This window comes from Streptomyces sp. NPDC057428 (assembly GCF_042803195.1).
In the GTDB taxonomy this organism is placed as follows: domain Bacteria; phylum Actinomycetota; class Actinomycetes; order Streptomycetales; family Streptomycetaceae; genus Streptomyces.
Genome location: NZ_JBHVCT010000047.1, coordinates 1 through 50743, shown reverse-complemented (window position 1 = coordinate 50743; position 50743 = coordinate 1). Strand labels below are relative to the sequence as shown.

At 69.6% G+C, this 50743-nt stretch carries 46 protein-coding genes, 1 tRNA gene and 3 pseudogenes; 27 read left to right on the top strand and 23 right to left on the bottom strand.

From position 1 onward, the window contains the following. Window positions 1-237 precede the first annotated feature (237 nt). A complete protein-coding gene (locus tag ACFU5K_RS19295) occupies window positions 238-957 on the bottom strand; it encodes a DUF5324 family protein (protein WP_384062995.1) in 720 nt (239 codons plus the stop codon). A 347-nt stretch (window positions 958-1304) separates the two neighbouring features. On the opposite strand from ACFU5K_RS19295, the gene ACFU5K_RS19290 reads away from it, so the two are divergent. Both ACFU5K_RS19290 and ACFU5K_RS19285 read left to right on the top strand, forming a co-directional pair. Beyond that, window positions 1305-1832 carry a peptidylprolyl isomerase gene (locus tag ACFU5K_RS19290; protein WP_384062993.1) on the top strand — a complete coding sequence of 176 codons (528 nt, stop codon included), beginning with the start codon at window positions 1305-1307 and terminating at the stop codon, window positions 1830-1832. A 159-nt stretch (window positions 1833-1991) separates the two neighbouring features. After that, on the top strand, window positions 1992-2897 hold the full coding sequence (locus ACFU5K_RS19285; RefSeq protein ID WP_384062991.1) for a rhomboid family intramembrane serine protease: 906 nt from the start codon (window positions 1992-1994) through the stop codon (window positions 2895-2897). Between the two features lie 244 nt (window positions 2898-3141). Here the strand turns inward: ACFU5K_RS19285 and crgA are convergent, their stop codons facing one another. Beyond that, window positions 3142-3396 carry a cell division protein CrgA gene (crgA, locus tag ACFU5K_RS19280; protein ID WP_384062988.1) on the bottom strand — a complete coding sequence of 85 codons (255 nt, stop codon included), beginning with the start codon at window positions 3394-3396 and terminating at the stop codon, window positions 3142-3144. A gap of 136 nt (window positions 3397-3532) precedes the next feature. Between crgA and ACFU5K_RS19275 the strand changes: the two genes are divergently transcribed. From ACFU5K_RS19275 to ACFU5K_RS19255, 5 genes are all read left to right on the top strand, one after another. Then, window positions 3533-4300, top strand: a complete 768-nt coding sequence (locus ACFU5K_RS19275; RefSeq protein WP_384062985.1) for a DUF881 domain-containing protein — start codon at window positions 3533-3535, stop codon at window positions 4298-4300. A gap of 95 nt (window positions 4301-4395) precedes the next feature. Beyond that, on the top strand, window positions 4396-4584 hold the full coding sequence (locus ACFU5K_RS19270) for a hypothetical protein (RefSeq protein ID WP_384062982.1): 189 nt from the start codon (window positions 4396-4398) through the stop codon (window positions 4582-4584). Continuing rightward, complete coding sequence (locus tag ACFU5K_RS19265; RefSeq protein ID WP_384062979.1) at window positions 4581-5219, top strand: aminodeoxychorismate/anthranilate synthase component II; 639 nt, start codon at window positions 4581-4583, stop codon at window positions 5217-5219. The genes ACFU5K_RS19270 and ACFU5K_RS19265 overlap by 4 nt, the downstream gene beginning before the upstream one ends. After that, window positions 5216-6601 carry a class E sortase gene (locus ACFU5K_RS19260; RefSeq protein ID WP_384062976.1) on the top strand — a complete coding sequence of 462 codons (1386 nt, stop codon included), beginning with the start codon at window positions 5216-5218 and terminating at the stop codon, window positions 6599-6601. The genes ACFU5K_RS19265 and ACFU5K_RS19260 overlap by 4 nt, the downstream gene beginning before the upstream one ends. Window positions 6602-6637: 36 nt before the next feature. After that, the gene (locus ACFU5K_RS19255; RefSeq protein ID WP_384062973.1) at window positions 6638-7366 is read left to right on the top strand and encodes a class E sortase; all 729 of its coding nucleotides are present in this window, start codon (window positions 6638-6640) and stop codon (window positions 7364-7366) included. A 109-nt stretch (window positions 7367-7475) separates the two neighbouring features. On the opposite strand, the gene pknB is transcribed toward ACFU5K_RS19255, so the two are convergent. The 6 genes from pknB to ACFU5K_RS19225 form a co-directional block, all read right to left on the bottom strand. Then, the gene (gene pknB, locus ACFU5K_RS19250) at window positions 7476-9452 is read right to left on the bottom strand and encodes a Stk1 family PASTA domain-containing Ser/Thr kinase (protein ID WP_384062970.1); all 1977 of its coding nucleotides are present in this window, start codon (window positions 9450-9452) and stop codon (window positions 7476-7478) included. A gap of 168 nt (window positions 9453-9620) precedes the next feature. Next, window positions 9621-11078 carry a peptidoglycan D,D-transpeptidase FtsI family protein gene (locus tag ACFU5K_RS19245; protein WP_384062967.1) on the bottom strand — a complete coding sequence of 486 codons (1458 nt, stop codon included), beginning with the start codon at window positions 11076-11078 and terminating at the stop codon, window positions 9621-9623. Continuing rightward, window positions 11075-12484: an FtsW/RodA/SpoVE family cell cycle protein gene (locus tag ACFU5K_RS19240; protein ID WP_384062964.1), complete on the bottom strand. Its 1410-nt coding sequence runs from the start codon at window positions 12482-12484 to the stop codon at window positions 11075-11077. Before ACFU5K_RS19240 ends, ACFU5K_RS19245 begins: the two co-directional genes overlap by 4 nt. Window positions 12485-12507: 23 nt before the next feature. After that, the gene (locus ACFU5K_RS19235; RefSeq protein ID WP_384062961.1) at window positions 12508-13995 is read right to left on the bottom strand and encodes a Stp1/IreP family PP2C-type Ser/Thr phosphatase; all 1488 of its coding nucleotides are present in this window, start codon (window positions 13993-13995) and stop codon (window positions 12508-12510) included. A gap of 129 nt (window positions 13996-14124) precedes the next feature. Further along, entirely contained in the window at window positions 14125-14640 is a 516-nt protein-coding gene (locus ACFU5K_RS19230) for an FHA domain-containing protein (RefSeq protein ID WP_327116858.1), read from the bottom strand. A 10-nt stretch (window positions 14641-14650) separates the two neighbouring features. Continuing rightward, window positions 14651-15511 (bottom strand): FhaA domain-containing protein, encoded by an 861-nt coding sequence (locus tag ACFU5K_RS19225; RefSeq protein ID WP_384062958.1) that lies wholly within the window; start codon window positions 15509-15511, stop codon window positions 14651-14653. A 315-nt stretch (window positions 15512-15826) separates the two neighbouring features. Here ACFU5K_RS19225 and ACFU5K_RS19220 point away from each other — a divergent pair. Continuing rightward, window positions 15827-15909 (top strand) — tRNA-Leu (locus ACFU5K_RS19220). A gap of 513 nt (window positions 15910-16422) precedes the next feature. Here ACFU5K_RS19220 and ACFU5K_RS19215 read toward each other — a convergent pair. Next, window positions 16423-16648 (bottom strand): annotated as a pseudogene (locus ACFU5K_RS19215) (FMN-dependent NADH-azoreductase); the annotation flags it as partial. Window positions 16649-16696: 48 nt separating this feature from the next. On the opposite strand from ACFU5K_RS19215, the pseudogene ACFU5K_RS19210 reads away from it, so the two are divergent. From ACFU5K_RS19210 to ACFU5K_RS19195, 4 genes and pseudogenes are all read left to right on the top strand, one after another. Next, window positions 16697-17042 (top strand): annotated as a pseudogene (locus ACFU5K_RS19210) (hypothetical protein); the annotation flags it as partial. 287 nt (window positions 17043-17329) lie between these two features. Continuing rightward, on the top strand, window positions 17330-18787 hold the full coding sequence (locus tag ACFU5K_RS19205) for a DUF2252 domain-containing protein (protein WP_384062955.1): 1458 nt from the start codon (window positions 17330-17332) through the stop codon (window positions 18785-18787). Window positions 18788-18846: 59 nt separating this feature from the next. Then, window positions 18847-19848: a J domain-containing protein gene (locus ACFU5K_RS19200; RefSeq protein WP_384062952.1), complete on the top strand. Its 1002-nt coding sequence runs from the start codon at window positions 18847-18849 to the stop codon at window positions 19846-19848. A 43-nt stretch (window positions 19849-19891) separates the two neighbouring features. Continuing rightward, complete coding sequence (locus ACFU5K_RS19195; protein WP_384062949.1) at window positions 19892-20236, top strand: rhodanese-like domain-containing protein; 345 nt, start codon at window positions 19892-19894, stop codon at window positions 20234-20236. Window positions 20237-20413: 177 nt separating this feature from the next. Here the strand turns inward: ACFU5K_RS19195 and ACFU5K_RS19190 are convergent, their stop codons facing one another. The 5 genes from ACFU5K_RS19190 to paaA are packed head-to-tail and all read right to left on the bottom strand — an operon-like array spanning window position 20414 to window position 23983. Next, window positions 20414-21475 carry a 2Fe-2S iron-sulfur cluster-binding protein gene (locus ACFU5K_RS19190; RefSeq protein WP_384062947.1) on the bottom strand — a complete coding sequence of 354 codons (1062 nt, stop codon included), beginning with the start codon at window positions 21473-21475 and terminating at the stop codon, window positions 20414-20416. Continuing rightward, the gene (paaD, locus tag ACFU5K_RS19185; protein ID WP_384062944.1) at window positions 21476-21976 is read right to left on the bottom strand and encodes a 1,2-phenylacetyl-CoA epoxidase subunit PaaD; all 501 of its coding nucleotides are present in this window, start codon (window positions 21974-21976) and stop codon (window positions 21476-21478) included. Further along, a complete protein-coding gene (gene paaC, locus ACFU5K_RS19180) occupies window positions 21970-22671 on the bottom strand; it encodes a 1,2-phenylacetyl-CoA epoxidase subunit PaaC (protein WP_384062942.1) in 702 nt (233 codons plus the stop codon). Before paaC ends, paaD begins: the two co-directional genes overlap by 7 nt. Beyond that, a complete protein-coding gene (gene paaB / locus ACFU5K_RS19175; protein WP_327116884.1) occupies window positions 22668-22958 on the bottom strand; it encodes a 1,2-phenylacetyl-CoA epoxidase subunit PaaB in 291 nt (96 codons plus the stop codon). Before paaB ends, paaC begins: the two co-directional genes overlap by 4 nt. Then, a complete protein-coding gene (paaA, locus tag ACFU5K_RS19170) occupies window positions 22955-23983 on the bottom strand; it encodes a 1,2-phenylacetyl-CoA epoxidase subunit PaaA (RefSeq protein WP_384062939.1) in 1029 nt (342 codons plus the stop codon). Before paaA ends, paaB begins: the two co-directional genes overlap by 4 nt. An 88-nt stretch (window positions 23984-24071) precedes the next feature. Here paaA and ACFU5K_RS19165 point away from each other — a divergent pair, with 88 nt between their 5' ends. The 3 genes from ACFU5K_RS19165 to ACFU5K_RS19155 are packed head-to-tail and all read left to right on the top strand — an operon-like array spanning window position 24072 to window position 27063. Beyond that, on the top strand, window positions 24072-25082 hold the full coding sequence (locus tag ACFU5K_RS19165) for a DUF5819 family protein (protein WP_384062936.1): 1011 nt from the start codon (window positions 24072-24074) through the stop codon (window positions 25080-25082). Further along, entirely contained in the window at window positions 25079-26350 is a 1272-nt protein-coding gene (locus ACFU5K_RS19160) for an HTTM domain-containing protein (RefSeq protein WP_384062933.1), read from the top strand. The genes ACFU5K_RS19165 and ACFU5K_RS19160 overlap by 4 nt, the downstream gene beginning before the upstream one ends. Beyond that, complete coding sequence (locus tag ACFU5K_RS19155) at window positions 26347-27063, top strand: TrmH family RNA methyltransferase (RefSeq protein ID WP_384062930.1); 717 nt, start codon at window positions 26347-26349, stop codon at window positions 27061-27063. The genes ACFU5K_RS19160 and ACFU5K_RS19155 overlap by 4 nt, the downstream gene beginning before the upstream one ends. 136 nt (window positions 27064-27199) lie before the next feature. Here the strand turns inward: ACFU5K_RS19155 and paaN are convergent, their stop codons facing one another. Next, window positions 27200-28900, bottom strand: a complete 1701-nt coding sequence (gene paaN / locus ACFU5K_RS19150) for a phenylacetic acid degradation protein PaaN (protein ID WP_384062928.1) — start codon at window positions 28898-28900, stop codon at window positions 27200-27202. 122 nt (window positions 28901-29022) lie between these two features. On the opposite strand from paaN, the gene ACFU5K_RS19145 reads away from it, so the two are divergent. Continuing rightward, complete coding sequence (locus ACFU5K_RS19145) at window positions 29023-29613, top strand: TetR/AcrR family transcriptional regulator (RefSeq protein ID WP_384062926.1); 591 nt, start codon at window positions 29023-29025, stop codon at window positions 29611-29613. A gap of 40 nt (window positions 29614-29653) precedes the next feature. Here ACFU5K_RS19145 and ACFU5K_RS19140 read toward each other — a convergent pair whose 3' ends face one another. Beyond that, window positions 29654-30175: an Lrp/AsnC family transcriptional regulator gene (locus ACFU5K_RS19140; protein WP_384062923.1), complete on the bottom strand. Its 522-nt coding sequence runs from the start codon at window positions 30173-30175 to the stop codon at window positions 29654-29656. A 209-nt stretch (window positions 30176-30384) separates the two neighbouring features. Here ACFU5K_RS19140 and pdhA (ACFU5K_RS19135) point away from each other — a divergent pair, with 209 nt between their 5' ends. The 7 genes from pdhA (ACFU5K_RS19135) to ACFU5K_RS19105 all read left to right on the top strand — a co-directional run bounded on the left by pdhA (ACFU5K_RS19135) (window position 30385) and on the right by ACFU5K_RS19105 (window position 39127). Next, entirely contained in the window at window positions 30385-31548 is a 1164-nt protein-coding gene (gene pdhA / locus ACFU5K_RS19135; protein WP_384062920.1) for a pyruvate dehydrogenase (acetyl-transferring) E1 component subunit alpha, read from the top strand. Beyond that, window positions 31545-32576, top strand: coding sequence for an alpha-ketoacid dehydrogenase subunit beta (locus ACFU5K_RS19130; protein WP_384062917.1), 1032 nt, complete (start codon window positions 31545-31547; stop codon window positions 32574-32576). The genes pdhA (ACFU5K_RS19135) and ACFU5K_RS19130 overlap by 4 nt, the downstream gene beginning before the upstream one ends. Further along, window positions 32576-33985 (top strand): dihydrolipoamide acetyltransferase family protein, encoded by a 1410-nt coding sequence (locus ACFU5K_RS19125; RefSeq protein WP_384062915.1) that lies wholly within the window; start codon window positions 32576-32578, stop codon window positions 33983-33985. Before ACFU5K_RS19130 ends, ACFU5K_RS19125 begins: the two co-directional genes overlap by 1 nt. Before the next feature lie 115 nt (window positions 33986-34100). Next, window positions 34101-34976 (top strand): NTP transferase domain-containing protein, encoded by an 876-nt coding sequence (locus tag ACFU5K_RS19120; protein WP_384062913.1) that lies wholly within the window; start codon window positions 34101-34103, stop codon window positions 34974-34976. Between the two features lie 338 nt (window positions 34977-35314). Then, window positions 35315-36841, top strand: a complete 1527-nt coding sequence (locus ACFU5K_RS19115) for a molybdopterin-binding protein (RefSeq protein WP_384063001.1) — start codon at window positions 35315-35317, stop codon at window positions 36839-36841. Further along, a complete protein-coding gene (locus ACFU5K_RS19110; RefSeq protein WP_384062910.1) occupies window positions 36799-37941 on the top strand; it encodes a potassium channel family protein in 1143 nt (380 codons plus the stop codon). The genes ACFU5K_RS19115 and ACFU5K_RS19110 overlap by 43 nt, the downstream gene beginning before the upstream one ends. A 199-nt stretch (window positions 37942-38140) precedes the next feature. Next, window positions 38141-39127, top strand: coding sequence for an NAD(P)H-quinone oxidoreductase (locus tag ACFU5K_RS19105; protein WP_384062907.1), 987 nt, complete (start codon window positions 38141-38143; stop codon window positions 39125-39127). A 166-nt stretch (window positions 39128-39293) separates the two neighbouring features. Here ACFU5K_RS19105 and ACFU5K_RS19100 read toward each other — a convergent pair whose 3' ends face one another. The 4 genes and pseudogenes from ACFU5K_RS19100 to ACFU5K_RS19085 form a co-directional block, all read right to left on the bottom strand. Continuing rightward, window positions 39294-39842 (bottom strand): bacterial proteasome activator family protein, encoded by a 549-nt coding sequence (locus ACFU5K_RS19100; protein WP_384062904.1) that lies wholly within the window; start codon window positions 39840-39842, stop codon window positions 39294-39296. Between the two features lie 146 nt (window positions 39843-39988). Beyond that, window positions 39989-40204, bottom strand: a pseudogene (locus tag ACFU5K_RS19095) (ATP-binding cassette domain-containing protein); the annotation flags it as partial. A gap of 37 nt (window positions 40205-40241) precedes the next feature. Continuing rightward, a complete protein-coding gene (locus ACFU5K_RS19090; RefSeq protein WP_384063004.1) occupies window positions 40242-40739 on the bottom strand; it encodes a hypothetical protein in 498 nt (165 codons plus the stop codon). 165 nt (window positions 40740-40904) lie between these two features. Then, complete coding sequence (locus ACFU5K_RS19085; protein WP_384062901.1) at window positions 40905-42521, bottom strand: protein kinase; 1617 nt, start codon at window positions 42519-42521, stop codon at window positions 40905-40907. A gap of 294 nt (window positions 42522-42815) precedes the next feature. On the opposite strand from ACFU5K_RS19085, the gene ACFU5K_RS19080 reads away from it, so the two are divergent. Further along, window positions 42816-44426 carry a protein kinase gene (locus ACFU5K_RS19080; protein WP_384062898.1) on the top strand — a complete coding sequence of 537 codons (1611 nt, stop codon included), beginning with the start codon at window positions 42816-42818 and terminating at the stop codon, window positions 44424-44426. A 19-nt stretch (window positions 44427-44445) separates the two neighbouring features. On the opposite strand, the gene ACFU5K_RS19075 is transcribed toward ACFU5K_RS19080, so the two are convergent. The 3 genes from ACFU5K_RS19075 to ACFU5K_RS19065 all read right to left on the bottom strand — a co-directional run bounded on the left by ACFU5K_RS19075 (window position 44446) and on the right by ACFU5K_RS19065 (window position 46814). Next, window positions 44446-45444, bottom strand: coding sequence for a phosphotransferase (locus ACFU5K_RS19075; RefSeq protein ID WP_384062998.1), 999 nt, complete (start codon window positions 45442-45444; stop codon window positions 44446-44448). Window positions 45445-45526: 82 nt separating this feature from the next. Then, window positions 45527-46066, bottom strand: coding sequence for a pyridoxamine 5'-phosphate oxidase family protein (locus ACFU5K_RS19070; protein WP_384062896.1), 540 nt, complete (start codon window positions 46064-46066; stop codon window positions 45527-45529). 88 nt (window positions 46067-46154) lie between these two features. Beyond that, window positions 46155-46814, bottom strand: a complete 660-nt coding sequence (locus ACFU5K_RS19065) for a response regulator (RefSeq protein WP_384062893.1) — start codon at window positions 46812-46814, stop codon at window positions 46155-46157. Between the two features lie 346 nt (window positions 46815-47160). On the opposite strand from ACFU5K_RS19065, the gene pdhA (ACFU5K_RS19060) reads away from it, so the two are divergent. Genes pdhA (ACFU5K_RS19060) through ACFU5K_RS19050 form a run of 3 tightly spaced genes read left to right on the top strand, consistent with a single transcriptional unit; the run spans window position 47161 to window position 50707 of the window. Beyond that, window positions 47161-48309, top strand: coding sequence for a pyruvate dehydrogenase (acetyl-transferring) E1 component subunit alpha (gene pdhA / locus ACFU5K_RS19060; protein WP_384062892.1), 1149 nt, complete (start codon window positions 47161-47163; stop codon window positions 48307-48309). A 2-nt stretch (window positions 48310-48311) separates the two neighbouring features. Next, window positions 48312-49292: an alpha-ketoacid dehydrogenase subunit beta gene (locus ACFU5K_RS19055; protein ID WP_384062889.1), complete on the top strand. Its 981-nt coding sequence runs from the start codon at window positions 48312-48314 to the stop codon at window positions 49290-49292. Between the two features lie 11 nt (window positions 49293-49303). Then, the gene (locus tag ACFU5K_RS19050) at window positions 49304-50707 is read left to right on the top strand and encodes a dihydrolipoamide acetyltransferase family protein (RefSeq protein ID WP_384062886.1); all 1404 of its coding nucleotides are present in this window, start codon (window positions 49304-49306) and stop codon (window positions 50705-50707) included. Window positions 50708-50743 lie beyond the last annotated feature (36 nt).

Sequence of the window (50743 nt, the reverse complement as noted above, 5' to 3'; positions counted from 1 at the left end):
GGTCGGACGGGCTCTCTTCCGTAGGGAGCCCTCGGGCGGGTGAGCCAGTTCGCGGTCCGTCGCGGTCACCTCGCTGCCTCCAGCCGCAGGAACTGCCGGTGTGCCGCGGTGCCCCGCACTCGCGTGTCCCCCGATTCGGTTTCACGTGAAACGGCGAGGGGCGCCGGAGACCGTGAGGTCTTCCGGCGCCCCTCGCAGACGTCCGATTCCCGGGCGGGCCGGGTCAGCGCTGTCGGTCTAGCGGTTGTCGTCCCGGCCGTCCGCCCGCTCCGGGCCGGACTCGGCCTCGTCCTGCTTGACGCGGACCTCCGGGTCGAGAACCGAGGTGCCGCTGCCGTCGACCGACGTCAGAGGAGCGCGGTCATCAGCCACCTCGGTGGGGGCGGGCGGCTCGACGAGCCAGTCCGGGTTGGCCTGCTTGTCCCACCACTTCCAAGCGGCGAAGGCGCCGGCGGCCAGCACGCCGATCACCAGGAAGCCCTTGGCCGTCCGGCCGGCCTTGGCCCGTCGCTCATGCCTCTTGACGAGCTTGTGGATCTCCTTGGCCGTGACCTGGCCACGCAGTGCCGCCAGCGCGGCCGTGCTGCGTGCGGTGGCCTCCTCGGCCATGGGGCGGCTCGCCGCCACGGCGTACTCGACACGGGGCACGGTGTAGTCCGCCGCGGTCCGTGCTGCACTGCGCGTCCGTACAGCGGCCTTGTGCGCGGCCTCGTCGACCTTGGGGGGCACATGCGTCAGTGCCTGTTCGATCCGCGGGGCGAGATGCGCGCCGTACTGGACGCGCGCCTGCGCGGCTGCCTTCGACATCTTGGGCGCGAGCCGTGCGCGAGCCTCCTGGGCGTAGTGGGCGGCCTGTTCCTTGGCCGTGTCGGCGTAGGGCGCCACCACTTCCGCGGCGTGCTGCGCGCTGTCCTTCGCCGAGTAGGTTGCGGCGCGCACGCTGTCGATGCGGGTCACGGGATCCTCCTCCTTGGTGGCGGGTAGGTACTCCGCCTATCCACCCAATTCGAAATCATGCCCGCTGAGGCACGAAGCGCCATGCGGGACGGGCATCCGGGTCATGTCGGCATTCTCGGGCAACGCGGTGCAAGAGGAGCGTGTCGACGACGATGTCACGGTTCGTGTCGGCGCGCTGCGTGCCGTCCGGCACTTGGCCGTACGTTTCGCGCAAGACGTGCGGGAAGGGTGTGGGAAAGCGGGCAACGAGGTGAGCGCGCCTCTGCCGCGGGGCGGTGACCGGCGTGTGGAGGGGTGCACCGTGCGAGGATCGGTGGTCATCAGCGAGGACTTACGGAAGGCAGATCGTGGCCGAGGAGCTTTACGCCACTTTGAAGACCAACCACGGCGACATCGCGATCCGGCTTCTGCCGAACCACGCGCCCAAGACGGTCAGGAACTTCGTCGAGCTCGCCCGGGGCGAGCGAGAGTGGACCGACCCGGAGACCGGCAGGAAGTCCACGGACAAGCTGTACGACGGAACTGTCTTCCACCGCGTCATCAGCGGCTTCATGATCCAGGGCGGCGACCCGCTGGGGAACGGAACGGGGGGCCCGGGCTACGAGTTCGGTGACGAGTTCCACCCCGACCTCGCCTTCACCCAGCCCTACCTCCTGGCGATGGCCAACGCGGGGCCGGGTACCAACGGCTCGCAGTTCTTCGTCACGGTGTCTCCCACCGCCTGGCTGACCGGCAAGCACACCATCTTCGGTGAGGTCGCCGACGAGGCGGGCAGGAAGGTCGTGGACGCCATCGCGGCCGCTCCGACCAACCCGCGCACCGACCGGCCGCTCCAGGACGTGGTGATCGAATCGGTCGTCGTCGAGACCCGCTGATCCGACGCGTCCGCCCCCTTCCCGGGGCCGCTGAGCCGACGGGCGGGTGCCCGCACGGGAACCAACCGCGTTGCTCGTCCGTACTGCTACATAACGGGCGAGCGGGCGGTTGCATGTGCGCGCCGCCTCCCCGGACGAGGACCGAAGGGGCCGTGACCGATGGAGAAGCAGCAGCCGCCGGAAGACCGGGACGGGTCCACGGCCGCGGGTGGCCCTCCCACCTGTTATCGCCACCCGGAGCGGGAGACGGGGATCCGCTGCACGAGGTGCGAGCGTCCGATCTGCACGGACTGCATGATCGGGGCATCGGTGGGATTCCAGTGCCCGGACTGTGTCCGTCAGGGATCCGGTACGGGCCATCACCCCGTGGCCGCCCGGCCGCGAACCCTGGCAGGCGGCAGCGTCGCCGCCGACCCACGGCTGATCACCAAGATCCTCATCGCTCTCAACCTCGTCGTCTTCATCGTGGTCTGGGCCAGACCGGAGCTGCTCGACGATCTCCTGCTGTTCGGCCGTGCCACCACGGACGATCCCTCGGCCGGCTACGAGGGAGTCGCCGAGGGGCAGTGGTACCGCCTGGCGACGTCGATGTTCCTGCATGTCGAGGTGTGGCACATCGCCTTCAACATGCTGGGGCTGTGGTGGCTCGGAGGGCCTCTCGAAGCCGCGCTCGGCCGCGTCCGCTACCTCGCGCTGTACCTGCTGTCCGGGCTCGCGGGCAGTGCGCTCACCTACGTGATCGCCGCTCCCGCGCAGGGGTCACTAGGGGCGTCCGGCGCCGTCTTCGGTCTCCTGGGCGCCACGGCTGTGCTCATGCGCCGCATGAACTACGACCTGCGTCCCGTGATCGCGCTGCTCGTGGTGAACCTGATCTTCACCTTCAACCCATGGGGCAGGATCGCCTGGCAGGCACACGTAGGCGGACTCGTCGCCGGTGCCCTGATCGCCATCGCCATGATTCACGCACCGCGCGAGCGTCGGAGTCTCGTGCAGTACGGCGCCTGCGCACTGGTCCTGCTCGCGGTCGTGGCCGCAGTCCTGGCGAGAACCGCTGCGCTCACCTGAGCGGAATTGCTTGCTCCAGAGATGCGGTTGTCCACAGAACGTGCCTGAGTCTTGTGTACGACGTGGGGAACAGGTGTGCCCCTTGTCGCTGAACCGGGTTCTCCCAGCAAGGACAAGGGGCACACCCTCTCGCAATGCGTAAGTGTGCAGTCACACCAGCGTCAACCGCGAGGGAAGTTATCCACAGATCGTCTGACCTTTTCCCCCGCCTGTGGATAACTCTGTGGGTAACTTCAGGGCAGAGCTACTTCCACTGCGTGGAGACGCCGAAACCACCCGCGATGAAGCCGAAGCCCACCACGATGTTCCAGTTGCCCAACGCGCTGAGCGGCATGTCGCCCTCGGTGACGTAGAAGAGCACGATCCAGGCCAGACCGACCAGGAAGAGCGCCAGCATCACCGGCGCCACCCAACTGCGGTTGGACAGCTTTATGCTCGTCGACTGCTTCGTCGGCGGCGGCGTGAAGTCTGCCTTCTTGCGGATACGTGACTTCGGCACGAGGAACTCTCCTGTCGATGCGCTGCGTGACCGCGCAGGGATCTGTGGCTGGCGCCGGGGCGCAAGGGGGAATGCTGCCTCCCCGGGGCGTCCGTTAGCGTAGTGCTTCCGTGGCGCCTAAGGAGATAAGGGTACGTTGAGCAATTCTGGCGACTCTCCTCGCGGCCCGGCCCGACGCATCTCCCGTCGGCCGGTCCAGGGCCTCACAGCGGCCGTTTTCGCGCTGGCCGGACTGATCTTCGTCACCAGTGCCAACGCGGCCAAGGGGACCGACATCCGTACCGACTCCTCCCTGCTGAAGCTGTCCGATCTCATTCAGCAGCGCAGCGAGAAGAACGCGGAACTGGACGAATCGACCTCATCCGTCCGGGCGGACATCGACACCCTCGCCAGGCGGGACGACGGGAGCACCCGGGCCGAGGACCGCGAACTCGACGCACTGGAGAAGGCCGCGGGCACCACGGCGGTCACCGGTGAGGCGCTGTCGGTCACGCTGAACGACGCCCCGCCGAATGCCACGGCCAACCCCGGATACCCCGATCCGCAGCCGAACGACCTGGTCATCCACCAGCAGGACCTCCAGGCCGTGGTCAACGCTCTCTGGCAGGGCGGGGCGCGGGGGATCAGGGTGATGGACCAGCGGCTGATCTCCACGAGCGCGGTGCGCTGCGTCGGCAACACGCTGATCCTGCAGGGCCGGGTCTACTCGCCCCCGTACAAGGTCACCGCCGTCGGCGACCGGGGGAATCTCAGGCAGGCGCTCGACGACTCCACGGCGATCCAGAACTACCGGCTGTACGTGAAGGCGTACGGGCTGGGATGGAAGGTCGAGGAGAACGACAGGCTGACTCTCCCCGGCTATTCGGGCACGGTCGACCTCCACTACGCACGGCCTGTGCGGTAGGACGGCTCCGGGCCCGTCCGTGTGGCTTTCCACAGCTGACCCACGCCTGAGCCCGCGCCGTTTAGTCTGGTGCCGTACTGAACGGAGGCAACAGCATGTACGGCTGGATCTGGCGGCATCTGCCGGGCAACGCATGGGTACGGGGCTTCATCTCGCTCCTGCTGGCCCTGGCGGTTGTCTACGCGCTCTTCCAGTACGTCTTCCCGTGGGCGGAGCCGCTGCTCCCGTTCGGTGACGCGACGTTGGACGGCGAAGGCACGGGCGGAGCGGGGACCGGTCAGTGAGCGCACGCATTCTCGTCGTCGACAATTACGACAGCTTCGTCTTCAACCTCGTCCAGTACCTCTACCAGCTCGGCGCGGAGTGCGAGGTCGTCCGCAACGACGAGGTGACCACGGCACACGCCGACGACGGCTTCGACGGAGTCCTGCTCTCCCCCGGGCCGGGCACCCCCGAAGAGGCCGGCGTCTGCATCGAGATGGTGCACCACTGCGCGCGGAGCGGCGTCCCGGTCTTCGGCGTCTGCCTGGGCATGCAGTCGATGGCCGTCGCCTACGGCGGCGTGGTGGGCCGGGCTCCGGAGCTGCTGCACGGCAAGACCTCCCCCGTACTGCACGAGGGCAAGGGGGTGTTCGCCGGGCTGCCGTCCCCCTTCACCGCGACGCGCTACCACTCGCTGGCCGCCGAACCCGCGACGATCCCGCCCCAGCTGGAGGTCACCGCGCGCACCGTCGACGGCATCATCATGGGGCTGCGCCACCGTGAACAGGCCGTGGAGGGAGTGCAGTTCCACCCCGAGTCGGTGCTCACGGAACACGGGCACCTGATGCTCGCCAACTGGCTGGAGCGGTGCGGAGACGTGGGTGCCGTGGCGAGATCGGTGGGGCTCGCCCCGGTGGTGGGCAAGGCCGCGGCGTGACCTCATTCCGCCCCGGCTCCGGGCAGGAAGGCTCGTACGCGCAGGAAGCGTACGAGCCCGACGGCACGTTCGAGGCGGCGGTGGAACAGCTCGCTGACCCGCTGAACGACCCGCTTCCGGGACAGCACGCCTCCCCGTGGCCCCGGGCTGAGACCGCAGCGGCCGACGACGAGCCGTCCGGGACGCCCAGGACGCCGTCCCAGGCGCCCGGGGAGACCCCGGGTGAGTGGTACGACCCGGAGGGCTACCAACGGGACTGGTACGGGCAGCAGAGGCCGGACGCGGACTCCGCGTCGGGCAGGCCGGGCACTGGCCCCACGTCGGGCCCTGCCGAGGGGACCGCGGTGCTCCCCGGACTCGTGTCCGCGGTGGCTGAATCCACGCGGACCACTGCCCTTGAGTCCGCCGAACCGACGCCACGCCGCTCCGCCCCCGAAAGCGCGGCGGTTCCGCCCCCGTCGGCCGTCGGCGACGAGACGATAGCCCTGCTGACGGCCGGCACACGGCTGGCGACGGGGCCGGCAGGTACGGACGCCACGACGACCACGGCCGAAACGGCGCCCACCGGTGGCCGCGCCGAGCGCCGGAAGGCGGCCAAGGGGCGCGGACGACGGCGGCCGGAGCCCGGACGTCCGGCGGCATCGGGGACCGCCGGGTCCGCGGCCCCGATGTCACGGGTCGAGGCTCGTCGCGCGGCCCGTGCGGCCAAGGACAGCCCCGCCGTGATGGCAAGCCGGGTCGTCGGGGAAGTCTTCATCACCTGCGGTGTGCTGATGCTCCTGTTCGTCACCTACCAGCTGTGGTGGACCAACGTCCGCGCCGACCAGATCGCCGGCCGGGAGACGCACAAGATCCAGGACGGCTGGGCGAGCGGCGAACGGAGCCCCGGTGCCTTCGAGCCGGGCCAGGGATTCGCCATCCTGCACATCCCCAAGCTGGACATGGTCGCGCCGATCGCCGAGGGCGTCAGCAAGGAGAAGGTACTCGACCGCGGCATGGTCGGTCACTACGGCGAGGGAAAGCTGAAGACCGCGATGCCGTCGGCGGAGCAGGGCAACTTCGCGCTGGCGGGCCACCGCAACACCAACGGCGAACCGTTCCGATACATCAACAAGCTGAAGCCCGGCGACCCGATCGTGGTCGAGACGCAGGACGCCTACTACACGTACGAGATGACCAGCATCCTTCCGCAGACGTCGCCCTCGAACGTCGCGGTGATCGACGAAGTCCCCCCGGGCTCCGGGTTCACCGGTCCCGGCAGGTACATCACACTGACGACCTGTACGCCGGAATTCACGAGTACGTACCGAATGATCGTGTGGGGCAAGATGGTCGACGAACGCCCGCGGAGCAAGGGGAAGCCCAACGCGCTCGTCGGCTGAAGCGGGCTGGACGACATCACGACAGGGGCGGGTGCGGTGGCAGCTGGGACCGAGCAGGACGAGCGTGTCGACGTGCCACCGCCGCCTGCGCGACGCGGCGGCCGCCATCCCGTCGCCGCGGCTGTGAGTCTCTTCGGTGAACTGCTGATCACCGCCGGCCTGGTGCTTGGCCTGTTCGTCGTCTACTCGCTGTGGTGGACCAACGTCCTCGCCGACCATGAGGCCGACAAGCAGGGCAACACCGTCCGTGACCGCTGGGCGGGCGGCCCGGGGGCCCTGGACACGAGGGACGGCATCGGCTTCCTCCATGTGCCCGCCATGAAGAACGGTGAGGTGCTGGTCGGGAAGGGCACCGGCACCACGCGGCTGAACAGCGGCGTGGCCGGCTACTACACGGACCCCGTGAAGTCGGCCCTGCCCTCCGACAAGGCCGGCAACTTCGCCCTCGCCGCGCACCGGGACGGACACGGCGCCAAGTTCCACAACATCGACAAGGTGAAGAAGGGCGACGCGGTCGTCTTCGAGACCAAGGACACCTGGTACGTCTACAAGGTCTACGCGAAGCTGCCGGAGACCTCGAAGTACAACGTCGACGCGATCGCCGCCGTCCCCAAGGAGTCGGGCGTGAAGAAGCCCGGCCGCTACATCACGCTGACGACGTGCACCCCCGTCTACACGTCGAAGTACCGCTACATCGTGTGGGGCGAGCTGGTGCGCACCGAGAAGGTGGACAGGGACCGCACGAAGCCGGCGGAGCTGCGGTAGGCCCCCGGTCGGACAGGCGTGGATCCGTCCGGAACGGCGACAGGGCCCCGGCCACCTTCGAGGTGACCGGGGCCCTGTCGCCGTCCCGACCGGCCTGACGCGGCCGGTCCTACTGTCCGGCGGGGCCGCCGAAGATGTTTCCGCCGCCCCCGCCCGCCACGGTCTGGACGTTCACTGCGCTGTTCTTGTCGACCATCTGGCCCGTCTGTGGCTGGAATCCCAGAACCCGCGCCTTGTCGTCGTTCGGACCCAGGACGTTGCCCAGCTGCAGACCGGCCTGCGCCAGTGCGTTCTTGGCCTCACCCAGTGTCTTGTTCTGCAGGTCCGGCACCGCTACCTGCTCCGGCGCCGGCGGGCCCTTGGAGACCTTGAGGACGATCTGGACGTCCTTGGCCTGCTTGCTGTTCGCGGGCGGGGTCTGCTCGATGACGGTGCCGGCGGGCTGATCCGAGTCGACATCGGTCCGGGACACGTTGTCGAACCCGACCCCCTTCAACTGGGCCTCGGCCTCCTCGAACGACCTGCCGACCACTCCGGGCACGTTCTGGGTCGTCTTCTTGGCCACGGTGATCGTGACCTCGGAGTCCTTCTCGGCCTTCGAGCCACCCTCGGGGTTCTGCGAGATGACCGTGTCCGGGGTCTTGTCGGACTCGGCCGTCTTGACGTTCACCGTGAAGCCCTTGTCCTCCAGGGCCTTGCGGGCGCTCTCCTCGTCGTCGTCCAGGACGTCCGGGACCTCGACCTTCGGCGCACCGGTGGAGACGACCACCGTGACCGTCTCGCCCGCGTTCATCTCGCCGGTCGCCGACGGGGACTGGCTGCAGATCTTGTCCTTCTCCTGGGTGGCGCAGGGTTCCTTGGCGCCGACCTTCAGGACGACTCCGGAGTTCTCCGCGAGTCTCTGCGCATCGACGACCGTCGACCCGACCAGGTTGGGGACGTCGATCTTGCCGCCGCTGCCCTCGGTCTCGGTGAAGACCGCTCGGCCGATGAGGATCGCGCCGATGAGCACCAGGACGCCGGCGACGACCAGCAGGATCGTCGAGGTGTTGCTCTTCTTCTGGCGTCGGCGGCCCGGGCGGTCGTCGTAGTCGTAGCCGCCGTCGTCCAAGCGGACCGGGGGCAACATGGACGTCTGGGCGCCGTTCGAGTCCGCCGCACGCAGGGCGGTGGTGGCCTGATCGCTGTTGTAGGCGTTGTAGCCCCCGTATCCGGCGGCGCCCATGGCCGCCGTGGCGGCGACCGGCTGACCGTCGAGGCAGGCCTCGATGTCGGCGCGCATCTCGTCGGCCGACTGGTAGCGGTAGTCGGGATCCTTGGTCAGCGCCTTCAGGACGATCGCGTCCATCTCGGGCGTGATCTCGGGGTCGAAGTTGCTCGGCGGCTGCGGCTCTTCACGTACGTGCTGGTAGGCGACCGCGACGGGCGAGTCACCGACGAACGGAGGCCGGACGGCGAGCAGCTCGTAGAGCAGGCAGCCGGTGGAGTACAGGTCGGAGCGGGCGTCGACCTGCTCGCCCTTGGCCTGCTCCGGGGAGAGGTACTGGGCGGTGCCGATGACCGCTGCGGTCTGGGTCATGGTCATGCCCGAGTCACCCATGGCGCGGGCGATGCCGAAGTCCATGACCTTGACCTGGCCGGTGCGCGTCAGCATGACGTTCGCCGGCTTGATGTCGCGGTGGACGATCTGGGCGCGGTGCGAGTACTCGAGAGCCTGGAGGATCCCGACCGTCATCTCGAGGGTCCGCTCGGGCAGCAGCTTGCGGCCGGAGTGCAGGAGCTCCCTGAGCGTCGACCCGTCGACGTACTCCATCACGATGTACGGGATGGACACGCCGTCGACGTAGTCCTCGCCCGTGTCGTAGACGGCGACGATCGCGGGGTGGTTGAGCGAGGCGGCGGACTGGGCTTCACGGCGGAACCGTGCCTGGAAGGACGGGTCACGGGCGAGATCGGCCCGCAGCGTCTTCACAGCGACGGTGCGGCCGAGCCGGGTGTCGTGGGCGAGGTAGACCTCGGCCATGCCACCACGGCCGAGCACCGAGCCCAGCTCGTACCGGCCGCCGAGGCGACGCGGCTCTTCCATAACTGATCCAGCCCTCTCCGTCAGTCCTGACCGCACCCGTGTGTGGTCCGGCGGTGCGCTGTTCGCGCTTACGCTACCGGGCCCGCCCGGTGTGATCGGCCCGCATCCTTCAGCTGATATCCGACCGGTATGCCAATGTGCGGGTGTGGACAGAAGTTATGACAGGTGTCACTTCCTTCCGTCGAGTACCGCCTGCATCACGCTCTTGGCGATGGGCGCGGCCAGACCGCCACCTGAGATGCCGTCCCGGTTGGCGTGGCCGTCCTCGACTACCACGGCCACGGCGACCGGGGAACCATGGTCGGTCTTGGCGTACGAGATGAACCACGCGTACGGCTTCTCACTGTTGTTGAGGCCGTGCTGTGCGGTGCCGGTCTTGCCACCGACGGTGACGCCGTCGATCTGGGCGTTGGTTCCCGTGCCGGTCTTGACCACGGTCTCCATCATCTGCTGCACCTTCTGGGCGTTCTCCGCCGAGAGGGGCTGGCTGAGCTGCTCCTTCTCGTGCGTGTAGATGACGTCCAGGTTGGGGGCCTGCCGCTGGGCGACCATGTACGGCTGCATGAGCTTGCCGTCGTTGGCGATCGCGGACGCCACCATGGCCATCTGCAGCGGGGTCGCGCGGTTGGACGCCTGGCCGATGCCCGCCATGGCGTTCTGCGGCTGGTTGTCCTTCGGGTAGATGCTGGCGTCGGCGCGGACCGGGGTGAAGACCTCTTTGTTGAAGCCGAACTTGTCGGCCTGCTCAATCATCTTCTTGTTGCCGAGGTCGTGACTGATCTTGCCGAAGACGGTGTTGCAGGAATAACGGAGCGCTTCCCGGAGAGAGGCGTCCTTGCAGGGGATGCTGCCCTCGTTCTGCAGCAGGTTGGTGGACTGCGGGAGGCGCCAGGGCAGCGGGGAATCCGTCTTCGCGTCGATGTCGGTGTAGAGGCCGTTCTCGAGCGCCGCGGACGCGGTGACGACCTTGAACGTCGAGCCGGGCGGGTAGGTCTCCCGCAGGGCCCGGTTCAGCATCGGCTTGTCCTTGTCGTTCAGGAGCTTCTGCCGAGCCTCCGAGTCCTTGAGCGAGTTGCCCGCGAAGACCGAAGGGTCGTACGAGGGTGTGCTGGCGAGCGCCAGGATGGCTCCGGTCTGCGGGTCGAGAGCGGCGACGGCGCCCTTCTTGTTCCCGAGGCCCTTGAAAGCGGCCTTCTGGGCGGCGGCGTCGAGGGTGGTGACGATGTTCCCGCCGGTCTTCTTCTCGCCGGTGAACATCGACAGCGTGCGGTCGAAGAACAACTGGTCGCTGTTGCCGGTGAGGATGCCGTCCTCGATGTTCTCCAGCTGCGAGGAGTCGAAGGCCTGCGACGAGTAGCCGGTGACGGGAGCCCACATGGGACCGTTCTTCCATACCCGCTTGTACTTGAAGTCGCTGTCCTTGGTCTCGACCGAGCCCGTGACGGGTTCGCCGTCGACGATGATGTTGCCGCGCTCGTGGGCGTAGCGCTCGATCTGGACGCGGCGGTTGTGCTCGTTCGCGTTGAGTTCGTCGGCACGGACGTACTGGACGTAGTTCGTGCGGACGAGCAGGGCGAGCACGAGGATGCCGCAGAAGATCGCGATCCTGCGGAGCGGCTTGTTCACGGTCGGACCACCTGGGTCATTTCGGCGTCCGGGGACGGTGCGGGGGCAGGTGCGGGCCGGCGGGCGGTGTCGCTGATCCTGATCAGGATGCCGATGAGCGCCCAGTTGGCGATGACGGACGAACCGCCTGCCGCGAGGAACGGCATCGTCATACCGGTCAGCGGGATGAGGCCCATGACACCGCCGGCGACGACGAAGACCTGGATGGCGAAGGCCCCGGAGAGGCCGATGGCCAGGAGCTTGCCGAAGGGGTCACGCGCGGCGAGCGCGGTACGGACACCGCGTTCGACGATCAGACCGTAGAGCAGCAGGACGGCCATCATCCCGGCGAGGCCGAGCTCTTCTCCCACGGTGGCGAGAACGAAGTCCGCGTTGGCTGCGAACCCGATCAGGTCTGAGTGTCCCTGACCCCAGCCGGCCCCGAGTGTTCCGCCGGAACCGAAGGACATGAGGGACTGTGCGATCTGGTCGGTCTGCTGCAGCGTCTGGTCGGAGAAGGGATCGCGCCAGGCATTGACACGCTGCTGGACGTGGGGCTCGAAGGTTGCGACGCCGACCGCGCCGGCGGCAGACATCACCAGGCCGAAGACGATCCAGCTCGTACGTTCCGTTGCGACGTACAGCATGATCACGAAGAGGCCGAAGAACAGTAGCGATGTGCCGAGGTCGGTCTCGAAGACCAGAATCAGGATCGACAGTCCCCAGATGACCAGGATCGGTCCGAGGTCACGTCCCCTAGGGAGATAGATGCCCATGAAACGACGGCTCGCCAGAGCCAGCGCGTCGCGCTTCACCATCAGGTAGCCGGAGAAGAACACCGCAATGATGATCTTCACGAACTCGCCGGGCTGGATGGAGAAAGGACCGAGACTGACCCAGATCTTGGCGCCGTTCACAGCGGGAAAGAACATCGGCAGGATCAGGAGCACCAAGGCCACGACCATGGAGATGTAGGTGTAGCGCTGCAGGATCCGATGGTCCTTGAGCACGAGCAGTACGGCCACGAACAGTGCCACGCCGATGGCCGAGTACAACAACTGCTTGGGCGCGTCCGGAGTGAAGGAACCCCATCGGTACTCAGCGCGCTGGATCAGCCGGGGTGACTGGTCAAGGCGCCAGATCAGGACGAGGCCCAAGCCGTTCAAGAGGGTGGCGACCGGGAGCAGGAGAGGATCCGCATACGTGGCGAATCTGCGTACCACGAGGTGCGCCACACCGCCGAGAAAGACGAGACCGAGTCCGTAGCCGAACATGCCGGAGGGCAGAGTGCCGTCCATGGCAAGACCGACATTGGCGTACGCGAACACCGAGATGGCGATCGCGAAGCAGAGGAGTACCAGCTCGGTGTTGCGACGGCTGGGCGCGTCGATCGCGCCGATGGTGGTGGTGTTGGTGACAACGCTCATGGTGCTGAAGGCCCCCTACGGCTTTACTGCTTACCGCACTGCGGGACCAGCTTCTTCTCTTCCTCCGAGAGGCTGGGGCCGGGAGTGGGAGTCGCGGTCGTCTTGGTCCCCTTGGCGGGGGACTTGGCGGAAGTGCTGTCGGTGGTCTTGGCCGCGTCCTGGTCCTTGGCGGCATTGGCGTCCGCCTCGGCCGCACGGCGCTGTGCGTCCTTCTTGCAGGCGGAGGCCTGTGCTTCGAGTTCGCCGACCTTCTTGCGGGCGTCGGTGATGTTGCCCTCGGCGATGGTCGCCTCGACCTGCTTGCGCTGGTAGGGCGGGAGGTACTTCAGTTCGATCTGGGTGTTCTCCTCGACCTTCGAAAGAGAGACCCAGGCGAGATCCTGGCTGATGCCGCGGTACAGGGCGACGTTGTCGTTCTCCGCGCCGACGTAGAACTGCGTCTGGGTCCAGCGGTAACCGCCGTACACCCCGCCGCCGATGACGGCCAGCGCCAGCACGATGTAGAACGACCGCTTCAGCCACCTGCGGCCGCCACGAGGCTTCACGAAGTCATCATCGGTGTACGCGTCGAAGGCGTCGTCCCGGCCCGAGCCGTAGCCCACGTCGTCGCCGCTGCCGGGCGGGCCGAAGCCTCCGGCGGGGGGCGGCACGGTGCGGCCGAGGCCTGCCGCGCGTCCCGCCGGCGTCTCCATGGCCCGGCCGTCGTTCGCCTGGGCGGCCTGATTCTCCGCGACCGCGCCGACGACGACCGGGGTGTCGTTGAGCTGCCCTGCCAGGGTGTCGTTGCCGTCGACGTCGAAGACGTCCGCGACGATGCAGGTGATGTTGTCGGGCCCGCCGCCTCGCAGTGCGAGCTGGATCAGGTCCTGGATGGTCTCCTGCGGGCCCTGGTAGCTGGCCAGGGTCTCTTCCATCGTCTGGTGCGAGACGACCCCGGAGAGTCCGTCCGAGCAGATCAGGTAGCGGTCACCGGCACGGACCTCACGGACCGAGAGATCGGGTTCCACGTGGTCGCCGCTGCCCAGGGCCCGCATCAGCAGGGAGCGCTGCGGGTGGGTGGTGGCCTCCTCCTCGGTGATCCTGCCCTCGTCGACAAGACGCTGCACCCATGTGTGGTCCTGGGTGATCTGCGTCAGCACACCGTCACGCAGGAGGTACGCGCGGGAGTCGCCGACGTGTACGAGGCCGAGGCGCTGACCGGTCCACAGCAGGGCGGTGAGCGTGGTGCCCATGCCCTCCAGCTGGGGATCCTCCTCGACCATGCCGCGCAGCTGGTCGTTGGCCCGCTGCACCGCCGTACCGAGTGACGTGAGGATGTCGGAGCCCGGGACGTCGTCGTCGAGCTGGACCAGAGTGGAGATCACCTCGGAGCTGGCGACCTCGCCGGCCGCCTGGCCGCCCATACCGTCGGCGATCGCGAGAAGGCGGGGGCCGGCGTAACCGGAGTCCTCGTTGCCTTCCCTGATCATGCCCTTGTGCGATCCGGCGGCGAAGCGCAGGGACAAGCTCATGCGCACCTCGCCCGTCGGTTCGGGGTACAGCCGGTCTCGAGCCACACTGCCCACCCTCCGGTCGGGAGCCGGGCCGGGTCCATCGTCAGGACCGCAGCGGCTCGCTCGCTCCGCTCGCTCATTGTCGTACTACTTCCGCAGCTCGATGACGGTCTTGCCGATGCGGATCGGCGCGCCCAGCGGAACAGGTGTCGGGGTGGTGAGCCGGGTCCGGTCGAGATAGGTGCCGTTGGTGGACCCGAGATCCTCGACGATCCACTGGCCGTCACGGTCCGGGTAGATCCTGGCATGCCTGCTGGACGCGTAGTCGTCGTCCAGCACGATCGTTGAGTCGTGTGCCCGGCCCAGGGTGATGGTCTGCCCCTGGAGCGCGACCGTGGTGCCGGTGAGAGTGCCTTCGGAGACGACCAGCTTTGTGGGAGCCCCACGGCGCTGGCGACCCGACTGCTGGCGCTGCTGAGGCGGCGCCGCCTGCTGTTGGCGAGCCTGTTGCGGGCGGGTGTCACTCGCGGTGCGGCGTGAGCCGCGCTGCGTGACACGCGTACCGAACAGGTCGCTGCGAATGACCTGGACGGCCACGATTACGAATAGCCACAGAACAGCCAGGAAACCTAGCCGCATGACCGTAAGGGTCAGCTCTGACATTGCCCCCGCTTCACCCTTCGGCTTGCCGGTAAACGATGGTGGTACTGCCCACGACGATTCGCGAGCCGTCGCGGAGCGTAGCGCGGGTGGTGTGCTGCCCGTCCACCACGATGCCGTTGGTGGACCCGAGATCCTGGATCGTCGAGGGCGTTCCGGTCCTGATCTCACAGTGCCGGCGCGATACGCCGGGGTCGTCGATCCGCACATCGGCGTCGGTGCTTCGTCCCATCACCAACGTCGGGCGGGAGATCTGATGGCGGGTGCCGTTGATCTCGATCCAGCGCCTGACCTGGGCGTCCGGTGCGGGGCCTGACGGAGCCGGCGGACGCCAGTCGCTGGAAGGTCCGCCGGATCGACCGGAGCCCGGCGGCGGGGCCGCGGGCATGGGCGGAGCGGCGGACGGAGGGTAGCCGTAACCGCCACGGCCCTGAGGAGCGCCGGGCCGGCTGGACTGGGCATCGGCGGCGGGGCCGGACTGCTGGCCCTGCTGTGACGAACTCGACGCCAGGGTCCTGCTGCGGACGCGGTAGAGACCGGTGTCCAGGTCGTCCGCCTTCTCCAGGTGGACCTTGATCGGTCCCATGAAGGTGTACCGCTGCTGCTTGGCGTAGTCACGAACGAGACCCGCCAGCTCGTCGCCGAGCTGTCCCGAGTACGGGCTGAGGCGCTCGTAGTCAGGGGTGCTTAGCTCGACGATGAAGTCGTTGGGTACGACGGTCCGCTCGCGGTTCCAGATCGTTGCGTTGTTGTCGCACTCGCGCTGGAGGGCTCCCGCGATCTCGACCGGCTGCACCTCGGACTTGAAGACCTTGGCGAAGGTGCCGTTGACCAGACCTTCGAGACGCTGCTCGAAACGCTTCATGACTCCCATGGGGCACCTCCTCCGGTGTCGTCATCCCTGTACTGCTTACTGATCGTATCCACGCGTAGGGAAATCGGCTGGTTCCCCTTGTCTGCACAGTGGATGAGTGTCACCTCTCACACGGATCGTAGAGGTGCCCTCGTCACAGTGTCCCGCACTCCGGGTGCACTCAGGAGGAGTGGGGGCGGGCTTCCCGCGTTCCCGGTTCCCTTCGTGGGTCCGCCGAAACAACGGATGTGAATCCACCCAGTCCAGCGTGCTAATCTTCCGTTTGTCGCCAGGCGCTCGCACCTCACAGTGAGAGGGCCTGAAAACACCACTCATGCGCGAGTGGCGGAACGGCAGACGCGCTGGCTTCAGGTGCCAGTGTCCTTAGGGACGTGGGGGTTCAAATCCCCCCTCGCGCACAACAGGTAGCCGCTTGTGGCTGCCGAGTTGATAGAGAGAACCCCCGCACCGGAGAGATCCGGGGCGGGGGTTCTTCGTTGTCTGCACCCCTGGTCGGCTCCCGGTACGCCCTGCCTGCGTGCGACCCGGCGTCGGGGCGCGCGCAGGGGCCTGTCGAACGGAGGGATCCGGGGCGGGGGTGACCGGACCTGCCCAGCTGTTTCCTGCCCCAGGCCTCAAGTGCAGGACTCGTCGGCGGCAGGAGATTGTGCGAGCGTTGCTTCCGCGAGTGCGGTGAGAGCGCGGGCATTTGTGAGTTTGAGCGTCTCCGTGATGAAGCGCGCATGCGGTGAGGGGCGGCAGCGGTCGGCGTGGCAGGTGTTTCACGTGAAACGTCGCTTCCGTACCGAAGGGGCGTTTCGCGTGTCCCAGTTTGTGAGCCTTCTCGCGGGTGAACCTGCGAACCGCGCGGAGTTGCTGGGGGCGTGTGCCCACGGCAGGTGGCGGCCGTGGGTGAGTCGGCGCCGCCCGCATCAGGCCGCCAGGCGTGTTGCGAGGGCCTTAGCCTTCCCCCTTGGCGTCCGCGAACACCTGCGTGCGGGACGCGTCCGTGAGGAGGATGAGTTCGGCCATCTCGGGCTTGGAGTGGACCAAGGTCAACTCCGGCACGATGAAGTCCACTTCGGCGCCCAGCAAGCCCGTAAGCACCTTTTCCAGGTAGTTCTGGACGAACTCGGAGTCCTCGCGCGGGGTGCCCGGGGTGTCGAGGTGTGGCAGCGGATCGGCTGCGAGATCGCGGTGGATGACAGTTTCGGGAGCATCTTCCGGCCCGAGCTCCAGGCCCGGCTTCTTCGGCTCCGTCCACGCCTTCTGGAACGGTGCGGGCTTCGTCGAGGGTGTGCGCAGCCACGTGTACTTCGGCGGTCGCGCGCTGGGTGGCCATGTACTCGTGCTGGCGCTGTGGTTCGTTTCCGGCCTTGCAGAGGTAGGGCCCGCGGGTCTGGTGGAGGCGAAGCGGCTTCGCGACGCCGCGGAGCGGGAGCGGGTGGTGGCGGTTGCGTGCATCTCCTCGCCGGCCTCTCTCACAGCCTCTCCCACGGCCTCTTCCACAGCCTCCTCGGCCGAGGAGGAGATGGAGGAGGCGGTCGGCGTTGCGACCCATCGGGCGTCGACGGCTGTTGTCGTCGGGCGGTACCTCGGGAGCGGCACCGCCTGCCCGCAGGCCGATCGCTCGGCGCTTGTCGGCGCGGGCGTACGCCTCCCGCCCGCGCGCGTCGGCCGTGGCTCCGGCCTCCGGGCGGACGGGCGGTCGCCGGACGGTTGTCCACAGGCTCGCTTCACGTTGTCCACAGGGGCAGACGGTCGTCATGCACCGCCTGTACCGTCGTCCGCAGTTGATGTTGGGATGACGACTGCACGAGGCGGGGGAGGCGGAGCTCCATGGGTGAGGTCGAGGCGAGGGTGTCGGTACAGCGGACTGCGGGAGAGCCACGTATCCCGTTCGTGCCCGGGTTCGCACGGCGCGCCGAGGCCGGTGTGCGGCCGTCCGGCCCGGGCGCGGCGTCACGTAAGGCGGCGGGTAAGGCGCTGAGGCTCGAAGTGCCCCGCTCGGAGCACAGTTCCCTGGTCCTGCCACCGGGAAGACCGGACGCGGTGCAGGCCGTCGAGGAGTCGAACCTGGGCCGGGTGCCTGGTCTGACACCGATACGTGTGGGGCGGATGGCCGCGACCCCCTTCGCGTTCCTGCGAGGTTCGGCCGGACTGATGGCCCACGACCTGACTGGTACGCCGTTCACGGGTGTCGGCGCCCAGCTCTGCGGAGACGCCCACGCGGCGAACTTCGGCCTGTACGGCGATGCTCGGGGCAACCTGGTCATCGACCTCAACGATTTCGACGAGACCGTTTTCGGCCCTTGGGAGTGGGACCTCAAGCGCCTTGCCACCTCGCTGGTACTCGCGGGGCGCGAAGCCGGGGCCGACGAGGACACCTGCCGACAGGGTGCTTTCGACACGGTGGGTGCGTACCGGCGCACGATGCGTCTGCTGGCCAGGCTGTCCGCACTCGACGCGTGGAACGCCATCGCGGACGAGGAACTCGTTTCCCACACGGATGCCCGCGATCTGCTCGGGACGCTGGAGCGGGTGTCGGCCAAGGCTCGCAACAACACGAGTGCCCGCTTCGCCGCCAGGTCGACAGAGGACTGCGAGGACGGCGGTCGCCGTTTCGTCGATGCGCCGCCCGTACTGCGACGCGTGCCGGACGTGGAGGCAGCCGCGGTGGCAGCGGGGCTCGAGGGTTACCTCGGCACGGTCTCCGAGGACAGGGTGCCCCTGCTGGCCCGGTACGCGATCCACGACGTGGCCTTCCGGGTGGTCGGCACGGGCAGTGTGGGGACTCGGTCCTACGTGGTGCTGCTGCTCGATCACCGCGGCGAGCCCTTGGTGCTGCAGGTGAAGGAGGCCCGCCCCTCGGCCCTCTCGCCCTATCTCCCCCAAGTGGGCTTCGACGTGCCGGGCGTGCAGCACGAAGGGCGTCGGGTGGTGCTCGGCCAGAAGCGGATGCAGGTCGTCAGCGACATATTGCTCGGCTGGGCCGAAGTCGACGGCAGGCCGTACCAGGTGCGCCAGTTCAGGAACCGCAAGGGCAGTGTGGATCCGGCCGCGCTCGCGGCGGACGAGGTGGACGACTACGGACGGATGACCGGGGCGCTGCTCGCCCGTGCGCATGCGCACACCGCGGACCCCAGGCTGCTCGCGGGCTACTGCGGTAAGAACGCCGAGCTGGACGAGGCGGTCGCCGATTTCGCCGTGACCTACGCCGACAGGACCGAGGCGGATCACGCCGAACTCGTCAGGGCTGTCGGATCCGGGCGAATAGCCGCCGAGCTCGGTGTCTGACCGGCCCGTGCCGTGACCTCGTGTCCCCGGGGCGCCGGCCGTGGCCATACGCTGGACGGGTGACCCACGAAGCCGCCGGGGTGCCGACCACCCGGAACGACGAAGACCGGCAGGACCAGGACCGGCAGGACGAGCCGCAGTACGCGCAGGACGCGTCGCAGGGTGACCTGCGGGCGGACAGCGACCGCGGGCAGCGGGACAGCACCGAGGCCGGTGGAGCGGGTGCTGATCCGTCGGCGGACACGCCCGCCGACGTGGGTGAGGCGCCGGTGGGCGAGGCTGCCGCGCCCAGGCCGGAGGAGCGGCTCGCGAAGGCCGTACGTGTGGCCGAGCAGGCCTTGATCGAGTTCGAGATCGCCGTAGAGACCTTCCGAGTCGAGGTGGAGAACTTCTCCCGGCTGCACCACCAGAAGCTCGGCCCGATGTACGCGCGTCTGGACGAGCTCGACGCCCAGATCGCGGAGGCACGGGCTGCGATCACGGGTGATCCGGAGGACGTGCGCAGGGCACAGGAAGCGCGGGCGATCGTGATGCCGATGCCCGGGGTCGACGAGCTCTTCCACGACTGGATGGACTCGGACGGTCTTTCGCCCGAGGCCTCGGCAATGCTCACCGAGCAGCCTGTCCGGCCGCCCAAGCGGGTCAGGCCGAGCGAGGAGGCGCGCAAGCTCTACCGCGAGCTGGCTCGCCAGGCCCACCCGGATCTGGCGCCGGACGAGAAGGAGCGCACGCGACGGGACGAGTTCATCGCCCGGGTCAACGCGGCCTACGGACGTGGCGACGTGGAACTGCTCAAGGAACTGGCGGCCGAGTGGGCGGCCGGTCCGGTGGCACCGGAGCTGCGACTCAGCGAGAGCGAGGAGCTCTACGCACGGCTGGACTGGCTCAGCCGCCGCAAGGAGCTGCTGACGGTTCTGGCCAAGGAACTGGAGGACAGCGCGATCGGCTCGATGCTGAGGATGGCGCCCGACGATCCCGACCGTCTCCTGGACGACATCGGTGAGAAGCTCCTGGGCGAGGTGGCCCAGCGCGAGGCGGAGCTGGCGGGCCTGGTGCAGTAGCGTTTCGACTGACTTGGCGTACGTACGAGAGAAGGCAAGACCCATGAATTTCGCTCCGCTGCCCTCGGTGGATGTCGCCGCGGTTCCGTCGGACGGCCTCGTGCTCGACGTCCGGGAGAACGACGAGTGGGCGGCGGGGCACGTCGAGGGGGCTCTGCACATCCCCATGAGCGACTTCGTCGGCCGCTTCGGTGAGCTGACCGAAGCGGCCGACGGAGGTCGGCGTGTGCACGTGATGTGCCGGGTTGGAGGGCGGTCCGCCCAGGTGACCCAGTACCTGGTGCAGCAGGGCATCGACGCGGTGAACATCGATGGCGGCATGCTCGCCTGGGACGGCGCCGGGCGTCCGATGGTCACAGACAACGGGGACTCGGCTTTCGTCCTCTGACGGCCGGTCCTTGAACGCCCGCCGTGGTGGGGCGGCCTCTGCGGCGGCCCGGTACGGCGGGCTCCTGGCGGCCCATGCTCGGGCCATGGCCGCCACGTCTCGGCGGCCCTCGCCCCTGCCCTGGCGGGCGGACCACTGACAGCTTGGACACCGCGGATCCAGGTGTCGCGTGGGCCGTCAGCGGTCGAAGTCGATCTCCACTTCCGGGGTGACGGCGTGTGACTGGCAGGCCAGAACAAACCCAGCGCCGGTCTCTTCCGGCTCGAGCGCGTAGTTGCGCTCCATTCGTACGTCGCCCGATACCAGGAACGCCCGGCAGGTCCCGCAGACTCCGCCCTTGCAGGCGTACGGAGCGTCCGCGCGGCTTCGCAGCACCGTGTCCAGCAACGATTCCCCGTCCTGGACGGGCCAGCTGCCCGATCGCCCGTCGAGGGTCGCCGTGAGCCTGCTCTCCGCCGGAGCGGTCCCCCGGGCCGCCGGTGGACGTCCGGTCCCCTCATCGGCGACGTGGAAGATCTCCTGATGGATCCGCGCCCGGTCCGCCCCGAGGGTGCGAAGCGCGCCTTCGGCCTCCCGGACCAGGCCGAAGGGTCCGCACAGGAACCAGCCGTCCACGTCGGGTACCGACAGCAGGGACGGCAGCAGACCGGTGAGGCGCTCGCGGTCCAGCCGGCCCGAGGGAAGACCGGCAGCCTGCTCCTCGCGCGACAGCGCGGTCACGAGCTGGAAGCGGTCCGGATAACGGTCCTTGAGGTCGGCCACCTCGTCGAGGAACATCGTCGAAGCGGCCGTCCGGTCGCTCCGGACCAGACAGAAGCGGGCCTTGGGCTCGCGTGCGAGCAGTGTCGCGGCGATCGACAGCACAGGTGTGATGCCGCTGCCGCCGACGATCGCCGCGAAGTGCCCGGGGCGTGGATCGAGGACGAAGCGGCCCATCGGTGCCATCGCCTCGATCCGGTCACCGACCGCAAGCTCCTTGATGGCGTAGGTGGAGAACGCGCCCCCGTCGACCATGCGGATGCCCACGCGCAGCGCCGGGGCGTCCGGCTGCTCGGTGGCGGGCGCACAGATCGAGTACGACCGGCGGATCTCTTCGCCGCCGGCGCTGTAGCGCACGTTCAGGTGCTGGCCGGGCCTGTGGCGGAAGGTCTCGCGCAGTTCGGACGGCACGGCGAGGGTGACGGCCACCGCGTCGTCCGTGATCCGTTCGATCGCGCTGACCCGGAGCGGATGGAACATCTACAACTCCTTGAAGTGGTCGAACGGTTCCAGGCACGCCACGCACCGGCGCAGCGCCTTGCACGCCGTGGAGGAGAACCTGCTCAGCAGTTCGGTGTCCGTGGAGCCGCAGTGCGGGCAGCGAACGGAGAGCGTCAGCGGCACCGGGCCGCCCGCACTGCCACCGGGACGCGGCGGCGCTATCCCGAACTCCGCGAGTTTGCGGCGTCCCTCGTCGCTGATGTCATCCGTCGACCAGGCCGGAGCGAGGACGGTGACGACCGATACCTCGGCCACACCGTGATCGTGCAGTACCCGTTCGATGTCGGCCGACATCGTCTCGATGGCGGGGCAGCCTGTGTACGTAGGCGTCAGGCGCACGACAACCCGGTCCGGACTGTCGGCCCGCACACCGCGGAGGACCCCGAGCTCATCGAGGGTGAGGACCGGGAGTTCCGGATCGGGCACGGAGCCCGCCAGGCGGTGGAGCTCCGCCTCCAGGGGTGTCTCGGAGGTCACCATGACGCCCCCGGGTGGCTGCGGTGCAGATGCTGCATCTCGGCGAGCATCCGTCCGAACGGCTCCGTGTGCAGGCCCTGCCTGCCCGCTCCCGCGGCCCATGCGCCGCTTTGCGGGCCGGACGGCAGAGCGAGGGTCGCGCGTTCCACCACCGTGGTGACAGCGGCCAGCCAGGCGTCGCGCAGCGTCTGCCACTCGACGTCCACACCTTCGACGGGCTCGAACAGCTCGCCGGTGAACTTCCACAGAGAGTCCAGACCCAGCTGCATGCGGTCGTGGCTCTCCGGAGTGCCGTCGCCGAGTCGCAGAACCCACTGCTCGGCATGGTCACGGTGATAGGCGACCTCCTTGACGGCCTTGGCCGCGAGGTCGGCGAACTCGCCCTCCCCGGCGGCCAGCCGCTCGTAAAGGCAGTGCTGGTAGACCGAGAAGTAGAGCTGCCGGGCGATCGTGTGGGCGAAGTCGCCGTTGGGCTGCTCCACCAGCTGGACGTTGCGGAAGGCCCGCTCCTCGCGGAGAAAGGCCAGCTCGTCCTCGTCACCGACGAACGAGAGCAGCATGCGCGCTTGCCCGAGCAGATCCAGGGCGATGTTGGCCAGCGCGACTTCCTCCTCCAGCACGGGGGCGTGACCGGCCCACTCCCCAAGCCGGTGCGAGAGCACCAGCGCGTCGTCGCCGAGGGCGAGGGCCGCGCTCACAGGTGCTTCACCCCTTCCGGGATCTCGTAGAAGGTGGGGTGGCGGTAGGGCTTGTCCCCGGCGGGTTCGAAGAACGAGTCCTTCTCGTCAGGTGACGAAGCGGTGACCTCGGTGGAGGGCACGACCCAGATGGAGACGCCCTCCGAACGGCGGGTGTACAGATCACGGGCGTTGCGCAGGGCCATTTCGGCGTCCGGCGCGTGCAGGCTGCCCGCGTGGGTGTGGGACAGCCCGCGCCGGGATCGCACGAACACCTCCCACAGCGGCCAGTCGGTCGAGCTGCTCATGCGGTCGCCTCCACGGGCTGTGCGGTGGCGCCGGCGGTTCCGGTCCGTGCCGCGTGCTTGTGTGCGTATGCAGCCGCCGCGTCGCGAACCCACGCGCCTTCCTCGTGCGCGGTGCGTCGCTGGGCGAGCCGCTGTTCGTTGCAGGGGCCGTTGCCCTTGAGGACCTCCTGGAACTCCGTCCAGTCGATCGCCCCGTAGTCGTGCTGTCCGAGGTCTTCGTTCCACCGGATGTCCGGGTCGGGGAGGCTGAGCCCCAGTGCCTCTGCCTGCGGGACACAGATGTCCACGAAGCGTCGGCGCAGCTCGTCGTTGGAGTGGCGCTTGATCTTCCAGGCCATCGACTGGGCGGAATGCGATGAGGAGTCGTCGGGCGGGCCGAACATCATCAGGGAGGGCCACCACCAGCGGTTCACCGCGTCCTGCGCCATTTCGTGCTGGGCGGAGGTGCCCCGGCTGAGGGCGAGCAGCAGTTCGTAACCCTGGCGCTGGTGGAAGGACTCCTCCTTGCAGATGCGGACCATCGCCCGTGCGTACGGTCCGTAGGAGCACCGGCAGAGCGGGACCTGGTTGGTGATCGCCGCGCCATCCACCAGCCAGCCGATCGCGCCGACGTCCGCCCAGGTCAGTGTCGGGTAATTGAAGATCGACGAATAGCGCTGACGGCCGGCGTGCAGCTTGTCGAGCAGCTCCTCGCGGCTGGTCCCCAGCGTCTCGGCGGCGCTGTACAGATAGAGGCCGTGACCTGCCTCGTCCTGCACCTTCGCCATCAGGATCGCTTTGCGGCGCAGAGAGGGCGCCCGCGAGATCCAGTTGGCCTCGGGCTGCATGCCGATGATCTCGGAGTGCGCGTGCTGGGCCATCTGGCGGACCAGCGTGGCCCGGTAGGCGTCGGGCATCCAGTCCCGGGGCTCGATCCGGTCGTCGGCCGCCACCGCGGCGTCGAAGGCCGCGGTGCGCTCCGCGTCCATCGGGTCCGCCGCGCCCGCTGTCCTCTGCGTCGTCTGGTCCGCAGTCAATGCCGCCATCCCGGGCTCCCTACCGACCGATCGTTCGGTTCCTTGGCTTCAATGGTGAGTCGGGGGCCCGTAGGGTGTCAACCCTGTGGATAACTGATTGGTGATCGACGGTGAACGGGGCGGCATGGATGCGGAGCTCGGTGGGGGCGCCGGAAGCGACAAGAAGCGCTCCTGGTCCGGGACGAACCACCCGGACCCTGCTCGGGACTGTGATCCGGACGCGGGTCGGGGCGCCGGACGGAACGAGGAACCTCCCAGCCGGCCGGTAGCCGCCCCGACCCCGGACGACGACGTCGCCGTGCCGCGGGCGGACGATGTGCCTGCGCGGATACAGGCCCCGCCCCCGGTTGCCCGTCCGGAGCCCACGGCTTCGCTCGCCACCGAGGAGCCTGTCGGCGCCTCGTCGCTACCCGACGGGCCGGCCGGGCGTCCGAGCGGGGGCGGCATATCCGGACTTCCACTCCCGTACCAGGTCGTCGCAGCGATCGCGCTGGCCGTCATGGGTGTGCTGGCATGCGGGCACATCGCCATGATCTTCCTGCACGTCGCGCCGTCCAACACGCTGACGAAGCAGCACGGCCGGGTGGTCGACGACTGGGTCTACCCCGAGTTCGAACAGAACTGGAAGCTGTTCGCTCCCAATCCGCTCCAGCAGAACATCTCCGTCCAGGTGCGCGCCGAGGTGGCGGGTGCCGACGGCCCCGCGACCACTCGCTGGATCGACCTGTCGCAGGAAGACGGGGCGGCGATACGCGGCAATGTTCTTCCCAGCCATGTCGACCAGAACGAGCTGCGTCGCGCCTGGGACTTCTTCACCGGGTCCCACGACAGCGAGAACCGTTCCAACGGCCTTCGCGGAGACCTGTCCGAACGCTACATCCGACGCATCGTGATGTTGCGTCTGGCCGACCACGACCTTCCCGGCAAGGTCGAACGGATACAGGTGCGGTCCGCCGTACGTTCCTTGGGAGCCCCGTCGTGGAGCGACGAGAAGATCAGCACCGATCCCAGCTACCGGGTACTCCCCTGGTGGATCGTCACGCCGTCCGACCTTCCCGGTACGCACACGACGGAGAAGATCACGCGCGACGGGAGGGCGAAGCGGTGAGCGCTTCCGCCGCGGCCGGCGTCCCCGCGAACACCGCCAGCTCGGTGGCCCGGGCCGTCCAGCGCGTCACCGAAGGCCCTCTCGGTGCCTATCAGAGCGCCGTCGTCCGGATCGGGATCTCCGCGACGTGCCTGCTGTTCCTGCTGCGCGAGCTGCCTCATCGTCACGAGCTCTACGGACCCGGCGGGCCGTGGAGCTGGGACATGGCACGCGGGCTCCTTTCCGACAACGGCGCCTTCACCGTGCTGATGTGGTCGGACAGCACGGTCTGGTTCGAGACCGTCTACGCGCTCACGCTGGTTTCGGCCGCGCTGCTGATGACCGGCTGGCGGACGCGGATCACGTCGGTGCTGTTCATGGCAGGCGTGCTGTCCCTCCAGAACCGCAGCATCTTCATGGGCGACGGTGGCGACAACGTCATTCATCTCATGGCGATCTACCTGGTCCTGACGCGCTGCGCGCGGGTCTGGTCCCTCGACGCCCGGCGCGCGGGGCGGAACGCCGCGCGCCTCGCGGAGGGGTTCGGGCCGTCCCGGGACGTGGCCGGGCCGCTCCTGTGGGGCGTCCTAGGCGCGGTGCTGCTGCCCGCCACGCTGATGGGCGGACTGGGCGGTACCTGGTGGCTGCCCGCCGTCCTGTGGGTGCTCTGGATCGGCAACGGTGCCTGGTGGGCCCTGAGCCGGTACGCGCCGGAGCATGAGCTGCGAACGCTCCTTGACGTCCTGGCCAATCTCGCACACAACTTCGCACTGCTCGTGATCATGGCGGAGGTGTGCCTGATCTACTCGACCGCCGGCTGGTACAAGATCCAGGGCTCCCGTTGGCAGGACGGTACCGCGACCTACTACCCGCTCAAGCTGGACTACTTCGCCCCGTGGCCGGGCCTCTCGGGGCTCGTGGCCTCCAGCGCCCTGGCGATCATGGTGATGACGTACGCCACGGTCATCGTGCAGGTGGCCTTCCCCTTCACGCTGTTCAACCGGCGCGTCAAGAACGTCCTGCTGGTTCTCATGATCGCTGAACACGCGGGGATCGCCGTCCTGCTGGGACTGCCGTTCTTCTCGATGGCGATGATCGCCGCGGACGCGGTCTTCCTGCCCACGGTCTTCCTCGTCTGGCTGGGGCGCACGGTCGCGCTCGGCCGACGACGCCTCCTCCACCGGCCTTCGCAGGGCAGGCGTATCGTGCCCGCACAGCGAAGCCCCGCCGTGGGCCAGGGGGAGGCCCCGCGCGGCGGCGGAGGCGATGGCCATACGCTCGTCCGGTGACCAGCGAGACCGGCAGTACAGAAGAGCCACCGTCGAAACAGGCGCCCGATCCGTCCGCGGAACCGGCCCAGTACGACGACGGGTACGGCAACGAGATCGGTGTCGGGCCCCATCCGCTGCCATGGCCCGAGGGGGAACGCTACGACCCCGGGCTTCTCGCGAACGGTGACCGGCGCAACGTGGGCGACGCCTACCGCTACTGGACGAGGGAGGCGATCGTCGCCGATCTCGACCTCCGGCGGCACGACTTCCATGTGGCGGTGGAGAACTGGAGCCATGACTTCAACATCGGCTCAGTCGTGCGCACCGCCAACGCCTTCCTCGCGAAGGAGATCCACATCGTGGGGCGGCGGCGCTGGAACCGCCGGGGAGCAATGGTCACCGACCGCTACCAGCATGTGCGCCACCACCCCGACACAGCGGATCTGACCGCCTGGGCGGAGGCCGAGGGGCTGCCGATCATCGGCATCGACAACCTTCCCGGGGCCGTACCGCTGGAGCGAACCGAGCTGCCGCGCAGGTGTGTGCTGCTGTTCGGTCAGGAGGGCCCTGGACTCACGGAAGCGGCGCGTGAGCACGCTTCGATGGTGTGCTCGATCGCGCAGTTCGGCTCGACGCGGTCGATCAACGCCGGCGCCGCCGCAGCCATCGCCATGCACGCCTGGGTGCAGCGGTACGCGGACATCCCGGATCCGGACCCACGGGGCCTGTGACCGGTGGAGTGGGTCCCCGCTCCACCGGTCACGTTCCTGACTCCTGTCATGACCCGTGTCCGCGCTCCGCGCTCCTTGCTCGTCGAGCCCCGAGGAGCGCAAGCCGGTCAGCGGCCACCCGGTTTCGCGCGGTGCCTCAGGCCTGTCGGCGGACCTCGACCACCCGGAACCGGTTGGACACGAACGCTCCGTCGCACAGCGCCGCGTTGGCCGCCGGGTTGCCGCCCGAGCCGTGGAAGTCGGAGAACGCAGCGGTCTGGTTGACGAACACTCCGCCGGTGAGGTTCAGCGAGAGCTGAGCCGACTCCTCGAAGCAGACGTCCTCGATCGCGCGTTCCACCTCGCGTGAGGTGGTGTAGGCGCCGACGGTCATGGCGCCCTTCTCCCGGATCGTGCGGCGCAGCAGGTCAACAGCGGCTTCGGTCGACTCGACCGAGACCGCGAACGAGACCGGGCCGAAGCACTCGGAGAGATAGGCCGCCCCCTTGTCGGGCTCGGTGCCGTCGAGCTTAACGACGACCGGCGTACGCACCACGGCGTCGGGGAAGTCGGGGTTGGCCACCTGGCGTGAGGCGAGGGCCACGTCGCCCAGACCCGATGCCGCCTCCAGCCGGGCCTTGACGTCGGGATTCACCAGGGCGCCGAGCAGCCCGTTGGCGCGGGCGTCGTCACCGAGGAGTCCGCTCACCGCGTCGGCGATGTCCGCCACCACGGTCTCGTAGGGTTTGTCACCGGCGTCCGTGCTGATCCCGTCCTTGGGGATCAGCAGATTCTGTGGGGTGGTGCACATCTGGCCGCTGTAGAGGGAGAGCGAGAAGGCCAGGTTGGACAGCATGCCCCGGTAGTCGTCCGTGGAGTCGAGGACGATGGTGTTGACGCCGGCCTTCTCCGTGTAGACCTGGGCCTGTTGGGCGTTGGCCTCCAGCCAGTCACCGAAGGCCGTGGACCCCGTGTAGTCGATGATCTTGATTTCGGGCCGCACCGCCAGCGTCTTGGCGATGCCCTCGCCCGGGCGCTCGGTCGCGAGTGCGACGAGGTTGGGGTCGAATCCCGCCTCCGCGAGCACCTCGCGTGCGAGCTGGACGGTCAGGGCGAGCGGCAGGACGGCTCGCGGGTGCGGCTTGACCAGCACGGGATTGCCGGTCGCGAGCGACGCGAAGAGGCCCGGGTAGCCGTTCCAGGTGGGGAAGGTGTTGCAGCCGATCATCAGCGAGACACCGCGCCCGGCGGCCGTGAACGACTTGTGCAGCTGGAGCGGGTCGCGCTTTCCCTGTGGCTTGGACCAGTCCGCGGTGCGCGGCGTGCGCGTCTGCTCCACGTAGGCGTAAGCGACCGCCTCGAGGCCGCGGTCCTGGGCGTGCGGGCCGCCGGCCTGGAAGGCCATCATGAAGGCCTGCCCGCTGGTGTGCATCACCGCGTGAGCCAGTTCGTGTGTACGTCCGCTGATACGCGCGAGGATCTCCAGGCAGACCAGCGCCCGCGTCTCGGGCCCTGCCGCACGCCAGGACCCCATGGCGGCGCGCATGGCCGGGAGCAGGACGTCCGGATCGGCGTGCGGGTACTCGACGCCGAGCTCGGGCCCGTAGGGCGAGATCTCCCCGCCGGTCCAGCCGTCGGTTCCGGGCTGCCCGAGGTCGAGGCGGGTGTTGAGCACCGCGTCGAACGCGGCTTTGCCCTCGGCGGCGCCGAGGCTGCCGGGGAGACCGTCCTCGCCGTAGGCCTTCGGGTGCTCGGGGTGCGGGGACCAGTAGGCGCGCGTGCGGATCGCGTCGAGTGCCTGGTCGAGCGTCGGGCGGTGGATCTCGGACAGCTTCTCGGGGGAAAGCGCGGCGGCCATCACGGACCAACTCCTCGTCGAGCCGGGCGGGTAAGTACGGACGGAGTTAGAGTAACCGAACGATCGGTCGGGACAAGGGGCCCAAGGAACCTGTGGACAACTCATGGGGGAGGATCGCGGACATGACCACGCCCAAGCGGGACACGTACACCCCGGAGACGCTCCTCACCGTTGCCGTCCGCGTCTTCAACGAGCGCGGCTACGACGGCACGTCCATGGAGCATCTCTCCAAGGCGGCGGGCATCTCCAAATCCTCCATCTACCACCACGTGGCGGGCAAGGAGGAGCTGCTGCGGCGGGCGGTCAGCCGGGCGCTCGACGGGCTCTTCGGCATTCTCGACGAGGCCGGGGCGACGCGGGGGCGGGCGATCGACCGGGTCGAGTACGTCACCCGCCGCACGGTCGAGGTCCTCATGGGCGAGTTGCCGTACGTCACGCTGCTGCTTCGGGTGCGCGGCAACACCAAGACCGAGCGCTGGGCCCTGGAGCGGCGGCGTGAGTTCGACCAGCGGGTGTCCGAACTGCTCAAGGCCGCAGTGGCGGAGGGCGACCTGCGTGCCGACGTGGACATACGCCTGGCCACCCGGCTGCTCTTCGGCATGGTGAACTCGCTGGTCGAGTGGTACCGGCCGCAGCAGGGCGGTTCCCCGGAGGCCGATCAGCTCGCCGACACGGTCGTCCGGCTCGCTTTCGACGGCATGCGCGCCGGCTGAACCCCTGGTCCCTCGCGTGAAACGGACACGGCGGCGCCTCTCAGGCGAGTTCCGCCGGGCGGTCCGGCCGAGGGCCCAGGTCGGTCTCCTCGAACACCAGCAGGGTGCGGGTGGAGAGCACCTCCGGTATGGCCTGGATCCGGGTGAGGACCAGCTCGCGCAGGGCCTGATTGTCCGGGGTGTGGACGAGCAGCAGGACATCGAAGTCGCCGCTTACCAGCGCGATGTGGGTGGCGCCCGGCAGGGCCTGGAGCTGTTCGCGGACGGTGCGCCATGAATTCTGGACGATCTTGAGCGTGATGTAGGCGGAGGCCGTCTCTCCCGCCCGTTCGTGATTCACGCGGGCGCTGAAACCACGGATGACGCCGTCCTCGACCAGCCGGTTGATCCGGGCGTACGCGTTGGCCCGTGACACGTGGACACGCTCTGCGACCGCTCGTACCGAGGCCCGGCCGTCCGTCTGGAGGATGCGCAGGATCGCGCGGTCGGTGGTGTCCAGCGGTCGCGCGGGCGGAGTGCGGCCGGGATCCGTGCCCCGGTCAGCCATTTGTTCAGCTGCCATCTGCCCGTGCCTCCCTGTTGTGGACGACCTGCTCCTATCCCAGGCTGTGGAGAACCGTTTGTCCACAGGCTGGAGGTGCCTGTAGCCAAATTGCCGCCGCGACCGAACAATCGGTTGGTGAGGCGCACCACACCGTTGCCTCATCCGGCCCCGACATTCCTGCAGATTTCGACACCCTCGATATATCTCGATGCCAGGAGGTGCTTGTCATGACGGTCCAGGAGCTGCCCGGCGCAGCCGCCTACAGGCCCACGCCGCCCCCGGCCTGGAAGCCGCTGACCGACCCCGCGCCGCTGCTCCCGGACCCTGAGCCGTACCGCGTGCTCGGCACGGACGCCGCAGCCGACGCCGATCCCGAGCTGCTGTTGCGGCTCTATGCGGAGCTCGTGCGCGGACGCCGGTACAACGCGCAGGCCACGGCTCTGACGAAGCAGGGACGGCTCGCGGTGTATCCGTCGAGCACCGGCCAGGAGGCGTGCGAGATCGCCGCCGCGCTGGTGCTGGAAGAGCGCGACTGGCTCTTCCCCAGCTATCGCGACACCCTTGCCGCCGTGGCACGTGGCCTGGATCCGGTTGAGGCCCTGACGTTGCTGCGGGGTGACCGTCACACCGGGTACGACCCGCGTGAGCACCGGATCGCCCCGTTGTGCACCCCCCTGGCCACCCAGTTGCCGCACGCCGTGGGTCTGGCCCACGCCGCGCGCCTCAAGGGCGACGACGTGGTGGCGCTCGCCATGGTCGGCGACGGCGGGACGAGCGAGGGCGATTTCCACGAGGCACTGAACTTCGCCGCAGTCTGGCGGGCTCCGGTCGTCTTCCTCGTGCAGAACAACGGGTTCGCGATCTCGGTACCCCTGGCCAAGCAGACCGCCGCGCCCTCTCTGGCCCACAAGGCCGTCGGATACGGGATGCCGGGACGGCTGGTCGACGGCAACGACGCGGCCGCCATGCACCAGGTGCTGGGCGAGGCCGTCGCCCGGGCCAGGCGCGGTGAGGGGCCGACGCTGATCGAGGCGGTCACATACCGCATGGACGCCCACACGAACGCCGACGACGCCACCCGTTACCGCGGCGACAGCGAGGTCGAGGCGTGGCGCGAGCACGACCCGATCCGGCTTCTCGAGCGGGAGCTGACGGGGCGCGGGCTGCTTGACGAGGACGGCATCGCGACGGTGCGGGAGGCGGCGGAGCGTATGGCCGAAGGCCTGCGGGAGCAGATGAACGCCGATCCGGTGCTCGACCCGATGGACCTGTTCGCCCACGTCTACGAAGAGCGGACAGGACAGCTGCGTGAGCAGGCCGAGATGTTGCGGAGCGAGCTCGCCGCCGCAGACGGTCCGCTGGAGGAGAACGGCGTGGAGGAACAGCGATGAGCACCGCTGCGGCGACGGCCGGCGAACGGGCCGTCAGGGCCAAGCCCGCCACGATGGCACAGGCGCTCGGACGGGCGCTGAGGGACGCGATGGCGGCGGACCCGACGGTGCACGTCCTCGGCGAGGACGTCGGCACGCTCGGCGGGGTCTTCCGCGTCACCGACGGTCTGGCGAAGGAGTTCGGCGACGACCGCTGCACTGACACACCTCTCGCCGAGGCCGGGATCCTGGGCGCCGCCGTGGGCATGGCGATGTACGGTCTGCGCCCCGTGGTGGAGATGCAGTTCGACGCCTTCGCCTATCCGGCGTTCGAGCAGCTCGTCAGTCATGTCGCCAAGATGCGGAACCGCACCGCGGGTGCCATGCCACTGCCGATCACGGTGCGGGTGCCGTACGGCGGCGGGATCGGCGGGGTCGAGCACCACAGCGACTCATCCGAGGCGTACTACATGGCGACGCCCGGACTGCACGTCGTCATGCCTGCCACGGTCGAGGACGCCTACGGCCTTCTGAGGGAATCGATCGCGTCCGACGACCCCGTGGTGTTCCTGGAGCCCAAGCGTCTCTACTGGTCGAAGGCCGACTGGTCGCCGGACGCACCGGCGTCGGTCGAGCCGATCGGGCGGGCCGTGGTCCGGCGACCCGGGCGCAGCGCGACCCTGATCACGTACGGCCCCTCCCTCCCGGTGTGCCTGGAGGCCGCCGAGGCGGCCACGGCAGAGGGCTGGGACCTCGAGGTGGTCGACCTGCGCTCCCTGGTGCCGTTCGACGACGAGACCGTCGCGGCATCCGTCCGGCGTACGGGGCGCGCGGTGGTCGTTCACGAGTCCGCCGGTTTCGGTGGCCCAGGAGGGGAGATCGCGGCGCGGGTGACCGAGCGGTGCTTCCATCATCTGGAGGCGCCGGTCCTGCGTGTCGCCGGCTTCGACATCCCCTATCCGCCGCCGATGCAGGAGCGGCACCATCTGCCGGGCGTGGACCGGGTGCTCGACGCGGTGGCCCGTCTTCAGTGGGAGGCGGACAGCTGATGGCGCAGGTACTGGAATTCAAGCTGCCGGACCTGGGCGAAGGGCTGACCGAGGCCGAGATCGTGCGCTGGCTGGTGGAGGTCGGCGATGTCGTCGCCATCGACCAGCCGGTCGTCGAGGTCGAGACGGCCAAGGCCATGGTGGAGGTGCCGTGCCCGTACGGGGGTGTGGTCACCGCACGCTTCGGTGCGGAGGGCGCTGAACTCCCGGTCGGCGCACCGCTGCTGACGGTCGCCGTCGGTACGGCGAGCCCCGTGGTGGACGGCACTGCTCCGGCCGGGGCGACCGGAGCCGCGGCCGACGTGGACGGTGAGGGCTCCGGCAACGTGCTCGTCGGCTACGGCACGGGCGCACCCGCCGTGCGGCGCCGCAGGGTCAGGCCGGCGCAGGTGTCGTCCTCGGTCAGGTCTTCGGGCCCCGGTTCGTCTCCGGCTCCCGTTCCGGTGTCGGTGCCGGCTCCTGTGCCCGCTGCGGCAGCGAATCCCGCCACCGCGGTCGTGACGGAGCCGACAGGGCCCGTCCCGGTCATCTCCCCGCTGGTACGGAAGCTGGCGCGGCAGCACGGCCTCGATCTCCGGAAGATCTCCGGTACCGGACGGGACGGGCTGATTCTGCGCAGCGACGTGGAGTCCGCCATCAAGGGCGTGGAGTCCACGGGCATGGCCGTGGACGCGATGCCTGCCCCCGAAGCGGCACGGCAGGCGCCCGCGGACGAGCGGATCGCCCTTCGCGGAGTGCGCGGTGCGGTCGCCGACAAGCTGGCTCGCAGCAGGCGCGAGATCCCCGAGGCCACCTGCTGGGTGGACGCGGACGCCACCGAGCTGATGGCCGCGAGGGCAGCGATGAACGCCGCCGGGGGCTCCGCTGCCGGCCCGAAGGTCTCGGTGCTCGCGCTGCTGGCCCGCATCTGCACGGCCGCTCTGGCCCGCTTCCCCGAGCTGAACGCGACGGTGGACACCGAGGCCCGGGAGATCGTGCGACTGTCGGGTGTCCATCTGGGCTTCGCCGCCCAGACCGAGCGGGGCCTGATGGTCCCGGTGGTGAGGGACGCGCACACACGGAACGCGGAGTCGATCGGAGCGGAGATCGCCCGGCTGACCGAGGCGGCCAGGACGGGGAAGCTGACACCGGCGCAGCTCACCGGCGGGACGTTCACGCTGAACAACTACGGCGTGTTCGGAGTGGACGGCTCGACACCCATCATCAACCACCCCGAGGCGGCGATGCTCGGAGTCGGCCGGATCATGGCCAAGCCCTGGGTGCACGAGGGAGAACTGGCTGTCCGTCAGGTCGTCCAGCTCTCGCTCACCTTCGATCACCGGGTCTGCGACGGCGGTACCGCCGGAGGGTTCCTGCGGTACGTGGCCGACTGCGTGGAGCAGCCGGCGGTGCTGTTGCGGACGCTGTAGCGACGGCCAAGGCCGGGGGGAGCGCCCCCGGATCCGCCTGTGAGTTCGATCCCCCCGGAGACGATTCACGTCTCCGGGGGACCACTCTTCGTGTGACGCCCGCATACTCGGGTGCATGACCGCGTATGACGCCATCGTTCTTGCCGGGGGAGCCGCGAAGCGGCTCGGGGGGGCCGACAAGCCGGGCCTTCGTGTGGGCGGCCGTGCCCTGCTCGACCGGGTTCTCGCCGTATGCGCCGACGCCGGTTCCACCGTCGTGGTCGGTGGTCGCAGGCCGACCGCGCGCCCAGTCACCTGGACACGTGAAATACCCGAAGGTGGTGGCCCGTTGGCCGCACTCGGTGCCGGAGTCCGGCACACGGCGGCGGAGAACGTACTGGTGCTCTCCGCTGATCTGCCTTTTCTGGGGGAGGCGACGGTCCGCTCGTTGCTGTCCGCCGCGGAGGCAGACGTCCGGGAGGGTGCGCTGTGCACCGATCCGGACGGCCGGGACCAGCCGCTGGTCGCCGTCTACCGTGCCGAGCCGCTCCGGCGCGAGCTGGCCCTGCTCGCCACGGAGCACGGCGGCCTCGCGGGCCTTCCGCTGCGCCTGCTGACGGCTGAACTGGACATGGCCCGGGTGGAGGCGGGACCACTCGCCTCTTTCGACTGCGACACCTGGGAAGACATTGCTGCCGCCAGAGCGCGGATCAGGGAGCATGGGACCGTGCTGGACGAATGGATCACCGCAGTCAAGAACGAGCTGGGCATCGACCTCGACGTCGACACCGGCGCCCTCCTCGACCTCGCTCGTGACGCCGCGCACGGCGTCGCCCGGCCCGCCGCGCCCCTGACCACGTTCCTGGTGGGCTACGCGGCGGCTGTGGCGAGCAGCGGTAAGGGTCCCGAGGCCGCTGCGGAAGCGGTTGCGGAGGCATCCCGCAAGGCCGCAGCCCTTGCGCTGCGGTGGGAGGAAGAGACGGCATCGGGCAGTGAGCCCGGAACGCCATGACGGCGCAGGACGGCGATGCCCTGCCGGCTTGTGACTCTTGCCCGGCGCAGGCGGACCGGACGGCGCAGGCGGACCGGACGGCTCGACCGGACCGGACGGCGCGAACCGACCGGACCGCGGAGGAGGAACGGGCCGCCCGGGAGGAACGGGAGGCCGAGGAGGAGCGCGCCGTCGCGCAGGCGCTCGCCCTCGTCGCACGGCATCCGCAGGCGGCCCACCCGGTGTCGGACCGCTCCGGCGCCGGGGTGCCGGTGGTGCCGGGCCGTTCGTGCGACGAGGTACCGGCGGCGGCCTCAGCTGAACGAGCCAGGAGTTCCGTCGCTCCTGCCCCAGGCGCTGTGACGGGAAGCGCGACCGCAGGTGCCGCGACCTCTGGCGCTTCGGTCACAGGCGTCCCGGCCCCAGGCGCCGCCGCACGGGTGACGGCCCCCAGCACATCGGCCTCGAGCGCTCAGCAGCCGGAAAGGTCGAGGCAAGCGACGCCGGGCAGCCAGGCCAGGCCGGGCGGGGAGACCACCCCGGGCGGGGAGACCGCACCGGATACCCAGGACCGGGCCGTAGCCGCCGGGGGCACCTCGGCCCCCGGCGCCGCGAACCGCCGCGTGTCGTCACCGGCACGAGGTGCGGCCGCCTCGTCCAAGGCTCACGGAACCCGGACCACCCCCTGGTCCGAGGCACGTGCCGTCGCCGAGAGCCTGGGCCGGGCCGCTCCCCTGGCTGCCCATCGTCTTCCGCTGGACCGCGCTCTGGGCCACGTCCTGGCGGAGCGCGTCGTCGCGCTCACCGACCTGCCGCCCTTCGACACCTCGGCCATGGACGGCTGGATCGTCGCGGGGCCGGGGCCGTGGACCGTACAGGAAGGCGCGGGGCTGCTCGCCGGACGCGGGGCCGTCGAGCGGTTGCCCGACGGGGAGGCGTTGAGAATCGCCACGGGTGCTCGCATCCCGGCCGACGCCACGGCCGTGATCCGCAGTGAGCACGCATACGCCGACGAGGCCAAGGGTCTGCTGCACGCGACCCGTGAGGTCGTGCCCGGGCAGGACATCCGGCCCCGGGGGCAGGAGTGCCGTTCCGGTGACGAACTCCTGCCCGTCGGAACCGTGGTGACCCCGCCCGTGCTCGGGCTGGCGGCTGCAGCGGGGTACGACGCACTCGTCGCCGTACCCCGGCCACGTGTTGACGTCTTCGTGCTCGGTGACGAACTCCTCACTGGGGGGCTTCCGCGTGAGGGGCTCATCCGGGACGCACTCGGCCCCATGCTCGCCCCCTGGCTCCGCGCCCTGGGAGCGGAGGTCGCAGAGCCCCGGCGACTGGGCGACGACGCCGAGGCTCTGCACCGCGCACTCGTCTCCTCGGACGCCGACCTGATCCTCACCACGGGCGGTACGGCCGCCGGGCCGGTGGATCACGTCCACCCCGTGCTGGCCCGGATCGGGGCCGAGCTCCTCGTCGACGGGGTGGCCGTACGCCCTGGTCATCCCATGCTTCTGGCACGGCTCGCCGAGGGCGGCCCTTGTCTGGTCGGCCTACCGGGCAACCCCCTTGCCGCGGTGTCCGGATTGCTCACCCTGGCCGAGCCGCTCCTCCGGGGTATCGCCGGCCGGACCACCCCGGACCCCTACCATGCATCGGTCCATGAAGAGGCGCACGGACACCCGCTCGACACGCGGCTGGTCCCGGTGGTCCACCGTGACGACAGCGTTCTGCCCCTGCACTACAACGGCCCGGCCATGCTGCGTGGGATCGCCGCCGCGGACGGGCTGGCCGTGGTGCCGCCCGGCGGGGTACGGTCCGGCACCGAGGTGGAGATCCTCGATCTACCGTGGGCCTCGGCGTCGCCGTGGACGGAAGGGTGTTTCACGTGAAACTTCCCGGCCACGACGCGATGGCCAGGCGCGCAGACGAACACGTCGTCCCGACCCGGGTGCTTCTGCCCCGTCGGGTGATCGACAGGCCGTTGCGCCAGGTGGCCAAGCGGCTGGCGATGGCTTTGGCCGTGCTGGCGCTGACGGTCTTCATCGTGTGGGCCGATCGAAGCGGTTACCACGACAACGCGGACGGCAAAGTCGACTTCCTCGACGCCGTCTACTACGCGACGGTGACGCTGTCGACGACCGGGTACGGCGACATCGTGCCCTACAGCGATCCGGCACGGCTGATCAACGTCATCCTGGTGACACCGCTGCGTGTGCTCTTCCTGATCATCCTGGTCGGCACCACCCTCGAGGTCCTGACGGAGCGGACCCGGGAGGACTTCCGGCTGAAGCGTTGGAGAACCAACTTGCGTGAACACACCGTCGTCGTCGGCTTCGGCACGAAGGGCCGCTCAGCGATCCAGACGCTGTGCGCCACCGGCCTGAAGAAGGACCAGATCGTCGTCGTCGATCCGGCCGGCAAGGTGATCGAAGCGGCCAACGCCGAAGGTTACGTCGGCGTGCTGGGCGACGCGACGCGCAGCGATGTGCTGCTGCGGGCCGAGGTCCAGAAGGCCCGGCAGATCATCATCGCGACCCAGCGGGACGACACCGCGGTGTTGGTGGCGCTGACCGCCCGGCAGCTCAACCGCGGCGCGAAGATCGTCGCCGCCGTGCGCGAGGAGGAGAACGCGCCGCTCCTCAAGCAGTCCGGAGCCGATGCCGTGATCACCAGTGCCAGCGCGGCCGGCCGGCTGCTGGGACTCTCCGTGCTGAGTCCGAGTGCGGGCACGGTCATGGAGGACCTCATCCAGCAGGGCAGTGGGCTGGATCTGGTCGAGCGGCCGGTGATAAAGGCCGAGGTGGGCAAGAACGTCCGGGAGACGGACGACCTGGTGGTCAGCGTCCTGCGGGGCCACAGGCTGATCGGGTACGACGATCCGGCCGCCAGCCCGCTTCAGCTGACGGACCGGGTGATCACGATCGTGCGTGCCTCGCCGATCCACCTTCAGCAGGCGGTTCAACCCCCGCCGTCCGGGTCGCGGCCGTAGGCCCACTCCGTACGGCCCGGCGAAAAGGGGTACGGACGTCGCTGGTGAGGGCCGATGTGCGGACGCCAGCCAGGGGCCGTGGACGTGCACCGGCCTCGTGCGCGACCGTACGAACACGGGCCGACGGCCGACCGGACCCGCACACGGTGTAGTCCGCTCCATCCCCGTCCGGGCCTCCTCACGGAGTAGCCTCGCGGCCATGTATGCGATCACGATCCCCGAACCAGGCGGTCCCGAAGCGCTCGTATGGGCCGAGGTCCCCGAACCCGTACCAGGCGATGGTGAAGTTCTCGTCGAGGTCGTGTCCAGCGCGGTCAACCGGGCCGATGTCCTCCAGAGGCAGGGCTTCTACAACCCGCCCCCCGGCACGTCCCCCTATCCGGGGCTGGAGTGCGCGGGCCGCGTCCTGGCCCTCGGCCCCGGCGTGTCCGGGTGGTCCGTGGGCGACGAGGTGTGCGCACTGCTGGCGGGTGGTGGATACGCGGAGAAGGTCGCCGTGCCGGCCGGCCAGCTCCTGCCCGTCCCCGAGGGAGTGGACCTCGCGGAGGCCGCGGCGCTGCCCGAGGTGGCGGCGACGGTCTGGTCCAACGTCTTCATGGTGGCCCATCTGCGCCCTGGCGAGACCCTGCTGATCCACGGCGGATCCAGCGGTATCGGCACCATGGCCATCCAGCTCGCCAAGGCGATCGGCGCGCGGGTCGCGGTCACAGCCGGAGGCCCGGAAAAGCTGGCGCGCTGTCAGGAGCTCGGCGCCGACATCCTCATCGACTACCGCGAGCAGGACTTCGTCGAGGAGCTGCGCAAGGCTACCGACGGTGCGGGGGCCGACGTCATCCTCGACATCGTCGGGGCGAAGTACCTGGACCGCAACGTGCGGGCCCTGGCCGTGAACGGCCGCCTCGCGATCATCGGCCTGCAGGGCGGTGCCAAGGGCGAGTTGAACCTGGGTGCCCTCCTGAGCAAGCGGGCCGCCGTCACGGCGACGTCGTTGCGTTCCCGTCCCCTTGCGGAGAAGGCGGCGATCATTGCCGCAGTGCGCGAGCATGTGTGGCCGCTGATCGCCGCGGAGGTCGTCCGGCCGGTGGTCGACCGCACGGTGCCGATGACGGAGGCGGCGGAGGCCCACCGGCTGATGGAGTCCAGCAGCCACATCGGCAAGATCCTCCTGGCCGCGCCGAACGCCTGAGGACCCTCCCTGCTGGAGGCCCCCAACCCGGGCTTCCGGAGGGGAGCGGGTCGCCGCCGTGGCCAGGCCCGGAGGGCGCGGCGGTCCCGGCGGACAGACAGCGGGGCCTGGCACACGTGACGTGTGCCGGGCCCCGCTGCGTACCGCGACCGGTAGTGACCGGCGGTTACAGATACGGGCCGGAGCGCGTGGGCCCGTGGGGGTCCATGACTCCTTCCTCGTCGTCGTGCCCGACACCCGGAGGAAGGGCGCGGCGCATCTGTTCCAGCTGCGCACGGGCGGCCATCTGCTGGGCGAAGAGCGCCGTCTGGATGCCGTGGAAGAGGCCCTCCAGCCAGCCGACCAGCTGCGCCTGGGCGATCCTCAGCTCGGCCTCGGAGGGTACGGACTCCTCGGTGAAGGGCAGCGAGAGACGCTCCAGCTCCTCCACGAGTTCCGGGGCCAGGCCGTCCTCCAGCTCCTTGACGGAGCTCGCGTGGATCTCCTTCAGCCGGACCCGGCTCGCCTCGTCGAGAGGAGCCGCCCTGACCTCTTCCAGAAGCTGTTTGATCATGCTGCCGATGCGCATGACCTTCGCGGGCTGCTCGACCATCTCCGTCACCGGGATCTCGCGTGACTCGTCGCCACCGCCGCCCCCGCCGATGGCCATTCCGTCCTGCCCCACCACGAGGACTTGGGGGTGCTCCTGCGACCGTTCATTCCTCGGCGTCTCCATGACGCCATTGTCTCGCACACACGCCTCATCACATGGTGGTGCCCCCGGAAAGGGAAGATCACCCTCTCCGGGAGCACCGGAACCGCCTTTCAGCCGCCGCGGGTCATTCCGCGCGACGGGTCTGAGCGACGCGGGAACCCGCGAAGGCGGCGCACCACGACCCGGTCCGCCCAGGCCGCGTAGCGGGGTTCATGCGTCACCATGACGCCTGCCGCACCCTGGTCGCAGCGGTTTCGCAGCAGGGCGAGGACGGCCTCGCCGGTCTCGGAGTCGAGTGCGCCGGTCGGCTCGTCCGCGAGAACGAGGCGGCGGTCCCCGACGAGAGCCCGGGCTATGGCGACGCGCTGCTGCTGGCCGCCGGATGCGGCACGGAGACCCGCGGGCCCGGCGGGCCGGCGGTCAGGTCGTACGGCGCATGCGGACCGCCAGGAATCCCAGCCCCATTCCGACCAGCGCGATTCCGCTGCCCAGCGAGACGTCCCGCACCTGTCGCACCCTGGGTTCGTCCAGCGCCTGCCTTTGCCGTGCGGTTTCGCCGGGCTCGGGGAACGCGTCCGGCGGCGGGGTGAACGCGGGTACCCCCGCCGGGTCCGCGTCCGGCGGCATCTCGTCCGCCGCGGCCTCGGAATCCGCGATCTCGTCGGGAGAGAGCGACCGCCCCGGCCGCGCGCGGCCCTCACCGGCCTGGCGCCCGGCGAGTGGTGACTCCACGGCGGAGGGACTTTCCCCGGGCGGTTCCGAGGGGCGCGAGACCGCGACGGAAGCCGCCCGGTGGACGGGAGTGATGGTCCTGCCGTCGCCGTGCGCCCAGGAGGCGGGTCCGACTGCCGTCCCGACCGCCAGCACCAGACAGGCCACGTATCGTGACGGCCGTGAGACCAGGAGTCCTGGAGGCATGAGATCAGCGTCACATGTGCTGATATGTCCGGCATCTGGAGTGCGGCCAAAGGCCGCAGCTCAATCGGGGCTTCCTGCCCCCGCCGCGGGTCGAGTCACTCCGGGACCTCCGGAATCCGGCCGGACGGGCCGTGCCGGGTCACTCACACCGCCGAGCAGCCCGGGTCAGGCCGGATCGCCCGTCGCGATACGCAGCTCGAAGTGGGCGCCCCGCTCCGCCACTGCCGTCCCCGATGTCGGGAACTGGTCGATGACCTGGTCCTCGGCGTAGGTGTTGCCCTCGACCTTGATGACCTTGACCGTCCAACCGGCGGCTTCAGCACAGGACTTCGCGGAGATGACGTCCTTGTAGATGAAGTTCGGGGCCTGGACCTTCGCCGGGTCGTCGGTGTCCTCCGTGGCGTCGGTGCAGTCCTCGGTGTCCATCGTCCGGTTGCGCTCCGGCGGCTTGTGCTCGCCGGCCGCCGCGGACTCGCTGGAGCCCGGGTCACCGCCCTTGCCGTTCTCCGCGTCGTCGTCCATGTTGAGGAACGCGATCAGCCCGCCGATCGCGACCAGGGCGACCACGATCGCGCCCACGATGGCCGGCATGCTCCGGCTTGACCCGCCGCCCTGACCCGTCGAGGTCTGCGGCGACATCGTGTACGGGGGCGGGGTCTGGTGCCCCAGGTGCGTGGGCGCCCCGTACGGCTGCGGCGCCTGCGGGTAGCCGTAGCCCGGCGTGGGAGCCGGGGGCGGCGGGCCATAGAGGCCCGGCTGGTGCTGCTGCGGCTGGTACGGCGTCTGCACGCTGTGCTGCGCCGGTGTCGCCTGGCCGACGGGCGGAAAGACCGCCGAGCCGACGCCCGAGCCGCTGTTCGCCGGGCCGCTGCCGGCGACGATCGCCGGAGCACCGGCGGGACCGCTCGCGCTGAGTACGCGGGCGATCTCGTCCTGCATGGCCACGGCGCTCGGGAAGCGCTCGTTCGGGTTCTTTTTCAGCGCGCGGGCGACCAGGGCGTCCATCGCGGGCGTGACCGACCGGTTGATGCTGGACGGCGCGACGGGCTCCTCCTGCACATGCGCGTACGCGATGGCGAGCGGGGAGTCCGCGTCGAACGGGATGCGTCCCGTGAGCAGCTGGAAGAGCATGATTCCGACCGAGTACAGGTCGGAGCGCGCGTCGACCCCGCGGCCGAGTGCCTGCTCGGGGGAGAGGTACTGCGGGGTGCCGACGACCATGCCGGTCTGAGTCATCGATGTGACGCCCGACTGCATGGCCCGGGCGATGCCGAAGTCCATGACCTTGACGACGCCGCGCTTGGTCATCATCACGTTGCCGGGCTTGATGTCGCGGTGGACCAGCCCCATCTCGTGGCTGGTCTCCAGCGCGGCCAGCACGTCGGCCGTCACCTTGAGCGCCTTGTCGGCCGGCATCGCGCCGAACTGCCGGATGTCCGCCTGGAGTACGGAGCCGAGCGGCTGCCCCTCGACGTACTCCATGACGATGTACGGCATCAGGGCGCCGCCGAGCTCGTCCTCGCCCGTGTCGAACACCGAGACGATGTTGGGGTGCTGGAGCTTGGCGACCGCCTGTGCCTCGCGCCTGAAGCGTTCGCGGAAGGACTGCTCGCGGCCCAGCTCGGTGTGCAGCGTCTTGATGGCGACCTGGCGGTCGAGGGCGGAGTCGTACGCGAGGTAGACGGACGCCATCCCGCCTTCGCCGAGCAGGTCGCGGAGCTGGTAGCGGCCGCCGGCCACGGAACCGCCCGCGTACCGCCCCTGTGCGCCGTCGTGGCTCATGACTTGCATCCCCCTCGGCGCCCGACGGACGCGTGATCCCCAGTACGGGCCAAGTCTGCCCGAGGGGTACGACACGTCAAGCCGGGTGCCCGTTCCGTGACCCTACGCACGAGAAGCGTCTCGGAAGCGTTACAGGATCAACATGGAATTTGCGCGGGCGGCGCGCCAGCCGATTGGATGGCCCGTCACTCTCGAAACCCGTTGGGCCGGACAGAGGCTGTAGCGTGACGTGGCGATGCAGCAAGGCACCGTGAGAACCCGCGGACGCGCGGACAGATACGACGGCGAGGACTGATGGCACCCGGATCCGAAGCAAGTGGCGGCGGAGTTTCGGATGGCGCCGACTCCTGGGGCGTCGGGGGTGTGGTCGGAGACGGCCGCTACCGCATGACGCACCGGCTCGGCCGCGGCGGCATGGCCGAGGTCTACGCGGCGGAGGACGTCCGTCTGGGGCGTACGGTCGCGGTGAAACTCCTGCGCTCCGATCTCGCCGAGGACCCTGTCTCGAAGGCGCGTTTCACGCGTGAGGCGCAGTCGGTCGCGGGGCTCAACCACCATGCGATCGTCGCGGTCTACGACTCCGGCGAGGACGTCGTGGGCGGCTCGACCGTGCCCTACATCGTGATGGAGCTCGTCGAGGGCAACACGATCCGCGACCTGCTGCTGGAGGCCGAGGCGCCGCCGCCCGAGCAGGCGCTGATCATCGTCTCCGGCGTGCTGGAGGCCCTGGCGTACTCCCACCAGCACGGCATCGTGCACCGCGACATCAAGCCGGCGAACGTGATCATCACGCACTCCGGCGCCGTCAAGGTGATGGACTTCGGTATCGCCCGTGCGCTGCACGGCGTGCAGTCGACGATGACGCAGACCGGCATGGTCATGGGCACGCCGCAGTACCTCTCCCCCGAGCAGGCGCTCGGCAAGGCGGTCGACCACCGCTCCGACCTGTACGCGACCGGCTGCCTGCTGTACGAACTGCTCGCCCTGCGGCCGCCGTTCACCGGTGAGACGCCGCTCTCCGTCGTGTACCAGCACGTGCAGGACATGCCGCTCCCGCCTTCCGAAGCGGCCGGATCCGTCCCGCCGGAGCTGGACGGCCTCGTCATGCGGTCCCTCGCCAAGGACCCGGACGACCGCTTCCAGAGCGCCGAGGAGATGCGCGGCCTCGTCCAGTACAGCCTGCAGATGCTGCAGGTGCAGGGCGGGCACACCGGGACGTGGAACACCGGTCCGGTCGCCATGCACGACGGCGGCGGTCACACGGCACCGATGAACATCGGCGGCGGGACCGCGGCGATGGGGCACCCCATGCACGGGGAGACCTCGCAGGGTCCGATCCTGCCGCCCATGAACCCGGACGACGGGGCGTACGCCGGCGGCGGCCACAACGGCGGCGGCCGCGGCAAGATGTGGCTCTTCGTCCTGCTCGCGCTCGTCGCGATCGGGGTGGGCGTCGCCTTCGCCGTCCAGAAGACGAACGACGGCAACGAGAACAAGAAGACCCCGCCCAGCCCCTCCGTCTCGGTCTCGCCGACCAAGCCGTCGGAGTCACCGGATCCCACGGACGAGGAGACGGAGGAGTCGCAGGAGCCTGACAACTCCACCGGTGGTCAGACGTGGCCCACCAAGAAGCCGACGTACCGTCCGTCGGACGATCCGACCGAGCCGACGCAGAAGCCGACCGAGACGCCCACGTCCTCCGACCCGGGTACGACCGACGGCGGCACCACGACGGACGGCGGGACCGGTGACGGCGGCACCACGACGGACGGCGGCACCGCCGACGGCGGCACGGGCGAGGATCCCGGCGGGACGACGGACGGGACCACGGCCGGCGGTACCCCCGCGGGGACCTCGGCGGGCGCCGCAGCGGGCACGACGACCGGTACGACCGCCGGGCAGTGACGGGCGCCGGGGCGGGGTCTCACCCCGTGAAGGCCTCGCCGACCGCCCCGTACTCACGGGTCCACCACACCGCCAGGGCCGACACCGCAGGGAACTGCGGGTCGGCCCTGCGGTCGTGGAGGCGGTAGCGCCAGCGCAGTATCCAGAAGTCGTTGAGCCGCTCCCACCAGACGCGGTGCACCGCGGCCGCCATTTCGGCTGCTCCGGCGCCGGCCGCGTGCCGGTAGGCACGGGCGTACGCCCGCACCTTCTCCAGCGCCAGTTCCCCGTCGGGCCGGACGAAGAAGATCGCCGCGGCCCTCACCGCCTCCTCCGCGCGCGGCTGCACGCCGAGCCGGTCCCAGTCCACGATGGCGACGGGGTCGGCGCCCCGGTAGAGCAGGTTCAACGGGTGGAAGTCACCGTGCACCCAGCCCCGCGCGGAACCCCCGGGAGTGGGCGGACGGCGGTGCGCGTGCTGTTCCAGCAGGGCGCGGCGCTCGACGAGCCGGTGCACGGCGAGCTCGTCGAAGGCGTCCCTGGGGCCCAGGCCCCGGGCGGCCGACAGTAACTCGTCGATCAGCGTGAAGGTGTCGGCGGGGTCAGGGCTCTGCCCCCGCACGGGAGGCGGCTGGTCGTCCTCCATGACCTGCTCCAGCCCCGTGTGTACGGCGCCGAGCAGCGCCCCGAGCCGCCGCGACTGGGCGGTAGTCAGCTGGGCGCCGTCCCGGTGGAGGCCGTCCACCCAGTGGTGCAGGGCGTACCGCTGCCCGTCGATGACGGTGACCGTGTCACCCTGCGTGTCCGCCAGTGGAGGCGCGACGGGTACACCGAGCGAGTGCAGCTGCTGTGTCGCCCGGTGCTGTCTCACGATCGTGTCGTGATCACCGCTGGCGTCGTCGAGGTGGTGCTTGTCGAGGTGGTGCTTGAGGAAGTACGAGCCCTGGGTGGTGGACACGCGGTAACCGTGGTTGAGCAGGCCCTTGGTCAGGGGCTCGCAGGCGAGGGGTTCGCCGGCGGCGGGGTAGCGGCGCAGCACCTCGCCGACCGGAGGAACTGGTGGAAGGGTCACAGATGAGCGCAGCACTCGTCACATGTTAGGTGACGCTGTGTGGCTGGAATTACGGACTTGCGTCGTAGGTCATTGTGTGTGTGCGTGCCAGCTGTGGATCGAACCGGAGGTACACCGGATCGAAGCGCTCGCCGTTCACCTCCGACGGGCCGGATCCGAAGAGGTCACGCTGGTCGTGGACGGGGTGGACGATCTCGGCGGGGCCGGTGAACTGCACCGACCAGAGGCCGTCCGCGCCGGACGCGACGGTGAGGTTGTCCGCCCCGTAGGCCACGACGCCGCCGTCGCAGGAGTCGTGGAAGCCTAGGCCCCTGTGCATCCGCAGGAGGACACGCCCTTCGACCACCAGGTGCCGGGCCACCGCCAGGAACGGCAGGGCGCGCATGCTCATGGCGATCCGGCCGTGGCGCACGCTCGCCAGTAGTTCGATGGCACGGACCTTGCCGTGGGTGAATCCGGGGACGGCGGCGGGGCCGGACCCGCGATCGGAGGAACCGGAGCGGGAACCGGGGGCGGGGTCCTGACCGGAAGCGGCGGCGGGAGCCGGGCCGATGCCGGGCCCGGTGTCACAGGGGCTGGAGGAAGGCATGCGCTCCACTCTCCGCCACGCCGTAGGTGCGGGGTAAGGGTCCGCGGCCCCCGGGGGAGCGGGACCTAGGTCCCGGCCCAGCCCGCGCTCAGCGCCTCTCGGCCTGGAGCCGCGCCACGTAGGCCGCGGCCTGCGACCGCCGCTCCATCCCCAGTTTGGCGAGCAGGCTGGAAACGTAGTTCTTGATGGTCTTCTCGGCGAGGTGCAGCCGCTCGCCGATCACCCGGTTGGTGAGGCCCTCGCCGATCAGGTCGAGGATCTTGCGCTCCTGCGCGGTCAGACCGGCCATCCGTTCGTCGCCCTTGCCGTTCTTCCCCTCGCGCAGGCGCTCCAGTACGCGGGCGGTGGCCACGGGATCGAGCAGGGACTTCCCGGCCGCCACGTCCCTTACAGCGCTGAGCAGCTCGTTGCCGCGGATGGCCTTCAGGACGTAGCCCGAGGCGCCCGCCATGATCGCGTCGAAGAGCGCCTCGTCGTCGGCGTACGAGGTGAGCATCAGGCACTTGATGCTGTCGTCCGCCGAGCGGACCTCGCGGCACACCTCCACGCCGCTGCCGTCGGGCAGCCGCACGTCCAGGACCGCCACGTCGGGGCGCGTCGCCGGGATCCGGGCGAGTGCGTCCGCGGCCGTGCCGGCCTCGCCGACGACCTCGATGTCCCCCTCCGCGGAAAGCAGCTCGTGTACGCCGCGCCGCACCACTTCGTGATCGTCGAGCAGGAATACCGTGATTTTTCCTTCTTCGCGCACATTCGAAGTCTCACACACTCCTTTGTCGTCCGCCCTTCCCTGGCACTGGCGGCGCGGGATAACGTGCCGTTGTTCCGGCCGCCTGCCAGGCTGTTGCCAGTGCTGTGACCAGCAAGACTTCGCGGTTTTTGCGATTTACTTGGAAATCCAAGCAAAATCGCAGGTCACAAGGTGTTTCGCAGTTGTGCGGTGCACTGGGTAACGTGCTTATGACAGGACGCTCGCCGGGGCACCTGTCACGCCTGTTCCCGGCCAGCGGCACCCACCCCGTGCACTGGTCCGGACACAGGCGAGCCGCACTGGTTCCCGGCCATCCCGGGGGCCGGACCGACGGAGGAGCACGTACGTGACCGTGGAGAGCACTGCCGCGCGCAAACCGCGACGCAGCAGCAAGCGGACCAGCGCCGCGAAGACGCCACAGAGTTCCGAGCCCCAGCTGGTACAGCTGCTGACGCCGGAGGGTGAGCGCGTCGAGCACCCGGACTTCGAGATCGACCTGAGCCCGGACGAGCTCCGCGGCGTCTACCGGGACATGGTCCTGACCCGGCGCTTCGATGCCGAGGCCACCGCCCTGCAGCGGCAGGGCGAGCTGGGCCTGTGGGCCTCGCTGCTGGGCCAGGAAGCCGCGCAGATCGGCTCGGGCCGTGCGCTGCGCGACGACGACTACGTCTTCCCGACCTACCGGGAGCACGGCGTGGCGTGGTGCCGGGGCGTCGACCCGACGAATCTGCTCGGGATGTTCCGCGGCGTGAACCACGGCGGCTGGGACCCGAACACCAACAACTTCCACCTCTACACGATCGTCATCGGCTCGCAGACGCTGCACGCCACCGGCTATGCCATGGGCATCGCCAAGGACGGCGCGGACTCGGCCGTGGTCGCGTACTTCGGTGACGGCGCCTCCAGCCAGGGTGACGTCGCGGAGGCCTTCACCTTCTCCGCCGTCTACAACGCCCCCGTCGTGTTCTTCTGCCAGAACAACCAGTGGGCGATCTCCGAGCCGACGGAGAAGCAGATGCGGGTGCCGCTGTACCAGCGCGCACAGGGCTTCGGCTTCCCCGGTGTCCGGGTCGACGGCAACGACGTACTGGCGTGCCTGGCCGTCACCAGGTCGGCGCTGGAGCGGGCCCGACGGGGTGAGGGGCCCACCCTCGTCGAGGCGTTCACCTACCGGATGGGTGCCCACACCACCTCCGACGACCCGACCAAGTACCGGGCCGACGAGGAGCGGGCCGCGTGGGAGGCCAAGGACCCGATCCTGCGGCTGCGTACGTACCTCGAGAAGCAGGACCTCGCCGACGCGGCGTTCTTCACCGCGCTGGAGGAGGAGAGCGAGACTCTCGGCAAGCGGGTGCGCGAAGCGGTGCGGGCCATGCCCGACCCGGACCGGCTGGCGATCTTCGACAACGTGTACGCCGACGGCAATCCGCTCGTCGACGAGGAGCGCGCCCAGTTCGCCGCCTACCAGGCATCGTTCGCCGAGGAGGGCAACTAGTCATGGCAGCCCAGAAGTTGTCCATCGCCAAGGCGCTCAACGAGTCGCTGCGCAAGGCTCTCGAGACCGACCCCAAGGTCCTGATCATGGGTGAGGACGTCGGCAAGCTCGGCGGGGTCTTCCGCATCACGGACGGGCTCCAGAAGGACTTCGGCGAGGACCGTGTCATCGACACCCCGCTCGCCGAGTCCGGCATCGTCGGCACGGCGATCGGTCTGGCCCTGCGCGGCTACCGCCCGATCGTCGAGATCCAGTTCGACGGCTTCGTCTTCCCCGCGTACGACCAGATCGTCACGCAGCTCGCCAAGATGCACGCCCGCGCGCTCGGCAAGATCAAGATGCCGGTCGTCATCCGCATCCCGTACGGCGGCGGCATCGGTGCCGTCGAGCACCACAGCGAGTCGCCCGAGGCGCTGTTCGCGCACGTGGCGGGCCTGAAGGTCGTCTCGCCTTCCAACGCGAGCGACGCCTACTGGATGATGCAGCAGGCCGTCCAGAGCGACGATCCGATCATCTTCTTCGAGCCCAAGCGGCGCTACTGGGACAAGGGTGATCTCGACACCGAGTCCATCCCCCTCCCCCTCCACAAGGCCGTTGTGGCGCGTGAGGGCTCCGACCTCACGCTCGTCGCGTACGGCCCGATGGTGAAGGTCTGCCTGGAGGCCGCCGCCGCGGCGCAGGAGGAGGGCAAGTCCGTCGAGGTCCTGGACCTGCGGTCGATGTCCCCGATCGACTTCGACGCCGTGCAGACCTCGGTCGAGAAGACGGGCCGGCTCGTCGTGGTCCACGAGGCGCCGGTGTTCTACGGCTCGGGCGCGGAGATCGCGGCCCGGATCACGGAGCGCTGCTTCTACCACCTGGAAGCACCGGTGCTGAGGGTCGGCGGCTACCACGCCCCGTACCCGCCGGCCAGGCTCGAGGACGAGTACCTTCCGGGGCTCGACCGGGTGCTCGACGCCGTCGACCGCTCGCTGGCGTACTGAGGAGAGGGATCGTGACGACGATGACCGATACGTCTGCTCGTTTCCGCGAGTTCAAGATGCCGGACGTGGGCGAAGGACTGACCGAGGCGGAAATCCTCAAGTGGTTCGTCCAGCCCGGCGACACCGTCTCCGACGGCCAGGTCGTGTGCGAGGTGGAGACCGCCAAGGCCGCGGTGGAGCTGCCGATCCCGTTCGACGGGGTGGTGCACGAGCTCCGCTTCCCCGAGGGCACGACCGTCGACGTCGGCCAGGTGATCATCGCGGTGGACGTGGCGCCCGGCAGCGGTGACGTCCCCGCCCCCGCGGAGACCGTCGAGCAGCCCGTGGCCCCGGCGGAACCGGAAGCCGAGCCGGAGGCTCCCAAGGGGCGGCAGCCGGTGCTGGTCGGTTACGGCGTGGCCGAGTCCTCCACGAAGCGCCGCGCCCGCAAGGGTGTCGAGGTCCCGGGTCCGGCCGCCGCCGCGATCCAGGCCGAGATGAACGGTCACGCCGCGGCGGTGCCCGAGGCCCGTCCGCTCGCCAAGCCGCCCGTGCGCAAGCTGGCGAAGGACCTGGGCATCGACCTCGCCACGGTCACGCCGACCGGCGAGGGCGGGATCATCACGCGCGAGGACGTCCACGCGGCGGCCGCCCCGGCCCCCGCCGAGGTACCCGTACAGCCGGTGGCGGTGCCTGTCGCCCCCGCGCCTGTCGCCGCGCCCGTGGACGCGACCGGCCGCGAGACCCGTATCCCGGTCAAGGGTGTGCGCAAGGCCATCGCGCAGGCCATGGTCGGCAGCGCCTTCACCGCGCCGCACGTCACGGAGTTCGTGACCCTGGACGTGACGCGCACGATGAAGCTGGTCGCGGAGCTCAAGGAGGACAAGGACATGGCGGGAGTGCGGGTCAACCCACTCCTGCTCATCGCCAAGGCGCTCCTTGTCGCGATCAAGCGCAACCCCGAGGTCAACGCCGCCTGGGACGAGGCCAACCAGGAGATCGTGCAGAAGCACTACGTGAACCTGGGCATCGCGGCCGCCACCCCGCGCGGCCTGATCGTGCCGAACATCAAGGACGCGCACGCCATGACACTGCCGCAGCTCGCCGGCGCACTGGGCGAGCTGGTCACGACGGCGCGCGAGGGCAGGACGACCCCCGCGGCGATGGCGGGCGGCACCGTGACGATCACCAACGTCGGCGTCTTCGGCGTCGACACGGGTACGCCGCTCCTGAACCCGGGCGAGTCGGCGATCCTCGCGGTCGGCGCGATCAAGCTCCAGCCGTGGGTGCACAAGGGCAAGGTGAAGCCGCGCCAGGTCACCACGCTCGCCCTGTCGTTCGACCACCGCTTGGTCGACGGCGAGCTCGGTTCCAAGGTGCTCGCGGACGTCGCGGCGATCCTGGAGCAGCCGAAGCGTCTGATCACCTGGGCCTGACCGGCCGCGCGAAGGGGCCCGCCGCAGGATGCGGCG

Bases quoted from the DNA above. Each gene is read 5' to 3' on its own strand.
- ACFU5K_RS19285 (WP_384062991.1), top strand. From the start codon at position 1,992: ATGGAGAAGCAGCAGCCGCCGGAAGACCGGGACGGGTCCACGGCCGCG.
- ACFU5K_RS19270 (WP_384062982.1), top strand. From the start codon at position 4,396: ATGTACGGCTGGATCTGGCGGCATCTGCCGGGCAACGCATGGGTACGG.
- pknB (WP_384062970.1), bottom strand. From the start codon at position 9,452: ATGGAAGAGCCGCGTCGCCTCGGCGGCCGGTACGAGCTGGGCTCGGTG.
- ACFU5K_RS19240 (WP_384062964.1), bottom strand. From the start codon at position 12,484: ATGAGCGTTGTCACCAACACCACCACCATCGGCGCGATCGACGCGCCC.
- ACFU5K_RS19235 (WP_384062961.1), bottom strand. From the start codon at position 13,995: ATGAGCTTGTCCCTGCGCTTCGCCGCCGGATCGCACAAGGGCATGATC.
- ACFU5K_RS19230 (WP_327116858.1), bottom strand. From the start codon at position 14,640: ATGTCAGAGCTGACCCTTACGGTCATGCGGCTAGGTTTCCTGGCTGTT.
- ACFU5K_RS19225 (WP_384062958.1), bottom strand. From the start codon at position 15,511: ATGGGAGTCATGAAGCGTTTCGAGCAGCGTCTCGAAGGTCTGGTCAAC.
- ACFU5K_RS19205 (WP_384062955.1), top strand. From the start codon at position 17,330: ATGGGTGAGGTCGAGGCGAGGGTGTCGGTACAGCGGACTGCGGGAGAG.
- ACFU5K_RS19195 (WP_384062949.1), top strand. From the start codon at position 19,892: ATGAATTTCGCTCCGCTGCCCTCGGTGGATGTCGCCGCGGTTCCGTCG.
- ACFU5K_RS19190 (WP_384062947.1), bottom strand. From the start codon at position 21,475: ATGTTCCATCCGCTCCGGGTCAGCGCGATCGAACGGATCACGGACGAC.
- paaD (WP_384062944.1), bottom strand. From the start codon at position 21,976: ATGGTGACCTCCGAGACACCCCTGGAGGCGGAGCTCCACCGCCTGGCG.
- paaB (WP_327116884.1), bottom strand. From the start codon at position 22,958: ATGAGCAGCTCGACCGACTGGCCGCTGTGGGAGGTGTTCGTGCGATCC.
- paaA (WP_384062939.1), bottom strand. From the start codon at position 23,983: ATGGCGGCATTGACTGCGGACCAGACGACGCAGAGGACAGCGGGCGCG.
- paaN (WP_384062928.1), bottom strand. From the start codon at position 28,900: ATGGCCGCCGCGCTTTCCCCCGAGAAGCTGTCCGAGATCCACCGCCCG.
- ACFU5K_RS19145 (WP_384062926.1), top strand. From the start codon at position 29,023: ATGACCACGCCCAAGCGGGACACGTACACCCCGGAGACGCTCCTCACC.
- ACFU5K_RS19140 (WP_384062923.1), bottom strand. From the start codon at position 30,175: ATGGCAGCTGAACAAATGGCTGACCGGGGCACGGATCCCGGCCGCACT.
- pdhA (WP_384062920.1), top strand. From the start codon at position 30,385: ATGACGGTCCAGGAGCTGCCCGGCGCAGCCGCCTACAGGCCCACGCCG.
- ACFU5K_RS19130 (WP_384062917.1), top strand. From the start codon at position 31,545: ATGAGCACCGCTGCGGCGACGGCCGGCGAACGGGCCGTCAGGGCCAAG.
- ACFU5K_RS19125 (WP_384062915.1), top strand. From the start codon at position 32,576: ATGGCGCAGGTACTGGAATTCAAGCTGCCGGACCTGGGCGAAGGGCTG.
- ACFU5K_RS19120 (WP_384062913.1), top strand. From the start codon at position 34,101: ATGACCGCGTATGACGCCATCGTTCTTGCCGGGGGAGCCGCGAAGCGG.
- ACFU5K_RS19105 (WP_384062907.1), top strand. From the start codon at position 38,141: ATGTATGCGATCACGATCCCCGAACCAGGCGGTCCCGAAGCGCTCGTA.
- ACFU5K_RS19100 (WP_384062904.1), bottom strand. From the start codon at position 39,842: ATGGAGACGCCGAGGAATGAACGGTCGCAGGAGCACCCCCAAGTCCTC.
- ACFU5K_RS19090 (WP_384063004.1), bottom strand. From the start codon at position 40,739: ATGCCTCCAGGACTCCTGGTCTCACGGCCGTCACGATACGTGGCCTGT.
- ACFU5K_RS19085 (WP_384062901.1), bottom strand. From the start codon at position 42,521: ATGAGCCACGACGGCGCACAGGGGCGGTACGCGGGCGGTTCCGTGGCC.
- ACFU5K_RS19080 (WP_384062898.1), top strand. From the start codon at position 42,816: ATGGCACCCGGATCCGAAGCAAGTGGCGGCGGAGTTTCGGATGGCGCC.
- ACFU5K_RS19070 (WP_384062896.1), bottom strand. From the start codon at position 46,066: ATGCCTTCCTCCAGCCCCTGTGACACCGGGCCCGGCATCGGCCCGGCT.
- ACFU5K_RS19055 (WP_384062889.1), top strand. From the start codon at position 48,312: ATGGCAGCCCAGAAGTTGTCCATCGCCAAGGCGCTCAACGAGTCGCTG.